Source organism: Microbacterium sp. NPDC055903 (assembly GCF_053615555.1).
Window position 1 is genome coordinate 331,804 of sequence record NZ_JBSHCA010000003.1, and the last position, 57,299, is coordinate 389,102.

Genomic DNA, 57,299 nt, shown 5'->3' on the forward strand with positions numbered 1-57,299 from the left:
TTTTCCACCCACGACTGCGGCCCTACGTACACCACGCCCCACCCGCCGCCGACCGACATGCCGACGAGCACCCCCCCCCCCCCCCCCCCCCGGATCAGCGACAGAAGAACTTCGATTCATGGCCGGATCGTAGCCCGACGGGGGTCGCGGTGCAGGGCAATAGGCGGCTGGAGATCACCTCGCGCCCGGTTGTTCTTCGGAGCGTGCCGGTCCGCTCCGGCCTCCCGTGCGCCGCACGCAAAGGGGATCCTCAACCGGGCGCTGCACGGTGAAAGCGTGGTGGGGAGTGTGTCATCGATCGCCATCGCACACTGACCGCGGTCACATAGGTCACGACGATCTGGAGCGATGCGGCCGGCCTCGTTTCGATCTGCGAGACCGTGTCCTGGCACACGCCCGATACGCGCGAGAACGCCGTTCGAGTCGAACCGATGACAGACCTTACTCATCTACCAACACTCGGCACCAGGTGTGACGCGCTGCTCGGCCGGTCGCCCTTAAACCGTCGAGATCATTCGCCGGACAGGTGCAGGCAGAAGAGGCGCGACGCCCGTCGCGAGGACGAGTTCGTTGAAGGTGCGCCACACGCGAAGCCGCATCTCCGTAGGGGACACCTCGTAGACACGCGCCAGCTCGTTCTCGACGTCGAGCACCGCCCCAGGTTGGCGCAGTGCTGGCGCAGAGCGGTCACCGGATGGATGGTCAGTCTCAGTCAGGATTCGATCACGCGGGATGGGTGCGATGTCTGCCGTGTGCTTCATTCCGGCAGCGTTGACGGAGAACAAACACCCGAGCTCAACGGCCCGTGCAGTCTGCGCCGGTGTCCCCCGCCACCAGTGCAGCACCGCACCTTGGATGGGCGTCTCCTCGAGGAGGTCGAGGACGCGGTCACACGCGTTACTGCTGTGGATGGAGGTGATCCTCGGCGAGACCGTGAGCACGGTGAGGATCGCACGGAATGTGGCCTCTTGGGCCTCGATCGGCACTTTCGATCGGCGGTCGAGGCCAACCTCGCTCACGAATGCGGTCGTGCGCAGAAGGGAAGCGAATCGATCCTGATGGAACTCATTCTGGGCCGCCAGTACACCCGGGTGGCAGCCGACGCCCCAGATGGTCACGGCGTCCCGTCGACGCTGCGTGGACTCGAATTCTTTGAGTGATCGCGTGGCTGCGAACACGACGGCGCCAAGCCGTTCCAGATCCCGTGCCGGGATCGTCGGGCTGATGTGTGCGTGGAGGTCGAGCGGGGGGAGGGCAGGTGGCATCAGACAACGCCCCGCAGCTCGTCGACGCCCTCTGCGCACAGAGCGAAAGCGTCCTGCGCGCCGTAGCCCGCGGGCAGCGACATCGCCATCACATCGCGGGGGCGTACGCCGCGATGAACGAAGTCGCGCACTGGCTCGACGATGCTCTTGCCGCGCACGAACCCATCGAACCTGCCCGTGGTGTCGTCCGCGAGATAAGTCGTGGCATCCGGGATACCTGAGGCGTTGAACGCGGAGCGTCGCACGAGGCAGCCGAAACAGACCCCGCATGAGGCGCCAGCGGGCGCGCCGCTGTATCGCCCGTCAGTGTGCGAGCACGAGTTGGTTGCGCTCAGGTAGCGTGAGGCCGCGTCCATACCGATCGCCGAGGCGACGCGGCGGAACATCTCGCCCTTGGTGATCGTCTCGAACGGGTTCTCCAGGGCACCGTGTCCTCCGACTGCCGTTGCCAGAGTACTGAGGTCGCGGAGGAATCGCGGGTGGGTGGTGTGGGTGGACAGACTCCCGCGGCGGTCCGGACCGAGCGGCGGATTGAGAGACGCGAAGCCGTTCTCAGGGATCCAGAGAGTCGACTCTGCCCGCTCGGCGACGGCGAGCCCGAGCGCGAGGAAGAGGAAGGATCGTGACCGGGTCGATGTCTCGCCGCGGAAATCGGTGCCATCGAGGCGGCGGCCGCCGCGGTTCAGGTGGAACTGGTGATGGGCCAGAGTCCGATCGGGCGCGAGCTCGCCGATCGCGGTCACGAGGTCGCGTTGGACGGGTGAGAGTGCGGTGAAGCTGAAGTGCGACACCAGCGCCTGTGAGCCACCCTTGCCGAGATCAAGAGCGGAGAGCAGCGCGCCAACCGCGGAGTCGGCGCCGCCGCTGAGCAGGACAGTTCGTCCGTGATGCTGTCCCTCAACCGCGAGCGGTGGGAAGGCTGCCGCGGGTGCCTGCGTGAAGGTGAAGGTCCAGTGATCGCCGGTGAGGAAGCCGATCAGTCGGGACAGGTCGTCGGCGTGAGATGTCCAGCTGTCGGTATCAGCTACGTCGACGGTGAGATCGAAGTCTCGCGCGTTCCAGTCCGCACCGCCCCTGCGTCGCAGGATCGATCGGTCCGAAGCGAGTACGGCGAGGGCGATGCGCACGAGGTCCACGTTGGCAGGGTTGACCGCCCCGAGCTCGTGGAGGAAGGGGCCGGTCGATCCGGTGAAGGTGGTGCGGCCCGCGCCGGTCCAAAGGAAGACCTCGTCGTACGTGCCGCTGTCGAGGGCATCGGTAGCGGCGCTCTCGGAGAGAGTGAGAATGAGGCGGCTCATGAGGTCACCCCAAAGATGGTGCCAATGTCACGGATGCCGGTCTCGATCGCGGTTGCCATCTCCTGCTCGGTGGCGCCCGTCGCAGTCAGGTTCGCCTGCGCCGCGTACTCTGCCGCGACGTCACGGATCTGTTGTTCAACCCCCTGCCGCTCGGCGAACGACGCACCCTTGTCATAAAGGGAGGCGGCGATCTCAGTGAGCGCGGTCTCGGCGATGGTGGTCTCGATGGTCTTGCGGACGACGTCCTCCGGGGTCGGTGCACGATCCGCGGGGTGTTCGAGAATCCAGGAGACAACCTCGGCGACGATGTCGCGCTCCTCAGCGTCGGCGAGGGTGCTGTCGGATTTGGCGTCGAACGCGGCCTCCACGATTCGGATGCCGATCGCGACTGGGTCGAGCGAGCGCAGCTCATCGTAGTTGAGACCGGCCTGCGCGAGCGCGGCCCGGTTGCCGACCGAATACGCGAGGGCGAGGCTTCCGGCGCGGCCCGCAGCTCTTGAGATGCGGCTCACTGAACGGGTCACGCCGCCAGATGAGCGGCCGCCACCGCCACCAGCTCCTCCCCCACCTCCACCGCCACCGGGGCCGTCGCTGCGCCCGCCACGGGATCGGAAGAGGAGTCGAACGGCGGGTCCAAGGTCGATCTTGGGTCCGCCTCCGGCCGGGCCTCCCGCGGGATTGGATGGTGCGCCGGTATCGACACCGTCGCCGCTCCCACCGCTACCGTCCGCGCCGCCGAACCCGTCGCCGTCGCCGTCGAGCCAGCCGGCGATGTTGTCGCGCAGATCCTTGGCATCGCTCCCGCCGCTGCCGCCGAAAGAGCCGCTAGTTCCCATTGCGTGTCCCCCATTCCTTCTCAACGACGGTGATCGCGTTGAGAGTCTGCTCGTTCGTCACCCCGGGCCTCCATGCCTCGAGCACGGGCGCGAAAGCGTCCGCATCGAGCGGGCGGAGCTTGACTACCGTGGCCGTGTCAACATCAACGCCACGGATGCCACGAAGAGCCGCGACCACGTCCGAGGTCAGCGACGGCTGGGTGGCTGCGAGACGTAAGAGGCTCTCCACAGAGAACTTCTGGATGGAAGGCTGGTCGCGAGTGCGGCGTCCAAGGAAACCGACGAGCGTGCGCGCATCGGCCTCGGGAAGCGTGCGGAGTGCCTCATCAGTGACGCCGGAACGGTCGAGCTTGAGCGACGAGGTCAGCGCGGACGCGAGGTCACGGAGTCGTTCCGGGAGACCGGTGTCAATGACCTCGATCTTCGCGAACGATGCGGCGAGGTAGAGGTAGCCGGAGATCACGGTCGCGTCGAGGACGGGTGGGAGCTTCGCCCAGCGGCGCAGGGTATCGCTGAACCCGTCGTCGGGAGCCGAGGACGGCTTGACCTCCTCGACGGCGACGACAGCCCGCCGCGCCTTTGTCGGGGCCTTCCCGTCTTTGGTGTTCGGAACGGACTCGTCACCGTCGCCAGCCGGTTCGGTCTCGGGAGTCGTGGCCGGGCCGTTCGCGGCGAGATCGAGTGCCTCCAGCTTGTCGCGGAGCTGATTCGTGGCCAGCCAGTCCAGCACTAGCTCGAAGTCGTCGGTCAGGATCCGCTCGAGCACCATGAGCTTCGCGACAGCGTCAGGCTGGAGATCGAAGCCGCGGCGGCGCGCAATGCTCTGACGGACGTTGAGGTCGTTGAGGAACCGCTTGATGCGACGCGGGTTGCCGTGGAACTTCTCATACAGGATCGGGGTCAACCGTGACGCCGTGACCAGGTGCTCCACCAGGGGACTACCCTCGGGGACGACAACGGCGTCGAGGTTCGGCGCGGTCAGGCGCAGCGTGTCGCACTGGACGATAAGCCCCTCGTAGTCCGCATCTTCCAGTCCCGCCTTGGCGAGAAGCAGGAAGAGATAGGCCTCCGTGTCGAACCGGCTCAGGGCGGGCACCGGAATGGTCGTCTGGACGATCTTGTGCAAGTAGAGCGTGGCCGGTGACTCCTCATCCCGTGCACCGTCGGTGGTGCGAAACTTCTGCTGAATCGCCTCCGCCACCCGCTCCTCGTCCGCGGCGATCACGAACGACATGCCTCGCGCCGACAGGAACAGCCTGATCGCCTCGAGGGTCTCAACAACGGTGTCGGGAAGACAGCGGTCCAGGTCGTCGACGAGTACCACGACGCGAGAGATGTGTTGCAGGGCGGGGTCCGCAAGGAGCTCCTGGAACTGCTCGCGGAACTCCGCCATGCCCTTCTCGCCGCCGAGGCTCTCGGGGTCATCACTGACCAAGCCGAAGACGTCGTCGATGTCGGGAATCTGCAGCGTGATCGCGGTGCGGGCAGCCATCTTGATCGCCTTGGTCCAGTTGACCTTGCGGGCAAGCTTCTTCAGCGTGTCGATGGCTGTCTTCGCGGCCGGATCGGTCGCCTTGAACTCAGCGCTCAGTGCGGCCAGCACCTCCGCGATGAGGCTCTCCTTGGGACCCACTGACGGGTCGTATCGCCAGGGCTGAGTGGAGACGACAAGCACCTTGCCGTCTCCACCGGTAGATCGCGCGTTGATCTCGGAGACGACGAGTTCGAGAACGCTGGTCTTGCCGCTCCCCCACGCACCTGACAGACCGATCGCGATCGGATCCAGGTCGTCGTCGAAGATCGCATCAGCTACCGTCTCAGCAACCGCGCGAAACGCGAGGAGGTCCCTCTCGGCCGGTTCGTCGGACCACAGCGGGAATGTGTGCGTGTCTGGTGATGTAGTTGTCGTCCCCATTTGGGCCTGATTATGACAGCACCATGCGACACGTCAAGCGCGACAAGCCGGCTGGGAAGCTCAGCGCGAGCAGCAATTGCAATGTTGGGCGCTGCAGGGGCGACCTGGACGGGTGGAGCCGATCGGAGGACACCGATCGTCCTCAACCCGTGCGCTGGGTCTTAGCCGCGAGATGCGAAGTAGACGTTCAGGCGACGTTCGCGCCGAATCCCGTGCGCCATCTATTGCGTCTTGTTGCGCGTGGAGAACAATACTGGGCGAGCAATCCGCAGGCAGGCCGGCGCCGGGCCACTCGCTGGACACCATAGCCTTGACCCCATGGAGTTGGGGGACGAAGAGTTCAAGCGATCCGCCGAGTTCATGGACAAGGAACGCGAAAAGCTGCGGCGCGTTGAGGGGCGACGGCTACTACGTGAAGCGCGCGCGGACGTCACCGCGATCGAGAGCCTGGTCGAAACGCGAACGCCAGCGATCGACGAATCGCCTGGCGCTCGGTGGATGATAGCGCCATATGAGAACGAATCGACTCCGTTCGAGATCGTATCCACGAACGTCTCGAACCCCTGGAAAGTACTGCCAGAGCTGCCTCTCGTCGTACGCATCTCGTAGTCGGTGACGACGAATCCCTGCGGACAGGGCAGTGTTTCGCGCGCAACACGCAAAGTCGTCACACCGGCGGCGAAGGGGAACCGCTCGTCGAGCTGGATGATGTCGTTCGCGCCATGCGATCATTGAATCAGTCAGGACGGCGAAGCGGCTGAACCTGGTGCCGCGACTGTTTCACTCGATCCGCATGCGGGCGCACGACGCAAGCGGATCCCCGATCTGGCGGTGAACGGAAGCGGCACGCCCGTCGCGCCTTCGTGCCCTGATCGGTGCGCAGTGAGTATGGGCATCGCCGTCACCGGAGCCGACTGCATTCAGGCAAGTACGCACGGTGAGTCACCGCCACGGGGCACGAGCCCGATCCCACTGGCGCACCGAGGCGCGACGGTGGGCGTGCGTGCGATCGATAGGCTTCGGCCTATGTCGCGAATCATGGGTCACTGGGACAGGGCTGAGTCGCAGGAGCAGATTGATGAGGCCACGGCTGTGCTGTTGCAGCTGCGAGCGCATCTGAAGGAGCTTGACGCCCCCGCGCCGCCTATGCCCGGTTCGATGCTTGCAACGGAGGACGCGTTGACGTCCCGAGAGCCACTGAGCACTCTCGTGCGCGGCATGCGCAACCGCGCGTTGGACGGACTCGACATGTTCATGGACGCCACGGTGCACGAGGAACGTGAACTGATGTGGGCGCGGCCCATCGCGCCCTATGCGTTGTTGCGCATGTCAGTCGAGGCGCTGGGAGTCGGCAGGTGGCTTGTGCTCCACTCCCATAAGAACGAGCGCGTTATGCGAGCGCTGCGGCTGAGTCTCGACCATGCGCAAGATGCTCATGAGTTCGCAAGTCTGATGGCAGAACCCAGCGACAGAGAAGCGCTTCTGAAGCGACATCGTGACGTCGTCGCGCGACTTCACCAACTCAAGGATTCGGTCGGCGCGTTGCGTCAGCGTTCCCTTACTGGCCTCCCGAGTTACACCGACATTCAGCGAGCCGTGTCCCCACCCGTTCCGCCCGGGGCATCGCACGAAGTGAACAGTCCCTTTTTCGTTTGGAAGTTGTGCTCGGGCATACTTCACGGCAACAGCAGCGTGATGCGGGCAGTATCCGACATTGAACAGCTTAGCGAGTGGGAGGGTGGCATGGCCGAATTCCGAATGACACCGAAATGGGGTCTACTAAGCGGCGCGCTCTTCACTTGTATGCGCGAGCTACGCACACTCGATGAGCGCACGACCTTCCTGGGGACCCATGACTACGCGGAGCGACCGATCACCGCAACGTCTACGTGAACATCCCTATCCGTGCGTGGCCACGTGTGTGGGTCCTCACCATGCGGGTTCGACGCGAGTGCGTGGCGCACACGGATCCCTGTGCGTGCAATGCCCGCTGAGCGGACCGGTTCGTCCAAGCCGGGTCGGATGCCACCTGCTCAGTCAGCAGCCCGTCAATCCTCTTGCGCGTCTTGTGAGGATAAGCGCCCCTCCACGAGGCTCTGAACTACGGTTCGAACGTAGTCTCGCCGCGAGCTGCGTGTCGCTGGAGTCCGAGGCTCAACGAGTTCATCTGATCCGAGAGGGGCCAGCTTTCCGCAATCTGCGATTAGAGCCTCGACGCCAATCAGGTCCTCCACAACGGAAAGGTCCAGTTCGGAGATCGACCACTCCTCGGTGCCGATGGGTGCTGTGCAGGTAACGAGCCGTGCAGCGGCATCAAGCCGGCTCCACCTACCCGACTCGAACTGTGAAGTAAGCCAACGCTGTGCTCCTGGCAGATCGATTGATCGCCAGTCCCACAGGCCGGACCAGATGTCGGATGCAATGTCGAAAACGTTCGCGTCTTGATGCGCGTCGAACGCGGCGACGATCATCTCCCCGTATCTTGCCAAACCAGCGGGATAAGCCTCCTGGCGAGCCTCAATGTCTTCGGCTGAGCCGTAGAACTGGTGCGAGCGAGCTTGCCCCGTGAGGAGCGCGACGAGCCGAAGCCCCGACGGTAGCGTGGCGATCTTCTCAACTGCCTCGACGATCACTTCAGACTTCGGCTCCAGTCGAAGATACAAGCGGACGCAGATCCCCTCCATCTGCCGCCGAGGACCAAACAGATCTTGGCCAACGGGAACCTGGTCGACTCGTGCTGCCAGGAAGCGCAGGAGCGCGAAGGCGTCCCCACCCTTTGGGTCTTCGTCGAAGCGCGCCTCAAGCTTGGCAACGGCTAGCCTCGTGTTCGTGCGAAGAGCGGTGCGCAACGGCTCTGCGATCTCGGCCTCAGGGTGCTCGATGATGCTGCGATATGCCTCACCGAGGATCGCATCCGAAATATCCTCGGACGGGACCCCGAGGGCGAAGTAACGGTCGAAATAGTCCGGGCTAGCAATCCTCTTGACTCCGGGACTTCCACCCGGGAAATGCTGCTCGCGGTTATATATCGCGCTGAAGCGAGGAAAAAGCTTGCCGGTGACGCCCGCCACCGCTGAGGAAGCGCCCGGGGCGAGCTCTGCGCGTTCAAGAATGTCCCTCCACCGATCTGAGAAGTCTTGCGGCTTCGAGCGGCTTGCGAGGAAGACGGAGCTGAGTGAGCCCGACGTCCCTGTCAGCGTGGACTTCTCGCTTGGTAGGGCGGCCAAGAGCTTCGGGGCCACCACCTTGAGCCAGGAGAATAATAGAAAGTCGACGGCGTCGACCTCATCCGCGACGGCGGGGTACAGCGCTTCGACTTGAGTGATGTATCGCTTGATGGCGCGCGGAGTTCGCATCTGGCCTTGCATGTAGCTCTGCCAGGTGATGGCAAACTCGTTCGTCTGCCGCTGGTCCATCTGCAAGCCGACGGATCGGATCATCTGGTCGAGGGCGACATCGGTCAACCCATCAATCTGAGCACCCCGAAGCGGTGGGACATCGAGTCTAAGCTGAACCATTTTCTCAAGGTAGGAACCCGCGCGGTGCGGCTCGTCGATCCCGACGAGACCGGTTCGGCTCAGCACATCCAGCAGCGTCTCTTCGTCATACGCAATCAGGTAGTGGACGAACGGAAGTCTGCCAATGAGTCGGATGAGCTTGAATACGAGGAGAAGTTCGTCGGGTGATAGACGGTCGAGATCGTCAAGGACGATCAGGACGGGCTCTGACCGCTCCGATAGCAGGTTCGACAGTGCCGAGTGCTGCCGTTCTACCGATCTGTTTGGACCGACTAGCTCAGAAGCCGCGCGCAGGACGGTGGACATGTCGACACCGACGAGGCTGCCCGCGACTCCAAGCGGGGCAATGGTATTCCCGAACGATTGCAAGGCCCTGCGGACGGTCTTGGACCTCTTCTTCGCCGGCGGGGCAATGGCATCGAAAAGCGCACTGAGGAAACCCCACTGGAGCGACGGTAGATCCTGGAAGAACCATGGGTTGAACTCGACTACTTCCCACGACGCGTTCGCACCTGGGAGTGATGCTTGAGCCGCGTCCGGCTCGCGGTCGGGCAACGCATGCGAAAGACCTGAGGTGGCCATCCGAATGAGGCTCGTCTTTCCTGAACCCCAGGGGCCTACCAGTGCGATTACGGTTGAGGCGGGCAACCTCGCTGTGGACCTGATCGCATCCGCCACCAGCTCTGCGAACGCCGTCCGACCCAGCAGATCCGGTTCACTTGCTGATCCGTCAATCGGGTCGTCAGAGATACCGCTCGAACTAGTGATCATCCCAACAGTGTTGTCGCTGAACTCGACGGCGACCGCAGATACGGCACCCGGCGTGTCTCCTTGACTGATCACTGCGCCACGCGCGACACGCCCTGCGGCGTTTCCGAATGCTCGAGCGATAGGGTTCACGGCATGGACAATCAGGCGGACGAATTCTATTCGAACTTCGGCGAAGCCGCTGCGCCGGGCGAAACTCGCCCGAATCCGTCGACGACCTTGACTGCGTCTGTTGAAACGATTGACAACGATCGCGCCGCGTCGTCCATCATCGGCGGCGGGATGCCGACCGATTGACTCGGGCAGTCATCATCGGTGAGCCCGCGGACCCACACGTGGCCGCGGTCACAGATCGTATGAGGGCGCAACCGCTTGTCGTAGATGCGCAGTCGCTTCGCGACCGCCCGTTCGTGATGGACGGCGAAGCGATCACAGTCCATGGTAGAGACCAGACCTACAACTTGGGCCGGGGTACTCCGGCCCGGGGTTGGGTTCGGCGCATCGTCCCTGATTCTTGACTTCGTTCAGTGCCGACTGATTCGCTCGCGGCCGCGGAGGCATCAGCTTGGATGACCCTGTTGGCGGCGACGCTCCAGCTCCCCGACACGGCCTGGTTGTCATCGATTGGGTAACGCGCGCCGAGAACAAGCTCGTGCAGTCGGATGTCGCCGCTCGGGTTGGCATCCGAACCCCGCGGACAGTCGTCACCAACGACGCCGCATTGGTCCCAAGAACCTTTGGGGATGAAGTGGTCGTGAAGCCGCTCGGGGTGGGCCATTTCGTGGAGCGAGGTAGGCCGCACACGGTACATGCGACCGGCGCAAGCGCACGTCAGCTGAAGACCCGAGACCTAGCGGTTGCGCCATTCCTGATTCACCGGACAAGCTCCTCGATCGCACCGGGCACCCGATCCTGATGCGGTGCGACGAAGTCGGCGACGCGAGGACCCGCTTCGCCCCTCCCGATCCAGACCTGCTCCGTGCGGAATCGCCCCACATCCTCAGGCGGGAAGCCCGGCTGATGGAGCATCAACGCTTTGTCCATCGCCAGGATCGAGTCCTCGCTGATGTCATCGGCGAGGAGCAGCGCGGCCTCCATGGCGCGAACATTCCCGACGACCGTGAGCGCGTTCGCCTTGTCGCCCTCGTCGATCTCCGCGAGGGCAAGCTGCGTGGCCGACGTCGTGTGAGCTGCTCGATCTGCGAGCTCGACGCCGACTCCGTGCGCAGCAGGATCGCGGTCATCGGGCCCAACGCGGGGTTGCCGGTACCGAGCGTCCGCTGCGCGTGGTGATCGAACTCGACCAGCTGACGCGTCGCGTCCTCGACGTCCGCCGAATCCTCACTCGAGATGGCAGGAGTCCACGCGGCTATGGCCGGCGTCACCGCGGCATACGCACCGGTCTGACGTTCCACTTCGGCGCGCGAGTGGATCTGGGGTGCGCGCGGCGCCTCGTCGAAGGTCTCGTAAGCCACCGCATCGATGGCGATGGGGCTGCTGGCAGGTGTAGCCATGGAGAATATGTTCCCAACACTTGTAGCGATAGATGTTGGTAACCGTCCTCCCTGCCAACACGTAGCCGGTACCATCGACCGGTTCCGCGTCCTCCCGTTCCTCGGTTTCCGCAGCGTCCAACGAGACCGTAGAGCCAACTTACGCGCGGTTCCACTCCGGTAGCGGGTATTCGCTGAGTGGAGGCGGCGTCGCCAGCACCGCGACCAGCGCCCCCAGCACGAGGGCAGCTGACAATCCGACCACGATCCACGCTGTGACGCGCCGCGCGTGCGTCGGCCGTTCGCCGCGCAGCCCGACTAATGCCGCGGCAACCAGAAGCGCCAGCCACACCACGAGCGCGACGACGCCCATCCCGATGCCGATCGACCGCTCACCGTCGTCCGAATCGGAGTACTCGATGACGGTGAGCCCGGGGCCCGCCAAGGTGAGGCCGGAGACGCCGAACATGACAATGCCGAACAGCCCGACAAGCATCGCTGCAACGGCAAGGAAGACACTGCCGACGATCCGCACGCCCCCATCCTTACAGATGGCAGCGCTTGGGCCACAGAGAAGCGCGGCCTCACGACATCGCGCGAAGCAAGACGGCACCTGTCCAGCACCTGAAACACACGGTGCCCCTGGAGGGACTCGAACCCCCAACCGTTTCCTTAGGACGGAACTGCTCTTCCATTGAGCTACAGAGGCTGGCTCTGACAGTCTACCCAGCCGCGAGCGCCTCCTCGGTCGTCACCACGCGGGCGAAGCCGCCCTCCTGCAGCACGAGCGCCGTAGACGCCATGAGGTCCGCTGCAGAACGGGTCACTCGACCGACGCCGGCGATGTCGGCATCCAGATCGAACGTCCGCGTCGCATCGAGCACGACGGTGGTCTCGAAACCGAGATTGCCCGCCATCCGCGCCGTCGTCTCGACGCACATGTTCGTCTGGATGCCGCAGATCGCGACCTCCTCGATCGACTGGGCGCGAAGCCACTCCCCCACGTCCGGCGTCCCGTAGAACGCCGAGTTCACCTGCTTCGTGACGAACAACGCAGGCTCGACCGCGGCGACGGCATCCACCAGCGCATTGCCAGGGTTCGCGGGATGCAGCGGCGAACCCTTGCTTCGGGAGTCATGCCGCACCACGACGATCGGCTCCCCGGCATCCTGCCAGGCAGCGACGAGCCGCGCGACGTTCTCCTCGCACGCGGGGTTGGCCGTCGGGCCCCAGAAGTCGAGGTCGTCGAAACCTCGCTGCATGTCGATCACGATAAGAGCACGGGTCATGAGGCCATTCTCCTCTGGGTGCGACGCGGCAAACGAAACCTGCGGGCGGGGCGCGCTTCGACAGGCTCAGCGGGCGGGAAGCGAGCAGGGACGAGGCACACCTCAGCGAGCGGGAAGACCGATCACGCGGCCAGAGCCAGGTACGGCTCCCAGCGCGGATCCGTGCGCTCGGTGCCGCGCACGGTCCACGCCGTGCCGTGCGGCGGACGCGGGCTGAACCGCAGTTCCCAGCCCATCTCCTGCGGCGTCTTGTCGCTCTTGATGTTGTTGCACCGCAGGCAGCAGGCGACGAGGTTCTCCCAGGAGTCTGCACCGCCGCGCGAACGGGGCAGCACATGGTCGATCGTGGACGCGGACTTCCCGCAGTAGCCGCAACGGTGGTCGTCGCGACGCAGCACGCCTCGCCGCGTCACCGGAACCCTCCGCGACGACGGCACCCTGACGTAGCGGCTGAGGATGATCACCGCCGGCCGGTCGAACGAGCCGCGGGCCGCCCAGACCGGGTCGCCCTCCACGTGCTCGATCACGCTCGCCTTCTCGTTCATCACGAGCACGAGCGCTCTCTTGAAGGACACCACCGCGAGCGGCTCGTATCCGGCGTTCAGGACCAGTGTGCGCATCTTCATCCTCTCGATACGCCGGGACGGCTTCCCGGCACTCTCGACTCACCCGTCGCCGGGTGGGAGGATCACTGCTCGCAGGGACGAAAAAAGGCGCTGTCTAAAGACAGCGCCTTTCGCGCACGGTCGCACCGTGGCATCCCTGCGGGCAATGCCGAAGCACCAGAAGGCCGAGCGCATCCATGGTTCGGATGCCCGGTATTCGGTCCATCAGCGACTCCCGCCTGTGCGACAACGGGATCAGGCTAACCCATCAGCCTGGATGTGCGCGAAACAGCGGGTGAACGACGAGGGGTGTGTCGGTTCCGGATCAGCCGGCGTTGGCCTTCAGCCAGGCGATCGGCTCGACGAGGCTGTCGTTGATCCGGACCTCGAAGTGCAGGTGCGCGCCGTAGGAGCGACCGGTGTTGCCGACGAGCCCGATCATCTGGCCTGCCTCGACCGTCTGGCCGGCCGAGACGAGCCGCGAGCCATAGATCATGTGGCCGTAGAGCGTGGACACGCGCTGGCCGCCGACGACGTGGTCGATGACGACGCCGACGCCGTAGCCGTAGTAGCTCTCGCTCGAGATGCGGACGACACCGGATGCCGCGGCATAGATCGGCGTCCCCGAGGGAGCGACCATGTCGGCGCCGTTGTGCGAACCGCTCAGCGTGCGCGAGACGTAGTAGGAGCCCTGCGGCACCGGGTAGCGGACCGCACCGGAACCGGGTGAGACGAGCGCGTACTTGCTGGTGTCGAAGTTGGCGGCGGTGGAGGAACCTGCGGATGCCGCAGCGGCTGCGGCACGCGCCTTCGCGGCCTCCTCGGCCTTCTTCTTCTCGATCTCCTCGGGCGTGGTCGCGCTGTACGTCCCGCGGTCCATCGGAGCGGACGTCGCCTCGGAGGCGACCACGAGGGACTGCGCGTCCTCCACGGCGAGCTGCTGCAGGGTGGTCGCATCGGACGTAGGAGTCGTCGCGGCGTACGCCGGAAGCGCGACAGCCGCGACGAGAGCGCCGACGGCGCCGAAGATCGCGATGGAGCGCACGGGCTTCGCCACCGAGCCCTTGGGACCGCGACGGGAGCCTCGTGCGAACGGGCTGCGCTTTTCGGTTGCGGTCGTGGGCTTCTCGATGTCTGCGGCCAAAAGGTGGTCCTCCTGCGCCCGCGCGCTCGGGTAGCGCTGACTCATCCCCAGTCCGCGCTTCGGAGCACCTGCATTGCTCGGGTCGGTGTCCGCCTGCGCAGAAGACGAGTCGTTTGGGCGATATTCGTCGGTGCCGGCAGCGGGGCTTATGCGCTGACGACCTGTCCGAGGCTACCGGAAGATAACGATTCTGTCACCCTGCGAACCTGGCAATCGCCCGAAGGCGCCGTTGCGCCTCGCGATCGGATGCTCGGCTCAGCGCTGCTCGGCGACGAGGAAGATGTGCGACGCCAGCTCGACGGGAAGCTCGAGACTCTGCTCGTTGCCGTCCATCTCGATGAGGACGTAGCCCTCGTTGTAGCGGTACGAGCCTCGCGCGCCGGGGACGACACCGGCATCACGGAGCTGCTCGAGGAGCTCCGGATCGACCTGCGCGGGCTCGGCAAGCCTGCGGACAGTGCCCTCCGCAGGGCCGCCTGCCGCATCCAGGTGCTGGACGAGACCGATCACGCCCTCGTCGAACGTGCGCGCCGGCACATCACCGAGCTGGTCCAGACCCGGGATCGGGTTTCCGTACGGCGACTCGGTCGGATGCCCGAGCAGCTCGACGAGGCGGCGCTCGACCTGCTCGCTCATCACGTGCTCCCAGCGGCAGGCCTCTTCATGGACGAAGGCCCAGTCCAACCCGATGACGTCGGAGAGGAGGCGCTCGGCGAGACGGTGCTTGCGCATCACATCGACGGCCTTGCGGCGACCGGCATCCGTCAGCTCGAGCCGGCGGTCTTCGGAGACCACCACGAGGCCGTCGCGCTCCATCCGCCCCACCGTCTGCGACACGGTCGGCCCGGAGTGCCCGAGGCGCTCGGAGATGCGCGCGCGCAGCGGCACGATGTTCTCCTCCTCGAGCTCGAGGATGGTGCGGAGATACATCTCCGTGGTGTCGATCAGATCGGTCATGAGCCCTCCGAAGGTTCTTAGGCAAGCCTACATTCTCGCGCGGACATGAGCGTCGTTACGCGGCGAAACAGCGACCGCGTCCGGTCCTAGAATCGATGCATGGCGATCGAGATTCCGCGTGACCTCCTGCCCGTAGACGGCCGTTTCGGCTGCGGCCCCTCGAAGGTGCGCCCCGCGCAGCTCGAAGCGCTGATCGCGTCGGGAGCGTCTCTGCTCGGCACGTCTCATCGCCAGGCTCCGGTGAAGAACCTCGTCGGCAGCGTCCGCGAGCAGCTCGCCGCCCTCCTGCGCATCCCCGAGGGCTACGAGATCATCACCGGCAATGGCGGCTCGACGGCGTTCTGGGATGCCGCAGCCTTCGGCCTGATCGAGAACCGCAGCCAGAACCTCGTCTTCGGCGAGTTCGGCGGGAAGTTCGCCTCGGCCGCCGCCGCCCCGTGGCTGCAGGCCCCCGACGTCCGCAAGGCCGAGCCGGGCAGCCGCATCGCCGCCGAGATCGTCGACGGCATCGACGTCTACGCCTGGCCGCACAATGAGACCTCGACCGGCGTCACCGCCCCGGTCGAGCGGGTGAGTGCCGATGGCGCCCTGACCGTGATCGACGCCACGAGCGCCGCCGGCGGCATCGACTTCGACGTCACTCAGGCCGACGTCTACTACTTCGCACCGCAGAAGAACCTCGGGTCCGACGGCGGGCTCTGGTTCGCCGCTGTCTCGCCCGCCGCCATCGAGCGGATCGAGCGGATCGCGGCATCCGGTCGCTACATCCCCGAGTTCCTCAGCCTTAAGAACGCCGTCGACAACTCGCGCCTGAACCAGACGCTGAACACTCCGGCCCTCACCACGCTGCACCTGCTGAACAGCCAGCTGGAATGGATCAACACCAACGGCGGCCTCGCCTGGGCCGGAGCCCGCACGGCCGAATCCTCGCAGGCGCTGTACGACTGGGCCGAGGCCTCCTCGGTCGCGACGCCGTTCGTCTCCGATCCTTCGCACCGCTCCCCCGTCGTCGTCACCATCGACTTCGACGAGACCGTCGACGCCGCCGCGATCGCGAAGACGCTCCGCGCCAACGGGATCGTCGACACCGAACCGTACCGCAAGCTCGGCCGCAACCAGCTGCGCATCGCGACCTTCGTCTCCATCGAGCCGGACGACGTCCGCCGTCTCATCGGCTCGATCGACTACGTGCTCGAGCACTCCGAGGCCTGACCCAGGAATACGCAGAGGCTCGGCTCTCCTCAGGGGAGCCGGGCCTCTTCGTATTCGCCTTCGGCGCGTCTACTCTTCCTCGTCCTCGGATGCGGGGACGACGTCGTCGTCCTGCTCCGACTCGGATGCGTCGTCCTCGTCCTCGTCATCGTCGATGACGGAGTCCTCCTCGACCGAGTCGTCGAGCTCGTCGATGTCGACGCCGTCGAGGTCACCCGCGTGCAGGCGCGGAGAGACGTCGTCATCGTCATCGTCGTCGTCGTCGAACTCGTCGTCCAGATCGCCGGCCTCGAGGTCGTCCTCGTCGTCAGCATCCTCGTCGTCGGCGGAGTCCTCAGCCTCGTCATCCGCGGCGGCCGCCTGCGCAGCCGCCTGCTCCGCGAGCTCAGCCTGGTGCGCGCGGTACTCGGCAAGACGCTCGGCCCACGGCACCCAGTCGGGGGCGAGCAGGGCGCCATCGCCCGGCAGGAGCTCGACCTCGAGCACGGTCGGCTCCTCGTCGTCCACGCGGGCGACCGTGACCGTCCAGTACCAGCCCGGGTATCCGGGAAGGCGGTTCTCGAACCGCAGCGACAGCGAGCCGTCCTCCTCCGCGAGATACCCCGCGGCGGGACCGACCGTCGACGCGGGCGTGATCTCGTGGAGCGCTGCGAGCGCGAGATCACGCGCGCCGAGCAGGCGCTCGTCGGGTTCAGGCGTCGAGGTCATCGGCCACCTTGCGCAGGACGGCCGCGATCTTGCGACCGTGGCTCGAGGAGGGATAGCGGCCACGGCGGAGGTCGCCGCCGATACCGTCGAGAAGCTTCACGAGGTCCTCGATGATGATCGCCATGTCGTCGGCGGGCTTCCGCTTCGACTTGGCGAGGCTGACCGGCGCCTCGAGCACCCGGACCGACAGCGCCTGAAGGCCGCGCTTGCCATCGGCGACGCCGAACTCGACGCGGCTGCCGGCCTTCACCGCCGCCCCCTGAGGCAGGGCGGAGGCGTGCAGGAAGACGTCCTGGCCGTCATCGCTGGCGATGAAGCCGAACCCCTTCTCGTCGTCGTAGAACCTGACCTTGCCGGTGGGCATGGAGAACCTCACTGAATGATGCTGTCGATGTGCGGGCACACCGAAGGCATGCCTTCCCACAAGCCTACCCGTCCCCGAGGCACTAGGCTGAGACGGATGAGCACGCAGAACTCCGAACCGGACGTCCCCGTCCGACCGGTGGATCGGATCCTCGCCTACACGGCGCTGACGCTCGCGGCGCTGTCCGTGATCTGCTTCTTCGCGATCATCATCGCCACGGCGGTCGGCGTGCAGCACGCCGACTTCGCCTCGCCGCCGTGGCCGCTCGTCGCGGCCGTGCCGCAATGGGGCCTGCCGATAGCTTTCGTCCTCATCATCACTCTGCTCATCATGAGCTTCGTGCGGAAGGGACGCGCAGCGAAGCGCTCCTGAGATGAGTACGCACGCCCGCCCGCTCGCCGTGTGGCTGGCCGCTGCCGAGAACGAGCAGCTGGAGCGGCTCTTCGCGGGACGCCGCGTGCGACCGGATGCACCATGGCACGACTTCTTCGATGCCGCCGAGGCGCTGCTCGATCCGGCATCCATCGACCGCGCCCTGCAGAGCGTCGACGATGCGGAGGCCCGAGCGCTGATCTCCGGATCCGCCGCGGGGCAGGCCCGGCTGATCGCACTCGGGCTCGTCGGCGCCGACGGGACTCCGCCGCCGCCGGTCGCCGCCCTCCTCGCCGAACGGACGGCTCCCGTGGAGGCGGATGACGCACCGGCGCCACCCGCGACGCACGCCGCGTCTGCGTACGCCGCGGAGCGCGCCTTCACGAACGTCGCCGCCATCGCGGACCTCCTGCTCGCCACGCGCGAATCGCCGCTGCCCCTCATCGCCGGCGGCACGCTCGGCGCGTCGGAGCGCCGCCGCATCGCGGAGACCGGCATCCCCGCCGAGGACATCTCGCCGCTGCTCGCCCTGGCGAGCGCCGCACGCCTGGTCCGCCCCTACGAGCGAGCGCTTCGACTGACGCGCTCCGGGGATGCCTGGCTGCGCCTGAGCGCCGCCGAGCGGTGGGCAGCGCTGGCCACCGCGTTCCGCGACGCGCTCCCCGGCAGCCTCCGGACGCCGGAGGGCGGATGGCTGCCGATGCCGACCTGGCAGGCGAAGCATCCCTGGGATCCCTCATGGCCGGAGCGCAGCGTCGAGCTGCTGCACCAGGCAGCTCTGCTCGGCCTCGTCATCGACGACGGCTCCGAGCCGGAATGGGCGGCGGCGCTGCGCCGCGGGGGTGCCGCAGACCCGGCCTCGCTCGCGACGATGCTCCCCGCGGAGGTCGATCAGGTTTTCCTGCAGAACGACCTCTCGGCCATCTCCCCCGGCCCGCTCCGACCCAGCCTCGATGTGCGGCTGCGCACCATGGCGGTGCGCGAGTCCGCCGCCCAGGCCTCTTCCTACCGCTTCACCGCCGAGTCGCTGACGCGGGCGCTGGGCGAGGGCGAGACGGGCGAGTCGCTCACGGAGTTCCTCGGGCGGCTCTCCATCACCGGCATCCCGCAGCCCCTGCAGTACCTGATCACGCAGACGGCGTCGAGGCACGGCCTGGTCCGCATCTCCACCACCGGGGACGGGCTCACCACGATCGGCAGCACGGATCGCACGATGATCGACGCGATCGCCGTCGATCAGGCTCTCAGACCCCTCGGCCTGCACGCCGAGGGCGAGGGCCTCGTCACCAGGGTCGGCGCGGAGACCGTGTACTGGGCGCTCACCGACGCCCGCTACCCCGCGACCATGGTCGATGCGGGGGGGCACCCGATCACCGCCGAGCGCGAGCTCATCGACGATGAGCGGGTCGCCCCCTCCACCGGCTATGCGACCCTCATCGCCCGACTCCGCAAACGACAGGGCCCGGATGCCGATGCCGCCTGGCTCGACCGCGAGCTCGACGCCGCCGTCCGACAGCGCGCCGTCGTGCTCATCGAGGTGGCGATGCCGGACGGCAGCACGCGCGAGCTCACGCTCGAGGCCAGCGGACTCGGCGGTGGACGCCTCAGAGGCCGCGATCGAGCGGCGGACGTCGAGCGGACGCTGCCGGTCTCCAGCATCCGATCCGCCCGCATCCTCCCGCAGTAGACTGGTCTGCTATGTCTGATGGCCCCCTCATCGTCCAGAGCGATCGCACCGTGCTCCTCGAGGTCGCACACGCGGATGCCGAGAGCGCCCGCCACGAGCTCGCGATCTTCGCCGAGCTCGAACGCGCTCCCGAGCACATCCACACCTACCGGATCACACGCCTCGGGCTGTGGAACGCCCGCGCCGCGGGGCACACCGCCGAGGACATGCTGCAGACGCTCGACCGCTGGTCGCGGTTCCCCGTGCCGCCGTCGGTCTCGGTGGATCTCACCGAGACCGTGAACCGCTACGGGCGCCTCGTCATCGAACGCGACGAGGAGGGAACGCTGCTGCTGCGCTCCACGGACCCTGCCGTGCTCGCTCAGGTGGCGAACAACAAGCGCATCCAGCCGCTGCTCATCGGACATCCAGCCCCCGACACGTTCGTCGTCGACGCCTGGGCACGCGGACAGATCAAGCAGGAGCTGCTGAAGATCGGCTGGCCCGCCGAGGACCTCGCCGGGTACACGCCGGGCACCCCTCATGAGATCGACCTCGCCGAGGACGGCTGGCAGATCCGCCCCTACCAGCAGGACGCCGTGAACGCGTTCTCGAAGGACGGCTCAGGCGTCGTCGTGCTGCCCTGCGGCGCGGGCAAGACGATCGTCGGCGCAGGAGCCATGGCTGCGACCAAGACGACCACGCTCATCCTCGTCACCAACACCGTCTCGGCCAGGCAGTGGCGCGACGAGCTGCTCAAGCGCACCTCGCTGACCCCGGAGGAGATCGGCGAGTACTCCGGGCAGGCCAAGGAGGTCAAGCCGGTCACGATCGCGACCTACCAGATCCTGACGGCGAAGCGGAAGGGCGAGTACGCCCACCTCGCTCTCCTCGACGCGCTCGACTGGGGGCTCATCGTCTACGACGAGGTCCATCTGCTGCCCGCGCCGGTGTTCAAGCTGACCGCCGATCTCCAGGCCAGGCGCCGCATCGGACTGACGGCCACCCTGGTGCGCGAGGACGGTCGCGAGGGCGACGTGTTCAGCCTGATCGGCCCGAAGCGCTTCGACGCACCGTGGAAGCAGATCGAGGCGCAGGGGTTCATCTCCCCCGCAGTCTGCTACGAGGTGCGCGTGGACCTGCCGCCCTCCGACCGGCTGGAGTACGCGGCGGCGGCCGATGACGAACGGTACCGGCTGGCCGCATCCGCTCCGGCGAAGATCACCGCGGTCAAGGAGCTCATCGCCAAGCACAAGGACGAGCGCATCCTCGTGATCGGCCAGTACCTCGACCAGCTCGACGTGCTCTCCGAATCGCTCGGCGCGCCCCAGATCACCGGTGCGACGCCCGTCGATGAGCGCGAGGAGCTCTATCAGGCCTTCCGCGACGGCGAGATCCCCGTGCTGGTGGTGTCGAAGGTGGCGAACTTCTCGATCGATCTTCCGGAGGCATCCGTCGCGATCCAGGTCTCCGGCTCGTTCGGCTCGCGCCAGGAGGAGGCCCAGCGCCTCGGACGCCTGCTGCGTCCGAAGCAGTCCGGTCATACCGCGAGCTTCTACACGCTCGTGGCGCGCGACACCATCGACCAGGACTTCGCGCAGAACCGGCAGCGCTTCCTCGCCGAGCAGGGCTACAGCTACACGATCATGGATGCGGATGCTCTGACGGCGGCCTGATCGGCTCCGGTGCCGCGACGGGCGCAGGCGGCCCAGCGGGCTGCGGCGGAGCGATCGGCTCCAGCGCCCTGGCGATGCCGCGGCGGCGCGCCCAGCGATCGACGACGAGGGCGAACGCCACCAGGGTGACCGCGGTGAGCAGCACGTCCAGCGGCGTCCCCTCCGAGGCGTTCGCGTCCACGAGCGAGAAGGCGCCGAGGCCGAAGATCAGGGCGTTGTTGACGATGTGCAGCGCGATCGAGGCCTCGAGCCCTCCCGTGCGCCATGCCAGCCAGGCGGCCACGACGGCGAAGACGCCGACGCTCAGCATGCCCCAGACGTCATAGAGGTGCCCGAAGACGAACAGCGGCACGGGCAGGAGGATCGCGAAGGCCGGATGCTTCAGCCACCGGCCGATCAGCTGCATGAGGTAGCCGCGGAACACGTACTCCTCCGCCGCCGCCTGGAACGGGATGAGCAGCACGACGAGGGCGAGCAGGAGCGGGATGCCGGGGTGATCGGCCCGGAACTCGAACCGCTGCCCGGTCAGCGCGGCGACGGCCAACGTGACCGCGAAGTACACGGCGAAGACGGCGAGCGCGAGCAGCGTGGTCCGGCCCAGCCAGCCCCAGCGGATGCGGCCGACGACCGAGGAGAGCAGGCCGACTCCGCGTCCCTCGATCATCCGCGAGGCCAGCAGGAGCGCAGGGATCATCAGGATGAGCGGGAGGACGAGCGCCACGAACAGCCACGGCCGGTCGAGGTCGAAGTACGCCGTCGTGAACAGCAGGTCGTCCAGCGCGGAGAGCACGGCCGGGTTCAGCGCGGCCACCACGCCGAGCGGGACGACGAGCAGGAGGATCATCGCGAAGTACAGCGCGATCCCGACCACGCCGGTGACCAGGCCCCGCCACCAGGCCGGGCGCGGTCGGGCGAAGGAGAGCCGGTGGAACGCGAGGGACTCTGCGGCGGCGGGCGGCTCGGTGAGATCGTGAGTCGTCATCCCTCGATCCTGCCCGACGCGGCTGAGCACGGCATCCGCCTGGGGGATGAGCTTGCCGACGGAGCCCTGTGAAAACGGGCGCTCCGGCAAATGATCAGCCAGGACATCACCGGAGTCACCATAATGGGGGCATGACTGATGCGCGCATCCTGGTCGTCGACGACGAGCCGAACATCCGCGACCTGCTGTCCACGGGGCTGAGCTTCGCCGGCTTCCAGGTCAAGACCGTCGGCAACGGCGCGGCGACGATTTCCGCCGTCCTGGAGGAGGAGCCGGACCTCATCATCCTCGACGTGATGCTGCCCGACATGAACGGCTTCAGCGTCACCAAGCGCCTCCGCGGCGCCGGGTTCACCGCGCCCATCCTCTTCCTCACGGCCAAGGACGACACGCAGGACAAGATCGAGGGGCTCAACGCCGGCGGCGACGACTACGTCACCAAGCCCTTCGCCCTCGACGAGATCGTCGCTCGCGCGCAGGCCATCCTGCGCCGCACGATGCAGGCCGACGAGGAGTCGCTGATCCGCGCCGGCGAGCTGTCCATGGATCAGGACACCCACGACGTCTTCGTCGGCAAGGTGCCGATCGAGCTCAGCCCGACCGAGTTCAAGCTGCTGCGCTACCTCATGCTGAACCCGAACCGCGTGCTGTCCAAGGCGCAGATCCTCGACCACGTCTGGGAGTACGACTTCAACGGGGACGCCGGCATCGTGGAGAGCTACATCTCCTACCTCCGCCGCAAGATCGACCCGCACACCGAGGAGTCGCTGATCCAGACCAAGCGCGGCTTCGGCTACATGCTGAAGGTCGGCGGCAAGGCGGCCTGACCGCCGGCCATCGCCGTACGCCGCCGACGGAAGGGACCGCATGGCGAACAAGCCCGACGCGGTCACCCGATGGTGGCGGCGCATCAGCCTGAGGGCGAAGGTGACGGGTGTCACCGTCGCCGTCCTCGCCCTCGGTCTCCTCGTCGCAGGCATCGGCACGGTGCCCATCCTGCGCACGGCGCTGGCGGGGAACATCAACGCGCAGCTCCCCGCGCTGATGGACAGCAACCTCGCCGATCGCTACTTCTCGGTGACCGTCGACGCCGACGGCGATCTGCTCTTCATCCCTCGAGAGGATGCCGGGCGCAGCGACGCCTTCGTGGCCTTCTACGACACCTCCGGCGCGTTCATCGCGGAGGCGGGAGGCGCGAGCTTGGCAGAGCGGCCGTCGTGGCCGGAGACGTACCCGCTCGCCGAGGCCAAGACCGACGAGGATCGCGACCCGCTTCCCCTGCGCGGAGTGGACGGCGGCGAGTTCTCCGGCGCCGTGAGCATCAAGGAGGGCGCCGAGGGCGTCTACATCCAGCTCGTCGCGCTGTCCCTCGAAGAGGCCGACGGGATCATCGGCACCTACTTCGCGATCTACATCACGGTCGCCCTGTTCACGATCCTCATCGCGGCGCTGCTGATCCGCGGCCTCGTCACCCTCACGTTCCGCCGGCTCAGCCATGTCGAGTCGACCGCGATGCGGATCGCGTCCGGGGACTTCAGTCAGCGCCTCACCGATCTCGAGCCGACCACCGAGGTGGGGCGGCTGAACTTCGCGATCAACACCATGCTCGACAGGGTGGACCGCTCGCTCGCCCAGCGCGACCGCACCGTTCAGCAGATGCGCCGCTTCATCGGGGACGCCAGTCATGAGCTGCGCACTCCCCTGGTGAGCGTCCGAGGCTACGCGGAGCTCTACCGGATGGGCGCGATCCGCGGCGAGGAGGACACCGCGAGGGCGATGGAGCGCATCGAGAAGGAGGCGATCCGGATGGGCGTGCTCGTCGAGGATCTCCTCGCGCTCGCCCGGCTCGACGAGGAGCGAGAGCTGGAGATCACGCCCCTCGATCTGCGCCCCATCGCCAGGGATGCAGCGCTCGACGTGCGCGCTGCCGCGCCGGGCCGGACCGTCACGGTGATCGACACGACGACCGACGCCGCGCCGTCCGCCCCGATCATCCTGGCCCCGGCGGATCCGCCGCGCGCCGCGCAGACCCCGCGCGGGAGGGCAGGCGCCACCTTCGCCCGGTTGCGACGCCGCCCCCGGAGCATCGAGCCGGCGCCCGTGCCGGAGATCGACTTCTCCGAAACGATCGACGCGCCGGTCCGCACACCTCCCCTCGTGCTCGGCGAGGAGAACAAGGTCAGGCAGGTCGTCACGAACCTCCTCGGCAATGCACGACGGTTCTCGGCCGAGGACAGCCCGATCGAGATCATCGTGGGCGCGGATCGCGCAGCCGGCGTCGGCACGATCGCGATCGCCGATCACGGCGAAGGCGTGCCGGAGCAGATTCGCGAGCAGATCTTCCAGCGCTTCTGGCGTGCCGACAACTCACGCGCGCGGGAGACCGGCGGCTCGGGCCTGGGCCTCGCGATCGTGGCATCGATCGTGAAGGCCCTGCACGGCTCGGTCGCCGTGACCGAGACGCCCGGTGGCGGGGCGACCTTCACGGTGTCCTTCCCGCTCGCCCCGGCGAGAGCGGTGCCGGAGCATCTGCTCGAGGACACCCAGCCGATCGAGCCGCTCGACCTCTGAGCCTCCCGGACTGCACGCAGAGGCACGACGAGGAGTTCTCCCCAGGCTCGCACGCCTGCGAGGGAGCGGCCCGCCGACCGCGGATCATGCGCCCTAATCTCTGATCACCGTCGCCGGATGGCGTCGGTGGAGAGAGGAGATCATCATGACCGTCTTCAGCGTCGACACGGATGCCGTGCACGCCACGACCGCCGCAGCGCGAGGAACCGTCGACCGCCTGCAGGCGGAATCCGCCGCCCTCGCGGCGCAACTGGCGCAGCTGCAGAGTTCGTGGACCGGGAGCGCGTCCGCCGCCTTCCAGGCCTGCGGGGAGCAATGGCGCATCGCGCAGCAGCAGGTGGAGCAGGCACTCGCGTCCATCAGCACAGCGCTCGGCACGGCCGCGACCCAGTACGCGGATGCCGATCAGTACTCGGCGAGTCTGTTCCGCTGACGCCGGCGGGGAACGAGGAAGGACCCCGAGCCATGCGGCTCGGGGTCCTTCCTTCAGGCTGTCTGATCGTGGATCAGAAGTCCATGCCACCCGTCGGGTCGCCGGCCGGAGCCGCGACCTTCTCGGGCTTGTCGGCGACGACGGCCTCGGTGGTGAGGAACAGGCCGGCGATCGACGCGGCGTTCTGCAGCGCGGAGCGCGTGACCTTCGCCGGGTCGATGATGCCCGCGGCGAAGAGGTCGACGTACTCGCCCGTCGCGGCGTTCAGGCCGTGACCGCCGGGGAGCTCGGAGACCTTGTTCGCGACGACGCCCGGCTCGAGACCGGCGTTCAGCGAGATCTGCTTCAGCGGAGCCTCGATCGCGACGCGGACGATGGCCGCACCGGTCGCCTCGTCACCCGACAGCTCGAGGGCGTCGAGCGCCTTCTTGCCGGACTGGATGAGCGCGACGCCACCACCGGGGACGATGCCCTCCTCGACGGCTGCCTTCGCGTTGCGGACGGCGTCCTCGATGCGGTGCTTGCGCTCCTTGAGCTCGACCTCGGTTGCCGCACCCGCCTTGATGACGGCCACGCCGCCGGCGAGCTTGGCAAGGCGCTCCTGGAGCTTCTCGCGGTCGTAGTCGCTGTCGGTGTTCTCGATCTCGCGACGGATCTGCGTCACGCGGCCTTCGATCTGCGACGCCTCGCCGGCGCCCTCGACGATCGTGGTCTCGTCCTTGGTGACGATGACCTTACGGGCACGTCCCAGCAGGTCGAGGGTGGCGTTCTCGAGCTTGAGACCGACCTCCTCGGTGATGACCTGACCGCCGGTGAGGATCGCGATGTCCTGGAGCTGAGCCTTGCGGCGGTCGCCGAAGCCGGGAGCCTTGACGGCGACCGACTTGAAGATGCCGCGGATCTTGTTCAGCACGAGAGTCGCGAGAGCCTCGCCCTCGACGTCCTCGGCGATGATGACGAGCTCCTTGCCGTCCTGGATCACCTTGTCGACGACGGGCAGAAGGTCCTTGATGTTGGAGATCTTCTGGTTGGCGATGAGGATGTAGGGCTCCTCGAACACGGCCTCCTGGCGGTCGGGGTCCGTGACGAAGTAGGGGTTGATGTAGCCCTTGTCGAAGCGCATGCCCTCGGTGAGCTCGAGCTCGGTGCCGAAGGTCTGCGACTCCTCGACGGTGACGACGCCCTCCTTGCCGACCTTGTCGATCGCCTCGGCGATCAGCTCGCCGATCTCGGGGTCTGCGGCGGAGATGGACGCGGTGGCGGCGATCTCCTCCTTCGACTCGATCTCCTTGGCGCTGGAGAGAAGCTCGGCCGTGATGGCCGCGACGGCCTTCTCGATGCCGCGCTTGAGGGAGATGGGGTCGGCGCCGGCGGCGACGTTGCGCAGGCCCTCGCGGACCAGCGCCTGCGCCAGGACGGTCGCGGTGGTGGTTCCGTCACCCGCGACGTCGTCGGTCTTCTTGGCGACCTCCTTGACGAGCTCCGCGCCGATCTTCTCGTACGGGTCGTCCAGCTCGATCTCCTTGGCGATGGAGACACCGTCGTTCGTGATGGTGGGGGCGCCCCACTTCTTCTCCAGCACGACGTTGCGACCACGCGGGCCGAGGGTCACCTTGACGGCGTCGGCGAGGATGTTGAGACCGCGCTCGAGGCCGCGGCGGGCCTCCTCATCGAAAGCGATGATCTTTGCCATGAGTTTTGTCGTCCCTCCTGGACGTAGGCGTTCGGTTTAGCACTCAGAGCAATCGAGTGCTAACGCCCATTCTGGCACTCGACCCCATCGAGTGCAAGCCGCGTCCGCCCAGGGAGAAACAGGGCGACGCTACTCCTCGGAAGACTCCTGCGCGTCGGGCGCGGGCGTCGTGCGATCGACGCCGAGCACCACTGTGAGCTGCGCGACGTCCGTGGTGTTCTGCCCCGCGTACACATCGCTCTGCTCGACGAGTGCACCGCCGATGAGATCGGCGAGCCCCAGAGCGGCCTGCTCGTCGGCGGCGTCGACGTAGTACACCGTCGTCTCGGGGAAGTCGTCCGTCGAGCCGTCGACGGCGAACACGATGCTCCCGTCCCAGCCCTCGTCGATGAGCGTCTGACGCAGGTCGTCGTCGATGCCGTCATCCGGCGTGGCGTTGAGGATCATCACCGAGTAGGTCATGTCGACGACGCCGGTCTCCTCCGGCGCGGGCGTGGCCGTCTGCTGCGTCTCGGGGAACAACGAGATGCGCCCCATCACCACGAGCGTGCCGAAGATGCCGGCGACGAGGAGGACGAGGGCCGCGACGACGGCCCAGAGCAGGACCATCCATCCGTTGCCGCCTGGGTTCTCCGCGCGGTGCGCGCCGACGCGCCCAGAGGTGCGCGGGACATCATCGAAACGATCGCGAACGGGCTTTGACACCCCTCGATGCTAGGGCATCCCCCGTCCGATGCCCGGTGCGCGCGCTCAGGAAGCCGCGCGCGGGGTTCGTGTGTCAGCCGACGAATCCCGGCATGCGCGCGGTCCGCTGCGCGGTGCGGGCATCCCGGATGCGGCGCAGCCGGCGGACCAGGAGCGGATCGTGCTCGAGCGCCTGCTCGGTCTCGACGAGACGCCAGAGCAGCTGGTAGTACCGTGCGGCGCTCATGCCCAACCGCGCTCTGATCTCCTCTTCCTTGGCGCCGGTATGCCGAGGCCAGGCGACCTCGAGCGCGAGGATCGCCCGGTCGCGGTCCGTCAGATCACCGAGCATGCCCGAAGCCTACGCCGCCTCCTGCCGCGCTCCGCGACGCCACTCCACGGACGATATGGTCCCGGGTGCGCCCGACCCTCTCGGATCGCGAGAGAATGGGAGGGATCCAGGAGGTCTCATGTCCTACAGCGTGAACAAGTCCGAAGCAGAGTGGCGAGCAGAGCTCGGCGATGAGCAGTACGCGGTGCTCCGCCAGTCGGCCACCGAGCGGGCGTGGACGGGCGAGCTGCTCGACGAGAAGCGGGCCGGTCTGTACACCTGCGGCGCCTGTGGCGCCGAGCTGTTCAAGAGCGGCACGAAGTTCGACTCCGGCTGCGGCTGGCCGAGCTTCTACGAGTCGATCCGGCCGGACGCCGTGGAACTGCTCGAGGACAACACCCTCGGGATGGAGCGCACCGAAGTCCGCTGCGCCAACTGCGGCTCGCACCTCGGCCACGTGTTCCCCGACGGGTTCGGCACGCCGACCGGCGACCGTTACTGCATGAACTCGCTCGCTTTGAACTTCACGCCAGAGGCTCCCCAGGCGTGAGCGCGCTCGACGCGGTCCTGGCGAGGCAGTCCTGGTCGAAGGTCACTGAGGACGCCCCGACCAGGGCCGAACTGCTCCCGCTCATCGCCGCGGCGGGCAGGGTCGCCGACCACTCCTCCCTCCAGCCCTGGCGGCTCATCGAGCTGCGCGGCGAGGACCGTGAGGTGCTGGGCGCGGCCATCGCGAAGGCGAACGGCGACAAGCATCCCTCCACCAAGCCCCTGCGGGCCTCTCTGCTCATCGCCGTGGTGGCCAGCTACCGCAAGAGCGACAAGGTGCCGGCCTGGGAGCAGGAGGCCGTGGCCTCCGGCGTAGCCCACACGCTCAGCCTGCTGCTCGACGAGGCGGGCTGGGGCGTCATCTGGCGGACCGGGCACTACACGCGGTCGAAGGCGGTGGCGAAAGCGCACGGTCTGAAGAAGAACGAAGAGCTGCTCGGCTGGCTCTACGTAGGCGGCAAGCCGGACAAGAAGCCAGGACGCCGCAAGCCCGTAGACGCGGACGGACTGCTGACGCGGATGCCGCGCAAGAAGAAGTAGCGTTCAGCGCCGACGGCGGATCACCGCAACGAACACCGAGGCCACCGAGACGGCCACCATCGCGATCACCTGCCACGCCGCGGGGCCGGCATCCGTCGGCCAGATCATGTCGATCACGACCGCTGTGACGAGCTGCCCGAGCACCGATCCGAGGCCGAGCAGCAGCACCCCCGTGTGCGCGACGAGGAACGCGCCGAGGAAGATGTAGACGACGCCCAGCGCACCGCCGAGATAGAGCCATGCCTCCCCCGGAAGGGGCTGCGGTGCCCCGCGCAGCAGGATGCTCACCCCCGCGGCGACGGCGAGCACGACGGTTCCGACGATGAAGCTCGTCATCGTCGCGATCATCGGAGACCCGACGCGCTGCGCGAGGCGTCCGTTCACCGCCTGCTGTAGGGCGATGCCGACCCCGGCGGCGAGCGGCAGGACGAGCATCCACAGCGGCGCCTCGGCCAGCACGTCGCCGCTCAAGGAGATGCCGACGGCGACGAGGGCGAGCGCTCCCCCTGCGACCCTGCCCATCGTGACCGCGACGACGCCGGCCGGCCCGAAGCCGATCCTGTCCAGGATGAGCCCGTTCAGCGTCTGTCCGGCCACCACGCCCACCGTGAACAGCGCGACACCGAGCACAGCGGCGGTGAAGCCCTGCGTCGACACGGTGAGCGCACCGCAGGCTCCGCCGAGGAGCATCCACGGCGGCACCTCGCCGTCCCGGATGCTGCGCCAGAGCGCCCGCATCCCCGATCTTCCCCGAGGCACGACGGCGACGATGAGCGCGAGCAGGGCGGTGCCGACGGCGAAGGAGACCAGCCCCGCAGCGACGCCGTCCTCGATGCGGACCCCGAGGACGCCGTTGATGCGCGCCTGGATCGCCGTCATCACGCCGATCGAGACGGCCCCGGCGAGGGCGAGCGGGGCGGGAAGAGAACGTGTGGCCGGCACCAGTGCACCCTACCCGAGCGCGCCGGCGTCGGAGCACCCCCGGATGTCGGTGCCGGGAGCTACCCTTGGCGCATGTGCGCGAGCTACGGGCTTGATCCCCGATTCACCGACGCAGAGCTTCTCGCCGAGGCCGATGCAGGCATCCTCGACGGCCTGCGGGACTGGGCGGCGCAGAACGCCGGAGAGACCCTGCGCCCGACGGGCAAGAACCTGAGGAACCTCAATCCGCTGGTCATCGGGCGCGACGGCGAAGCCGCGCTCGAATCCGCATGGTGGGGGTTTCTCGTCGACGGCGCCCCGGCACGGTTCCCGTCGATCAACACCCGCTCCGAGCGCCTGCAGGAGCGCCCCGGCGGCGCGCGTGCTCGGGCGATCGTGCCGACGACGGGCTGGTTCGAGATGCACAAGCCCGACCGCGTCTGGCACGAGTTCGGGCTCGACACCGGCACGCTGTTCGGAATGGCCGCCGTCACGCAGCGCGGGAAGACGCCGGACGGAGAGTGGGTCACGTGCTATTCGATCGTCATGCGCCCCGCTCCCCCGCATCTCGCCGAGCTGCACGATCGGATGCCCGTGCTCATCCCCACCGCCTTCGCCCAGGACTGGCTGATGGCTGAGGCAGGGCGCGAGGTGATCGACGAGGCACTGCTCGCCGCCGCCTCCCTCGATGAGCGGGTGCGGGCCGTCGCGCGTGCAGACGACAAGGGACAGGACAGGCTGTTCTGATGGACGGCGTCGACCTGCTCGCGGCGGCGAGGTCACGGGTGGAGGAACTGCCTGGCGCTGTGCTTGAGAACCCCTTCGGACCGGAGACGGACGTCTACAAGGTGCGAGGCAAGGTGTTCCTGCTCCTCTCGGGCGAGGACGCGGATGCGATGCTCGTGCTGAAGTCGCATCCGGAGGACTCCGAGGCCCTGCGTCGAGGGTTCGCGGAGATCACGCCCGGCTATCACATGAACAAGCGGCACTGGATCTCCGTGCGGCCCGGTCCCGCGCTGGAATCCGGGCTGGTCGCAGAACTCGTCACCGAGTCGTACCTGCTCGTCGTGGAGAAACTGCCGCGCGCCCGGCGCCCTGTCGACCCCGCCCTGTTCGGCGCACGCTGAGACCGCTGCCCCGACGAACGGCTACCAGGCGTATGCCTCCGGCGCCTGACCACCTGGCCCGGGGAAGATCTCGTCGAGTGCGGTGAGGTCCTCGTCGGAGAGTCGGATGTCCAGGGCCGTGACAGCGGATTCCAGCTGCTCGATCGTCCTCGGGCCGATGATCGGGCCGGTCACACCCGGCTGGTGGAGCAGCCATGCGAGCCCGAGCGCCGCCGGCGTCCAGCCGCGTTCACGCGCGAAGCGCTCATAGGCATCCACCCGATCGCCGTACTTGGCCCGGGTCTCGGCCGCACGTCCTGTGTTCGAACGCGCATCCGCATCGTTCGACCCGCCGCTCAGCAGACCGCCGCTGAGCGGCGACCACGGCAGGATGCCCAGGCCGTAGTTCCGCGCCGCGGGGATCACCTCCAGCTCGATGGAACGGTGCGCGAGGTTGTACAGCGACTGCTCGCTGACGAGCCCGAGGAAATGACGGTTCCTGGCGATCTCATTGGCCTGAGCGATGTTCCATGCCGCAAAGTTCGAGCTGCCCGTGTAGACGACCTCGCCGCGGGTGACGAGCACCTCCATCGACTGCCAGAGCTCCTCCCACGGGATGTGCCGGTCGATGTGGTGGAACTGGTAGAGGTCGATACGGTCGGTCTGCAGTCGACGCAGCGACCCGATGGCCTCGCGGCGGACCTGCCAGGCCGATGCACCGCGGGCGTTGACGACGTCGCCGTCGACCATCGGCGAGTGCACCTTGGTCGCCAGCACGATGTCATCGCGCACGCCGGGCCTGGCGGCGAACCACCGCCCGATGATCTCTTCGGTCGCACCGCGTCCGCCGCGACCGCCGTAGGCGTTCGCCGTGTCGAAGAAGTTGATGCCGAGCTCCAGCGCCCTGTCCATGATGGCGAACGAGTCCGCTTCGGTGGTCCGGTCGCCGAAGTTCATCGTGCCGAGCACGATCCGCGAGACCGACGTGCCCGTGCGTCCGAGGTGGGTGTAGTCCATGTGGTTCATCCTGGCATGGGCTCAGTCCGCGCGGCGAGCGCGCCGTGCGACCACGAGCGCGGCCGCGCCCCCTCCGAGCAACAGCAGCACGGCGAGCCAGAGCAACGCGCCGCCGGCGAGGCCGGTCTGCGGGAGCTCCTTCGCGAACCTGTTCGTGATCGTCACCTCCGCGCCGTCGGCGTCAGGCGCGACGGCCGCCGTCGCCCCGTCGACCGTCTGCTCGTCGCCCTGCTGCGCGACCGAGACGGTCGTGCTCACAGCGGTGCCCGCGTCCGTCTCGGTGATGTCGCATCGTGCGTCGACGGGCAGGTCCGCGTAAGCGGCGGTGTAGCCGTTCGCCGCGTCCAGCACGCGCTCTGCACCGCCGGGGATATCGATCGCACGCTCAGCGTCGTCCGTGGGGAGGACGCAGACGAGCTCGACGGTGAAGGCGCCGTCAGCACCCGCGGCGTCGAGGTCACCGATGCGCTCCTTGACCACGGAGATCTCCGTGAGGTCGAAGGTGTTCGTCGCGAGGACGGTCCACTGCTCACCGACCCCGGCTCCGAGGACCACGATTCCGCTCTCCGGCGAGATCACCGTGTTCGTCGCACCGTCGGCGTCGATCTCCTCCACGGCACAGGACGTGCTCGCCGGGTACGGTCCGAACGTCCTCATGCTGCCGCCCTCGAGCGCGAAACTCTCGTCCAGCAACGTCTGGCCGCGGTAGGTGCACACAGCGGAGAAGGTGAACGATCCGGCGCCGTAGAGGGCGGCGCCCTCGCCATCCACCTGCTTGGCGACAGTGAGGATGCCGGCGTCGTAGCTGTTCGTGAACGACACCTCTGCGTCGGTGGTTCCCACCTCGACCTCTGCACGGCCCTCTCCGAGGTCGGTGACGCCCGTTCCGACGACGACGGTGCCGTCGGCGCCGGAGGCGTCGACCTCCGTCACCAGACACGTCGCCCGTGCGGGGATCGTGTCGGCCGGTGCGGTGAAGGTCTCACCGTCCATCAGCGTGAAGGGCAGAGCCTCCTCACCGTCGAAGAGCACGGGGATGCCGGTGGCCGAGATGCACGAGAGGGTGAAGTCGAACGGCCCGAAGGATCCGGTCGCGTCCGTCTCGACGCGCTTCGTCACGGTGAGACCCGCGAAGTCGTAGGCGTTGACGATCTCCGCCGCCTGCGCGGCGGGGACGCTCTCATCCGCGGCCGTCGCCTGGGCGATGGTCACCGTCGTCGGGGAACCGGTACGGCTGGCCTCGCCGTAGGATCCGAGGTCGCCGCGCTCGGTGAGCGTGCAGTCCGCACCTACGGGGATGCCGTCGATGCGCGCGGCATACGCGTTCTCGGTGTCCAGGACGAGCGCAGCCGCGTCTCCGAGGTCGAGCGGCACGCCGTCGATCTCGCAGACCGCGTCCACCGTGAACGACGTCGCCGCGAAGGCTGCAGCCGGACCGTCGACCGTCTTCCGCACGCTCAGCGATCCGGTGACCAGGTGCACGCCGACCTTCGACGGCGCGATCTTCGCGTAGGCCGTGGAGTCGGCGTCGCGGTACTTCACGCCGAACTGGTTCCAGGCGAAGGAGTCCGATGCCGGCACGGCGACGGGCGCACCACCCGGTTCGTCCGCGGATGCGGCGACGTTGACGCTGCTGTAGGTCACGTCGACGAACTGGCCGGGGGTCAGCGCCCTGGCCGTCGTCGTCCGGAAGTCCAGGCTCACCCGGATGCCGGAGACCTGCGACCAGTCTGTGTCCGCGGTCGCCGCGCTCCAGACCTCGCCGTTCTGTGCACAGGGGACCTGGTTCGCCAGGTTCGACCAGGTGCCGCGGCAGACGTCGGCGGAGCTCGTCACCTCGAGCACGATGGTCGTGCCTGCCGGTGCAGTGATGTCGAGGTCGTCGAGCAGCTGGGGACGGTAGACCGAGCTGCGGCTCGCACCGGAGATCAGCGAGCTGTCGCCGGCGACGGGGAGCTGATCGAACAGCACCATCTCAGCGATGTTGCTCGTGCCCCCGTTCTGCGCCCTGAGCACCCACGCGTCGACGCCGCCGATCACGCTGTTGGCCGCGCAGGGCGAGCGGAAGTACGCACCGCCCGTGACCACGAGGTTCTGCTGGCAGATCGCGTCCGGCGTGCCGGGGAGGATCGCGCCGGGGAGTGATCCTCGGACGCCCTTGACGACGAAGAGGCTGGTCGCGTCCGCGGGAGTGACGTAGTCGGTCGTACCGCAGGTGGTGGCATCCGACGCCCACGCGCCGGTCGTCCCCGCACCCGGCGTGGTGTTGGTGCACGCCGTGAGCGTCTCCGCCGTGTGCACGGTCATCTCATTGACCGCCCGCTCGCCGAGGACGAGCCCCGGCTGCAACTCGAGGATGATGCGGATGCCGAACGTCTCCCCCGGGTTCATCCTGGCGCCGTCGGCCCAGGTGAACACGAGCTCGTCGCCGTCGATCTCGAACGACGCGGGCTCCGTCAACTGGCCGTCTGGGTCCGGGGAATAGACCGGCTGAACGTCTCCGAGGAACACCAGTTCCTCGGGGAGCGCGTCGCGCAGCTCCGTGATCGTGAGATAGCCGGTGCCCGTGTTCGTGAACGTCAGATCGAAGGGGATCTGCTCTCCGGCTGCGGCGAAGTGATCGCCGTCGTTCGCGAGCTTGTTCACCCCGAGGCGGAAGGTGCCGGGACCGAGGTCGATCTCGGCGGCGGCAGCCTTCTCCTCGGAGGTCTCGCCGTTGAGCCGATCGCTGATCGCCATGACGGTGTTCTCGATCGTGCCGACCAGTTCGACGGGCTCGCCACCTGCTCGGTGGGTGTCGCGCAGCTGCACGGTGAAAGCCGCCGCCGCGTTCCAGGAGGGCGCGGGGAACGCGGACGAGAAGAGCCCGCCGTCCGCGCGAGAGAAAGCGAAGCGGATGCCGACGACGTCGCCGTACTGCTCGGCCTCGACAGGCAGCACGGCACCGGCCACCGGCGTCGCCGCCGAGGAGACCCAGGCGAGCTCGCCATCGATCCCAAAGGGCCCGTACACCGAGACGGCGACCCGGTCTGCACCCGCCGGAGCGGTGATCGCTCCGAGACCGGTGAGGTCGAAGGCATCCCAGAACTCGGGCGAAGTGGTGCTGTCGTCGGTGAGACGCACCTCGCGGGTGGCGAGCGTGCTCACTGGGTTCGTGCCCTGGTTGGCACCGAGCCTCACCGTGACCGGAGTGTCGCGGGTGGGCTCGGTGAGTGCGTCGGGCGTCACCGACTTCGTGGGCGCGACGTTGAGGTCACCACCGGTCAAGGTGACCGCGACGGCATCGCGAGCACCGGTGGTGACGTCTGCGGCCAGGATCGGGTCGTACGACTGCGCGAAGACGCGGTTGGCCACGCCGACGCGTTCGTTGGCTGCGACCGTCTGCGCCTCGCCGGTCGAGCGCAGCGTGGTACGCACCTGCGTCTGCAGCACGATCTTCAGCACGTTCGCGGGAGTGATGGTTCCACCGGTCACCTCGGGATCGGTGCCCTGGAAGGTGACGCTGATACCGACGACGTCGGCGAGCTGCGCGGCGGTCATCGCGTTGACGGCCGCGGCGGATGTCGCCTCGGACACGTATTCGCCGTCTACGTAACGGAGCAGCCACACGACGCTCTCGGCGAGGTCGACCTGGTCGGCGATCGCCGCCGAGATCGTGACGGCGCGCAGGTCGAACCGCTCGAACGGGTTGCCCTGTCCGTCCGCGGTGAGCCAGTCGATGTCGGCGGTGAACGGGTCGCCCTTCGCGCCGGCAGCCGTCGGCGCGCTCTGGCACGCGGCCATGGGATCGGCATCGGCGCACACCGGCGGATCGGTCACGCGGATGTAGGAGGCCTTGGCGACCGAGTCGTTGCGCGCCTCGAGCGTGAACGTCGCGGACGGGTACGCGCTCGCGGCGGTCCCGGCGACGGGAACGTACAGCGGCGCGGTCGGCGTGACCCGCTTGTCGACGGTCACACCAGGGCCGGGGTCGGTGATGAGGATGGTGTCGGCGTCGACGTCGCTCACCACAGTGCCGGTGTCGATGCGCTTGCCGTCGATGCGGACCGCGTTCTCCACGACGCCGGCGTCGTCGGTGTTGTAGAGCGCCTCGTCGGTGACCCACGCGCCATCAGAGCGCTTCGCGTCCCGGATCTGCCAGATGAGGTCGAAGGTACGAACGGCACTGCTCGCGCCCACGCCCTCGCCGAGCGCGGTGACCCACGGGTCGCCCGCGGCCTCGGCCGCCTCACGCGCCTCGTCGTCGGCAGACAGCACGATGCGGAAGCCGGTGGCCCCCGCGCGCTCTGCGTCGGTGAGGACGTAGCCCACGAACCGTCCGTCGTCGATCCAGCCTGACGCGGGTGCGGGCACAGCGGTCCAGACCCCGTCGATGTACAGCTCCACGACATCGACGTCGTCGTACTGCATGTACCAGCCATTGCTGAACGGCTCGGCACTGGCGGCGATCGGCTCGATGCGCACGAGGTCGAAGGCGTCGTAGACGGTGCCGGCGACCTGACCTGGCTCGGCTCCCTCGAAGGCGTTCGCGGATGTCGCCGGGTCTGTGATCGCGATCTGCTCGTATCCGGGCTCGACACGCCAGCTCAAGGTCGTTCCCCGCACCTGCTGGGACTGCGCAGACACCGTCGCCTCGCTCCAGCGTTTGTCGATGCCGATCGAGCCTTCTGCGGCGTAGGTCTCGATCGTTCCCTCGGCCGTGTCGGTATCGGTGTCGGTGAGCTGCGTGCCCGCACCCGTCTCACCCGTGCCGGTCGTGGAAGCGAGGTTCGGATAGCTCACGGGCTGGTCGTCGCCGGGGACGACCGACCCGCCGGTGCGCAGCGTCGAACGCGCCTCCGAGACGACGTACGGGGTCACGGTCGTGTCCGAGGCGAAACCGTCCGCCTTGTCGAACGTGAATCGGATGCCACGGACGTCCGCGATGGAGAGACCGGCCGGCAGCGCCGCCTGGATCTGCGCGGTGGTCATGGAGACCTGGTGCGCCGTCGACTGGGCAGGGAAGACCTGCAGCGTCCGCCACGCGCCGGACTCGTCCTGCACCTCGATGGTGAGCGCGGTACCGCCGGGCACCTGCGTCGGGGCGATCGAGCTGAGCTCGAAGGCATCCCAGAAGCCGCCGTCTCCGGTCCAGCCGTCCTCCACGACGATGCGCGTCGGGGTGACGTAATCGGAGGTCGTCGTCAGGTTCGCGGCGAGCTCGGTGACGACGGGCTCGCCCGGCGAGACCGACGACGAGGGGAGGATCGACTTCTCCAGAACGACATCGATCTCGGGCGTGAGCAGCACGAGCGATGCGGAGTCGGAATCCTCGGCGTCGATGCCGTTCGGGGCGACGACGCTCGTCGTCGCCGTGTTGGACGTCGCGCGCTGGTCGCCGTCGACGATCGCGTCCTCGGTGGTCCGGATGGTGAAGTCCGCGACCGTGGAGGCGCCGGCCACGATGCCGCCGCCGTCGGCGGTGAAGACGATCTCGAACCCGGAGATGAGGACCCCGGGGAGAGCGGGGACGACGCCGTCCTCGAGCACGACGGTGATCGGGTCGGAGCCGTCCAGCGGGTGGTAGACGAGGGTGCCGCTGTCCGCGCCTTCGGGCCACTGCGGTGCGGAGGAGAAGCCGTCGAAGAGGACGTCCTCGTCGAAGTAGTCGAGGTCTGAGACATGCAGCTCGGCGACACCGGTGTCGGAGGTGTTGGTGCCGACGATGCGCGCCTCTGCGCTGTCCCCGGCGGCGATGCGGGAAGGGGAGATGTCCTTGCTCGTCGAGGCCGCGATGGCGACGGGCGTCACCGTGTAGTCGGCCTCTGCGGTGTCGGCGACGGGGTCGCGTCCGTCGACGGATGCCGTGGCGATGACGACGTTGTCGACGGTGTGCCGGGCAGTCGAGAGGTCGGCGTCCGTGCCGCGCTCCGTCGCGCGCTGCTCGACATCGAGGCCGAACGAGCCGACGGCGTCCTGTTCGATCGCGGTACCCGTGAAGGTCAGTCGCACGCCGCCGATCTCTGCAGGGTCTACGTCGGCGGGGAGCTCTGCGACGGCGGAGGGCGGGCCGGGAACCCACGCCCAGGTCCCGTCTGCCTGCTGAAGGTAGAGGTCGACCTGGACGCTGTCCGCGCCGGCAGGGAGGGTCACGTCCCCGAGGCCGGTGAGATCGGTGATCGTGAAGGGGTTGGAGGCATCCAGGGCGGTCTCTCCATCCACCGCGGTCGCCGGCTCCTGCAGGGTCACTGATTCGACCGGGCCGTTGGAGGCGTTGGTGGCGGTGAGGGTGATCCGCGACGACGCACCGGGGTTGAAGCTCTGCGTGGACGGGTCCCAGGTCTTACCCGCCTCGACGTCGATGATCTCGGGCGTGATGACGGTGATGGTCGCGCTGTCAGCGCCGGGCGCGGAGTTCGTCGCCGTCGTGGTGGCGGTGTTCTCGATCACCTGGGTTCCGGGGAGCAGATCGTCCGGGACCTGCAAGGAGAGCGTCACGGTGAATGTCTGACCGTTCTGGAGGCCGGTTCCCACCGGTGCGCTGACGGCGCCGGTGAAGTCGACGGCCAGTGCGGTGTCCGCCGTGATCGTGGTCGGCGCGGTGCTCCCTGTGACACCGTCGACCGTCCAGGTCGCGTCGCGCGGCACGCTCGCCGCGCCCGGCTGCATGGTGACGTTGAGGAGGCGGTAGCCGGCGAGCTCCGCGGGCAACGCGTCGTGGAGCTCAGCGTCGAGGCAGGAGCTCTCGGAGCAGTTCACCGCGATCGTGTAAGTGAACGAGTCTCCCGGCGACACCTCCTGCTTGCTCACGCTCTTCGAGACGGTGAGGTATTCGGGGTCCCCCTCCGCAGCGTTCGCCGGAACGGCAGCGCCGAGCGCGATGAGGAGCACGGCGAGCCCCGCCGCGATGCTGCTCCGCCACGTCCGTGCCGCTGCTTCACCGATCTTCATGCCCGCACTCCTCCAGATCAGGGCGCGCTCACGCGCGACCACGCCACGGTCCAGGACCACGTGGCTGCGAGCACCTCACCCAGAACGGTACTCAGAATGGTGGCCCGCCCCTGCGGCGAGTCGAACACCGCTCCCCACCCTAGCGAGAACCGTGGACGAACGGGAGACGGCGGAGGACGCCACCCGCTAGCTGCTGGTGCATGCGCGCGATGACGCGGGACCGGCTTCTGGGGCGCCGGTCCCGCGCCATCACTGAGAGGTGTTCTCTCAGTCTCCTGCCGCGCGGCGCCGGGCACGCGCCGTCAGCAGCAGGGCGCCTCCACCGATGAGCAGAGTGGCCAGCACGAGAGCCCCGATGCCGAGGGCCCCACCCGTCACCGCAAGACCGGCCGCGGGAACGCGCACGTGGAACGGATTCTCGTCGGTGACGACGGCGCCACCCGGCGCGACCGCCGTGACCGTCACCGTGTCGGCATGCGCCTGTCCAGCTGCAAGCGTGACTCCTCCGGCGCAGTCGATCGTCTCGCCCGGCTGCCACTCGGTCGGCGCTTCGCCGAACGTGGCAGCCCAGCGGACCTCGCCGTCGGCGGCCTCGCCCGTCGTCCCGTCGGGGAAGATGCAGGTCAGGTCGGTCATCGCGGGACCGGCGTCCGTCACGTCACGGATGACGACCTGCGTGAGCGCGGTCGCGCCGTCGTTGACGACCGGGATCTCGACGACCGTCGTCCGATCCGCCTGTGCGACGTAGGCGTCCTCGGCCGTGTCGGCTTCCTCGCCCGAGACCGCCTCGCGCTTGGTGATGCTCACGCTCGGCACGGGCGCGTCCGGAGTGACGGCCCAGTAGCCGTCCTCGTCACCGATCTGCTCACCGAAATCCTCGCCGGCGGAGTTCACCGGCTGCCCCACCACCGAGGCGATGTCGTGGTGGATCTCGGCGGCACCCAACTCCAGCAACGCGGTGCACGAGAACGCGTCACCCGGTTCGAAGGGACCCGCCCAATCGGTGCCGGACGAGGGGCCTCCCCATGGCGAGAAGTCGCAGGTGAGGTCCGTGATCTCCGGAGCGTCGAGGGTGAGATCGGAAACCGTCACGTCGGTGAGGACGGCGTCACCTGTGTTGGTGACGATCATCCCGACCGGCTGCGCACCCGTCGTCGCACCGGCCAGCGCGTACTCCACCGCCTCGTCGACGGTGTCGGCATCCACATCGGCCTCCCAGTCGCCAGCGGTCTCGCCGCCGTACTCGCCGTTCACCGCATCGGGACCGTCCACCGGGTTCTGTGGAGCGTCCTCGCGACCATCGAACTTCACGATGTCGATCGCGGGAGACAGCACCTCCGCCGGAGTCACGGCCCAGTAGCCGTCCTCGTCACCGATCTGCTCTCCGTAGTCCTCACCTGACGAGTTCACCGGCTGCCCGACCACCGAGGCGATGTCGTAATGCGTCTCCTCGTACCCCATCTCCAATACCGCGGAGCACGAGAACGAGTCACCCGGCTCGAACGGCCCCTCCCACGTCACACCGGACGAGGGGCCACCCAGCGGCGAGAAATCGCACGTCAACCCCGAGATCGCGGGCCCTTCGACCGTCAGATCCGAGACAGTGACGTCCGTGAGCACCGCGTCACCGGTGTTCGTCACGATCATGCCCACCGGCTGGTCACCCGTCGAGCCGTCGACGACCTCGTACTCCACGGCGTCGCCCTCGGTGTCGGCGTCCACGCCGGCCGCCCAGTCGCCCGGCGTCGGCTCACCGTACTCACCATCCACGGCATCCGGGCCATCCACGGGGTTCGCCGGAGCATCCTCACGGCCATCGAACTTCACGATATCGATCGCGGGAGACAGCACCTCCGCCGGCGTCACGGCCCAGTAGCCGTCCTCATCGCCGATCGGCTCACCGGCCGGTTCGCCTTCCTCATCGACGGGCTGGCCGACGACAGACGCGATGTCGTAGTGGGTCTCTTCGTATCCCATCTCCAGCACCGCGGAGCACGAGAACGAGTCACCGGGCTCGAACGGCCCCTCCCAGGTCACACCAGACGACGGCCCGCCCAACGGCGAGAAATCACACGTCAACCCGGAGACCGCAGGGCCCTCGACCGTCAGATCCGACACGGTGACATCCGTGAGCGCGAGGTTGCCGGTGTTGGTGACGATCATGCCCACCGGCTGGTCACCCGTCGACCCGTCCACGACCTCGTAAGCGACCGCGTCGCCCTCGGTGTCCGCGTCCACACCAGCAGCCCAGTCGCCAGGTGTGGGCTCACCGTCCTCACCGTCCACCGCATCCGGACCATCCACCGGGTTCGCCGGAGCATCCTCACGGCCATCGAACTTCACGATGTCGATGCCCGGGCGCCCTGCCCAGATGCCGGCATCGATGGAGTGATCCACCCCGCCGGGCTGCGGCGCGGTCACGGGCGCGCGTCCGATCAGCGGGTTCGTGGTCGGAACGGCGTTCGAGTCGTGCACCGTTCCTGCCGCATCGTCCTCCACCAGGGTGAAGGAGAGCTCGTCGAGCGCCGGACCCCCCGGCAGCGTGCCCGCGTCGATGTCGGTCAGATCGAACTCGACGATGTAATCCACGCCCGGCTCGAGCGGGTAGCCGCCTTCACCGCCGAAGTAGTATTCGCCGTTCTCATCCGTCGTCGTCGTCGCGAGGACGGTCGTGCCGTCGGCGCTGAGCAGACGCACCGTCGCACCGGGGATCGCCACCTCGGTGGCATCCTGCTCTCCGTCGTGGTCGGCGTCGAACCACACGACGTTGCCGATCTGAATCGGCGGCACCTCGGCGAGCAGGCTGATGCTGCCCAGGCCGTTGCCCTTGCCGAAGTTGTAGACCTGGTTGCCGGCGACCAGCAGCCCCCTGGTCTCCCAGTCGTTGCCGGGACCCTCACCGGTGGTGCGGTCGTAGAAGCCGATGCCGTTCGTGTTGAACAGCATCGTCGGATCCATGGTCGTGTTGGCGACATCCGGTTCACGCGGGCTCAGCAGCACGGCGCCGAGCGAGTTCTCGAGGTGCCGGACGGTGGAGGTGGGATTCTCGCGGATGCTGCCGAGGAAGAACTCACCCGGGAAGTACTCGACACGGTCGGCCGGCTCGCCGCCGGAGTTCGCCGTGGTGTGGTTGTTCGCGCAGGAACCCGTCCCCTCCCACTCGTAGACGCCTGCCGTGAGACACACCTTGTTGATGTCGCCACCGGTGTAGTGACCCGTCGTCGCCGTGGTCCCATCCGGCCCGTAGCCGTTCGCGACGACGGCGTCCGGCTTGCGGTCACGGAACCCGAGGATGAGCGATCCGTCGTTCTCGAACGCGATGGTGGACAGGATCGGCATCGGATACAGGGGCCCTCTGCTGAAGTACTCGGCCACATCGGCGTCGTAACTGAGCCGCCACGGGTTCCAGTGCGTCGAGACGCCTGCACCCGTCTGGTTGCCGACGGGGTCAGGGTAGTTCTGGGCACCCCTGACGAAGTCCAAAGTCTTCGAGTAGACCTCCGTGAACGCGCCGCCGTCCAGCTTCAGCACATGCGCGGTGAGATCCGACCGTGACAGGCTCTCGGATGCGTCGCAGACGCCACCGACGTACACGAAGCCGTCTCGGACGGTCACCGCGAAGGGACGCCACTCACCTCCCACACAGCCGGGGTCCGCGATCGGCACCACATCGGCGACGGGCGCGGGCGCGGATGCGGCCGCATCGAACGAGTACAGCGACTGGTCGTTGAGGTTGACGACGTACAGCGTCTCGCCATCTTCGGAGATCGCAAGGCCTCCGAGTCCCTCGGCGCCCGTTGCGGCGTAGAAGGCGTCATCACGACCGGTGATCGTCTGGTGCACCGACGACCCCGCGTTCGGGACGGTCGCCCAGAGCTGGGTGTTGCCGCTCGTGGCGGAGGTGTCGGTGTTCGTGCGGTAGATGCCGCCAGAGCCGCCCGGGCCGTACACCGTGTACGCCTTGGCGTAGGCGGCGGAGAAGAGGGCGTCGCGGCGGTAGTCCCACGCGGTCCCGAAGACGGCGCCCGTCTCGGCCTGTGTCGCCCGAGTCGCGAAACCGGTGACGTTGTCGGCGACACGATCATTGTCGAAGCGTCCGCGGTTGTCCCAGGAGGTCACCGTCAGCGAGCGGACCGCGCCGTTGTTCCCCCGGCTCACCTGCTGGGCGACCGCGACGTCCGGGTTCTCCGGCACGTAGGTGGCGGGGTTCCAGACGCCGATGTGCACGGTCTGGGTGCCCGCCTCGACGAAGGTCGTCGTGCTGCGGAATGCATTCGCCGTCGCCGTCGTCGCGGCGGGCGCCGGCTGCAGGTAGGACAGGTCGGGGTCGGTGATCGCGACATCGATGCGGAATCGCGAGCCGGCGAACCCGGCGAGGTCGAAGTCGGCCTGCCCGTCGGCATCCGTCGTCACCGTCTCCGACGTCGTGCCGTCTGTCACCGTCACCGAGATGCCGGCCTGACCTGGATCGAAGGCTGCCTCGTAGACGCCGTCGCCGGAGAAATCGCGGTTGACCTCGACCGTCAGAACACCATCCCCCGCGGCGGCGAATGCCGGCGGTGCGGCGAGTCCGCCGACGACAGCCACGGATGCCGCCGCGACCACAGCAGCGGATTTCCGAACACGCTTCATTGCCCCGTATCGCATAGCTCTCCCCGTCACAGACAATCCAGGTGATCGGATCCTATGGTTGCGCTGAGAGTCGTGGAAGATATTGCCTCAGCTTGACCCCCGTTCGGGTGTCAAGCTGACCGGAAGAAGAAACCGATGCGGCACTTCAGCCGGCCACACTCGCCACCGTCGGCACGCTGTCGGGAACGCTGTCCGCGCTGAAGTCGACGAGGCTGAGGGCGTTGCCGGCGAGCACGATGCCGAAGCGGACGAGATCTCCCTCGCCGTCCAACCAGTACTGCGTGCCGAGATCCGGCTCGTCGCCCGCTGCGGCGTCCGCAGCGACACCGGAGTAGTGCGACGTCGGAACGTCGCCCACCTGCTCCTCACCCAGATAGCGTGCGCCGTTCTGTGCGATGAGCTGCGGGTTCTCCGGGCGGTCCTCAGAGAGCAGCAGCAGCGCGGCCAAGAGCCGGGTCAACCCGCTCGCCCCCGGATCGAAGGTCGAGACCTGCCAGTCGCCTTCCGGCGGCGATGGCTGCGGAGCACCGGCCTCACCCCCGTCCAGGAACGCGACCTGTGCGGCGTCCCACACGACGAGGAAGGCCGTGGAGTCGGCCGCGACGACGCTCGCGTAGCCTGTGTCGGCGGCGAAGTCGACCCAGCCGATCACGCGCAGGTCACCCTCCTCGCTGAGCAGCCGCGCATCGAATCCTCTGATGCCGGCGGCATGGGCGCGGAACCTCATCGCGGCCAGCTCCTCCGCCTGACCAGAGGTGAGCCGCTGGGGATGCTCGATGCCGGCGCTCGGCGTCGCCTGCGTCATCGGCCCGGGCGATGCGCAGCCCGCGAGGCTCAGCAGGACGCAGATCGCGAAGAGCGCGGCACCCGCGCGGGATGGCGACGGCATTGCGCCCTTTCGAGAGGGGGACGGGTCAGTCCTCGAAGATATCCCAGCGCGGCTCGTCCTCGACGATCCAGGGATCCATCAACCCGTGTCCGATCGAGACCACTCTGGTCTCGGTCGGGCCGTAGTAGCCGTCCTCGCACACCGACCAGCGAAGGACGTACATGCCGTAGGAGAAGAAGCGGAGACGGCGCTGCGCGCTGCCGTCCACGGAATCGAGCGGAACCATCGCGGACTGACCGGTGTCCGACTCGAGGCAGACCGTCTCGCCAGGAGCAGCGGTGATCCTGAAGGGCAGTCCCGTGTCGATCGCGTCGCCGAGGGGGATGCTCTGGATCTCGAGGATGCCCTCGAGCAACGGTGCGTCGATGGTGAACGCCATCTCGGACGCCGCAGAAGCGACACCATCCGTCACGGTCCAGACTCTTGCGATGTAGTCACCGGCAGGAAGCGCCAGGCCTCGGACGTCGAAAGTCCAGTCTCCCGTGTCGGAAGGGGTGACGGCGTACGTGTCCTCCCCCACCCCCACCGCGACGTCCGACGCATCCACAGCGGTTCCGGACAAGACGGGCGCCATCGAAGTCGCCGCCGGTGAGGCCGTCGTCACCATCGGAGCCGGCGGTGCTTCCTCGCCGCCGGGTGGAGTGACAGTCCCCGGTTCCGTCGGCGGCGTGACCGGCGGGCGAGGGGCGAATCCCTCGCCGTCGGGGCTCCAGATGATGTCGATCGCCGGTGCAGACTCCGGATCGGGATCGGCGATCACGGGCGGCGGCGGGATGGGAAGCACGGGAGCAACCGGCGTCGGCGTCGTGGCGGGGATCGCGACCGGCTCCTCGTGCTGCTCCGAATCCGGCGTACGGACCTCCGTCATCACTGAGGCGACGGCGTCCTGCGGCGGCGCGATGCTCGTGAACGTGTCGACGCCGAGACCGAGGCCGACGGCGCCGAGCAGCACGGCTGCGGCGCTCACGAAGCTCATCCCGAGACCGGCGGCGACCGTGATGGTTACCGGCGCCGCCCAGAATGCCGAAGCGGCGGGCAGGACCACACCGAGCGCCGCGAGGCCGCCGACGGACGCCGCGGACTTCTTGCCGTCGCGATAGACCGCCCTCAGCTCAGCCTCGGCCTCGCGGCAGCGCTCACAGGCATCCAGGTGCCCGGCGAGCTGTCGGCGCTCGAAGGCGTTCCCGCCGACGATCACAGCGGGCAGTTCGCCGCCGACGTGCCCGTCGACCCTGAGCTCAGCCGGCACCTGCCTCAGGAGCCACTGGAGCCGCAGCCCGGAGCGCGCACGGCGATGCAGCGCGGAGACGGCGTTGGGACGGATGCCGAGCTCGGCCGCGATCTGCGCGCGACCGGTGTCCTCGATCTCGGTGAGCCAGAGCACGCGCTGCCACCGGTCGGGAAGGGCACGGAAGGCGTCGAGCAGCACGGCGCCGTCGTACTCGCGCTCGAGGCCGGCGAGGTTCTCATCCTCGAAGACGTCGTCGACGTCGGGATCGTTCACGACCTTCGAACCCTCGCGATACCAGCGTGCGCCGGTGTTGCGAATGACGGCGAAGAGGTACGCGCGGAACGCGCTGGTCGGGCCTTTGCCCTGGGTGTGGATCTGTTCGAACACCGTGAGAAAGGCTTCAGAGACGAGATCATCCGCCTGCAGCGGAGCGATGCGCGCAGCGACCCTGCGTGCCGCTGCCACATGCCGCACCCAGAGCGCCTCGTAGGCCTCGAGGTCGCCCGCGCGGAGTTCGTCGACGAGCTGCTCATCGCTCAGATCGACGCGGTCGTCGGAGGCATCCCCGTCGGGGGCTCCGGGCGCAGGAATCGTCGGACTCGTCACAGCGGGCTTTCTCTGCGAGAAGGGAACAAGACCCCGTTGGCCGGACGGACTTCGGGGCCCGAGCTAGAGGTCGTCGCCCAGCCTAGTGCGTGCGTCTCCGCACCGAGCAAGACGTGACGCGACTGTTTTGTTTTGACCTCCTTACGGGGGTCAAAACGTGCTCCCGCGTCACCTTTTCTACGGTCAGCGCACTACTCATATGAACGAGATGTTTGATACCGGTCCCCCGAGGGATCATCCCGTTGCCGGGTCACCATCCGTCCGAGCCTTGGGAGGTGCTCGATGCGTGAGGTGCGCAGGACAGGACAGCGGACGCGACGTGCGGCGATCGTCGACGAATCCGTGCTGCAGCGGTCAAGGATCGGCCAGCTCCTCGCGGACGACGTCGGCGTCGAGCTCGTGCACGTCTCCGCATCGCTGCGTGACTTCATGGCGTGGCTGAGCAGCGCGGATCGCGGCCGCTGGCCGCATCTCCTCGCCCTGCACGTGCCGTCCGACGCAGACGCCACGGCGCAGGCGCGCGCCGTCTCCGCGCTGCGCACGGCGGGTATCCGCGTGCTGCTCGTCGCCCCGCCGTCCTCGCGCGTCGTGGTCCGCAAGCTGCGCGACGGCGGCATCGACGGAATCGTGTCCACGACGGACGGCGAATCGGAGTTCATCTCCGCAGCGAACTCCGTCCTCGCCGGCGCACCGCTCGTCACGGCAAACGCACGCACGCTGATCGACGGTTCACGCAACACCGCCCGTCTCAGCGCGCAGGAGCAGCGCGTGCTCGCTCTCTATGCCTCGGGGCTGACCATCGCCGATGTCGCCATCGCCATCGGCGTAAGGCACGACACCGCGCGGAAGTATCTCGATCGCGTCCGCGACAAGTACACGGCGGCGGGTCGTCCTGCGCGCAGCAAGCTCGAGCTCGCCCGCATCGCTTGGTCGGAGGGCCTGCTGGACTCCGATCTGCCGACAGGATCATCCGAAACGGGCTGACCTGCGCTGGAATCCTCCGGTCTCGAAGACCGCACGGCCTCCCGCCTTGTCCCTCCCCGGGCGCGGGGGGCCGTGCCTTTCCCCGAACGACTCCGCTCAGCCGGCGAGGTCCGACAGCAGGTCTGCGAAGTGCTCCAGATCGTCGGCTGTCCACGCCTTCAGCCGCTCACCGATGCGCGCCTCGTAGCGCGCACGCGCGGCGGCGACGCGCTCGCGGGCGAGCTCGGTGGCGACGAGCACCCTGGCGCGGCGATCCTCAGGATCGCGGACGCTCTCGACGAGCCCGAGCTGCTCGAGCTGGCGCACCTGACGGCTCACCGCGGACTTGTCGGTCTGCAGACGCTCGATGATGGCACCGGCGGATGTGGCCTTGCCCGTCGCAATCGAGACGAGCACCTGGTATCCGAGCGGCTGCAGATCGGGGTGAACCGTGGTCGCGGCCTCGCGCCACCCGATGCGGATGCGGGCGAAGAGCCGCGCGAGCTCGTGCTCGACCCTGTTGACCGCATGCTCGAGCTCTGGCGGTCGCGGCGCTCCCGACGCGTCCGCGTCGTGATCGGTGGGAGCGCCGGAGGATGTGACCATGATCGCCAGTGTACGGCGAGCGATGCCGCGCCCCGGGTGGAGGGCGCGCTCAGGCCGGCACGTATCCGTCCCGGCGAGACGGAGGGAGCAGGTCGGACGGAATGGGACTCGTGAATCCCGCAGGCCCGACGCGCCTGGCGTGCTCTGTCGCCGCCGCGGCGAGCAGCTCGGGTTCGGTCAGGATGCGCAGGGCAGTCGCCGCCATGGCCTTCGCCGCGTGGACGAGACCGTGGTGCGCGAGGGAGGACTTCCCCTGCGCGACCAGCTGCCAGGAATGGAACGGCGTTCCGAGGGCTGCCGTACCGCCCTGCAGCTGCACTGTGGGCACGACCCAGCTCACGTCGCCGACGTCAGACGAGCCGGTCATCTGCACCCACGCATCCTCGTCGACGAGCTCCGGCACGCCCTCGAAAAGCGGCCCCTCGGCCTGCCCGTACTTCCGCCGTGCCGCCTGCACCGCCTCGGCGGGAAGCGAGTCCTGGAAGGCTGCAGCGAGCCGTCTGTCTTCGTCGGTGTACGGCACGCCACCGAGCTCGCCGACCACGCGGTGCAACACCTCCTCGAGCACGCGGTTGGGAACGATCTCGGCGCTTGCTCCATCGATGGATACCTCGACCTCGGTCTCGGTCATCATCGCCGCTCCCTCCGCGATCTTCACCACGCGGTCGAACAGCGCCTTCGCTCCCGGCCAGGTCGGCGACCGCACGAGGTAGTAGAGCTCTGCGGTCGGCTGCACGACGTTGGGCGAGGTGCCGCCGGCGTCAGTGAAGGCGTAGTGGATGCGCTCCGCGTCTTCGATGTGCTCGCGGAGGAAGTTCACCCCGACGTTCATCAGTTCCGCGGCGTCCAGCGCGCTGCGACCGTGCTGCGGGAAAGCACCGGCGTGCGATGCGCGGCCGGTGAACCGGAAGTATGCCTGGGTGTATGCGAGCGTGAGCACCTGCGATGTCGACAGGGCGTCGTTGGGATGCCAGGTCACGGCCGCATCCACGCCGTCGAAGGCACCGCCTGCGACCATGAACGACTTGCCGGCCGCGGCCTCCTCCGCCGGGCAGCCGTAGTACTGCACGGTGCCGGGGAGGCCGTGCTCCGAGAGCGCGCGCGCCAGCGCGGTCGCCGCGAGCAGCGATCCGGCGCCGAGGAGATTGTGGCCGCAGGCATGGCCTGCGGCGGTCCCGCTGTACGGATCGGGCGTGCGCTCCACGACGCCGGCGGCCTGGCTCACTCCGTCGAGGGCGTCGTACTCGCCGAGGAACGCGATGACCGGGGCGCCTCCACCCCACTCCGCCCTGAAAGCCGTGGGAACTCCGCCGACCTCGCGGGTGATGCGCGCACCGTGCTGCTCGGCCCGTTCGATGTGGGCCGCCATCGCGCCGTGCTCCTCCCAGCGCAGCTCGGGGTGGTCCCAGACGGTGTCGCTGAGCGCCGTGAACTCCTGGCTCAGCTCATCGACGATGGGGGCGATCTCGGGCAGGGCCGGCATGTGGTCTCCTTCGATGGTTCGACGCTCACGACGGTGGCCGAACAGGACGCCTGATCGCACTATTCTGAAGAGAATCTGCGGGAAAGGAACTCCTGATGCAGACCAAGCAGCTGGATCCCGTCGACCGGAGGCTTCTGCATGCGCTGCAGATCGAGCCGAGGGCGACCTGGAGCGAGCTCGCACCGGTCGTCGGGGTGGACGCCGCTACTCTCGGACGCCGGTGGGAACGGCTCAGCCGGGATGGCACCGCTTGGGCGACCGCGTATCGCAAGCACGGACAGGGTGCGCTCGTCGAGATCGAGTGCGCCCCCGCCCAGCTCCAGTCGACCGCCGCCGCGCTGTCCCGCGATGATCGGCTGCTCGTGCTGGACGACACCTCGGGTGGACGGGACCTCCTCGCGACCCTCTTCGTGCCCGACCTCGCGTCGGTCTCGCACTACGTGGTGGACGGGCTGAGCGCGATACCGGGCGTGCAACGCGTACGCACCCACGTCATCAACGACGTCCTGACCGACGGCGGCAACTGGCGGCTTCGTGAGCTCGACGCGGCGGATGCCGCACGTGTCCCGCGCCCGCGACCGCCACGGCCGAGGGCGGCGCGAACGGTGCCGGCCGAGATCCGCGCCGCGATCGAGGGCGAGCTGTGGCGCGACGCCCGGATGCCGATCAAGGAGATCGCACGGAAGCACGACATCGCCCCGCAGCGCGTCTCCGACGGCATCGCGACGCTCCGCGCGGACGGCGAGCTGTTGTTCCGTACGGACGTGGCCCGCGCCTATTCGGGCTGGCCGGTGTACGCGTGGTACTTCGTCGAAGCACCGGCGCGGACGATCGAAGCCGCGCGGACGGCGATCGCGAACGTTCCAGAAGTGCGGTTGGCCGTCTCGTCATCGAGCCGCTACAACCTGATCCTGGCCGTCTGGCTGCGCAATCTCCCCGATGTCAACCGCTTCGAGATCGCGCTCGAGAACGCGCTCCCCGGGGCTCGGATCGCAGACCGCTCCGTCGTGCTCCGCATCCGCAAGCACATGAACCAGCTGATCGGATCCGACACCCGCTCGCTCGGCCCAGCCAACTGAGAGCGGCCGGCCACCAGGTCGGACAACAGGTTCTCCTGCACATCATCATCTGGCTCCGCAGATGGTCGGCGAATTTACATACCGGAAGCATCCACGGACGCACACTCGACACATCCGCAGATAGGAGCAGATGTGTCAATCTCAATCGTCCCCCGCACCGCCCAGAAGGGGTTCGTCGCCGAAGCCGTCGCCGGGCTCCGCGAGGAGCTGGTCGGTCTCAGCCACGCGATCCACGAGAACCCGGAGCTTTCCTGGCAGGAGCACGAGGCGTCAGCACTCGTGGCGAAGACTCTGACCGATGCCGGTTTCGCGGTCGAGCTCGGCGCCTACGGCGTCCCCACCGCCATCGAAGCGGTGTACGGGAACGGGGACCTCACCGTGGCGATCTGCGCCGAATACGACGCGCTCCCCGAGATCGGACACGGGTGCGGGCACAACGTCATCGCCGCCATCGGCGTCGGGGCTGCGATGGCGCTCGCCCGCGTCGCGGACGAGGCGGGGTTGCGTATCAAGCTTCTCGGCACGCCGGCGGAGGAGCACGGCGGCGGCAAGATCCCGATGCTCGTCGCCGGAGCCTGGGAGGATGTCGACTTCTCTCTGATGGTGCACGGGATGACCGGCCAGGACATCTCCGCATCTGGCTTCCGCTCCACGGCGGTCGACCGCTTCGAGGTCGAGTTCCTGGGGCGCACGGCGCACGCGGCGGGGATGCCGGAGCAGGGCATCAACGCAGCATCTGCCGCGACGCTCGCGCAGACCGCCATCGCCCTGCTGCGACAGCACCTTCCCAAGGACGCGAACCTCAACACGTTCATCTCGGTCGGCGGCGAAGCCACCAACATCATCCCCGGGCGCACGGTGGTCCAGGTCGAGGTCCGCGCCTACGAGTTGGATGAGTGGCGGGACATGAAGAAGAAGGTGCTCGCCTGCTTCGAAGGCGCCGCGATCGCCACGGGCTGCGAATGGTCGTGGCGGGCGACCGAGCATCCCTACGCACCGCTGGCACCCGACCAGGAGATCGCGGACATCTGGGATCGCAACCTGATCGCGACCGGTCGGGAGATCACGCCCGCGACCCTGGGCGGCGGATCGACCGACATGGGCAACGTCTCGCAGGTCGTCCCAGCGATCCACCCCACGATCGCCTTCCTGGGTGAGACGGGCCCCGGCCATAACCCCGCCTTCACCGCGGCGGCTGCGACCCCTGCCGCGGACGACGCCATCATCGACGGCGCGACGATCCTCGCCTGGACGGTCCTCGACGTGGCCGGCTCACCCGAGCTGCGCGCCGATCTGCTCCGCCGCACGGCCGAGCGCCCCGCCGGGGCGACTCGGATCACCCTCGAAGCATGACCTCGCCCACAGGAGAACCCGATATGACCTCCACCCCCGAAGCCGCCGCTGCGGCATCACCCTCCGTCGCCGCGAAGGTCGTGGCCGCGTACTCCCTGGGGTTGCGTGACCGCCGCCTCTGGGTGCTCATCCTCCTGATCGCGGCGATCGCGTCCGGCGCCCAGGCGATCGGACCAGCGGTGATCCCGCTCGGAGTCGCCTCGATCACGCTGCTCCCGATGATCTGGGGCCTCCTCGCAGGGACGGTGATCTCAGGACAACCGCTCCGTCGGCTCCCGATCGACCTGCAGCAGGCCGCCACTGTGATCATGGGCGTCGCCGTGCTGTTCCTCGGTGCCCGGATGTCCTTCACCATCGGCCCGAACATCCCCGTCCTCCTTCAGGCCGGGCCCGCGCTGCTGCTGCAGGAGGTCGGGCACCTGTTCGGCACCATCGCCCTCGCCCTTCCCCTCGCGGTTCTCCTGCGTATGGGCCCCGCCACGATCGGGGCCACGTTCTCCATCGACCGTGAGACTTCCTTCGCCATGGTGAGCGAACGATACGGCTCCGATTCCCCGCACTACCGCGGCGTGCTGTCCATGTACGTCTACGGGACCGTCTTCGGTGCGATCATCGTGAGCCTCATCGCATCCCTCGCCGTCTCGCTGGGCTGGTTCGACCCGCTCGCGCTCGCGATGGGCGCCGGTGTCGGCTCGGGATCCATGATGGCCGCTGCCGTGTCCGTCGTCGCTGCAGCGCATCCGGAGATGCAGGATCAGGTGCTCGCTGTGGCAGCGGCGTCGAACCTCATCACGGGCCTTCTCGGCCTGTACGTCGGAGTGTGGGTCTCGCTGCCCCTGGCAGAGAGGTTCTATCGTGTCCTCACCCGCAACAAGGATGCCCAGCTGCCCGGTCGGCGCCCCAAGAACGCTCTCGACACCGAGGCGGTTCAGACCGCGGCGGAGTCCCTCCTCGCCAAGCCGACCGTGAACATCAAGCTCTGGGTGTCGCTGACCATCATCAGCATCGCCGGGATCCTGGTGGCGATGATCGCCGCGAAGTCCTTCTCCATCGACATGCTCATCACCTACGCCGTCCTGTGCGCACTCGTCGCAGTGTCGCTCTGGGTCGCGAAGCTCACCCGGGGCAAGGTGCCAGCCATCATCGTCGTCATGACCGTCGGGACGCTCCTTTCGTCGCCGATCTCGCCGCTCGCGGACTGGTTCATCTCCGTCACCGCGAGTGTCGATTTCCTCTCGATCATCACGATGATGCTCACGATCGCCGGCCTCAGCCTCGGCAAGGACCTCCCGATGCTGAAGAGCATCGGATGGAAGATCATCCCGGTCGGGACCGTCGCGATCGCAGCATCCTTCCTGCTCTCCGCGGTGGTGGCCGAGTTCGCTCTGGGTCTGTGGGGGATCTGAGATCTCACCGCTCACTCGGGTGCGGGGCCGTCCGGTCCCGCACCCGAGGCGTGCGGCGGGAGACGGATGACCTCGCCCGTCGCGCGGCCGTGCTCGTCGAGGAGGTGACCGAGGTGCTTGGTGGTCCGCAGCACCACGGACCGGTCGGCGATGGTGATGCCGGGCAGCCGCTCTTCGAGCACCGCCTCCAGCCGGCCGACGTCCTGCAGCGTGCGCAGCCAGACGGCCATGATCACGTTGTACTCGCCGACCGTGTTCACCACCAGGCGCACCTCCTCCATCCGCCCGAGCTGCGAACCGATGTGCGCGACCATGGCGGCGGGGACCCTGAGGAAGTACCAGGCGTAGATCGGCCACGGCGTCTGATCACGGGCGATGTCCACACGAATGGCCAGGCGTCCGGAGGCCCGCTGCTCCGCGATCGCATCGCGGATCCGGCGCGGGGCGGCTCCCACACGCCTGGCCAGCTCCGTCGTGCCCAGACGTCCGTCCACGCTGAGCTCGGCAGCGAGGCGGCGCCGCTGCGGCGGCGAGAGGCGCACCGGCACGGCCGGCGCGGCGGGCTCGAGCGCTTCCAGCCGGGCGACCTCTTCCGGAGAGAGCGCGCGCAGCCTCCAATCGCGTGCGTCGCGGACGCTCTCCGACACGAGGTGCGTGCGCATGGCTCGGATGCCTGCGACGCCCCGGATGCGCTCCAATGTCCAACGCGCGAGCGACGCGGCATCGTCGACCCCGAGGGTCAGGAGGATGTCGCGCCCGCCCGCTGTCAGGTCGATGGTCGCCGCCTCGGGATCCTGCGCAAGCTCCTCCGCCACGGCGAGCGTCTCCCCCGGGCTGCAGTCGATCTCGATGAGCACGAGCATCCCGAAGTTGTGCGCGCCGTACGCCGTGATGTACACGGCGCCGGTTTCCCGCAGTCGCGCCCAGCGTCGCGCGAGCGTGACCGCGTCGGCGCCGACCACGGGCGCGAGAGCAGTCCAGCTCGATCGCGGGCTCACTTGCACAGCGTGTATCAGTCGCTGATCAAGGTCATCCAGAACGATTTCCTGCATTCTCATGCCTCCACAGTCATTTTCCTGCATCCGGTGCCGAGCTTTTGTCACCCCGCCTATCGTCTCAGCATTCCCCGATCCTCACCCTTCCTAGGAGACACCATGGCCGTGACCGCACCGCCTGGCACCACCCCTCGCACCGCCTTCCGCGGCGTGGTCGGATTCCTCGTCGTCATGGAGCTCGGCTCCGGCATGCTGCAGGGCTGGTACCCGGTCCTGCTCGCCGCCATCGGCACCGACTTCGGCGTCGGCGCCGCTCAGTTGAACTGGGTCAGCGCGGCCTACATGCTCGCGACCGTGGTGTGCGTGCCGATCCTCGCGAAGCTCGGTGACCGATACGGACACAAGCGTCTGCTCCTCATCTCGGCGGCCCTCGTCGCCCTCGGCTCGATCGTGGTCGCCATCGCACCGAACTTCGGCGTCTTCCTCCTCGGGCGAGCGCTGCAGGCGCCGCTGGCGGCCTTCCTGCCGCTCGAGTTCGCCATCGTGCGCGACAGGGATGCCGCATCCGCCGGTCGTTCGATCGGCAAGCTCGTCGGCGCGCTCACGTTCGGTGCGGCGATCGGCTCGCTCGGTTCCGGGCTTCTGTACGGAGCCATCGCCGACCTGCGGATCGTGCTCTGGATGCCAGCGATCTTCATGGTGATCTGCGTCCCCGTCGTCGCCTTCCTCGTCCCGGAATCGAAGGTGCGCGCAGAGGGTCGCACGGACTGGCTGGGGGCGTCCCTGCTCGGCATCGGGCTTCTGTCAGCGCTCGGCGGCATCTCGAACGCATCCTCGTGGGGCTGGGCCAATCCACTCACCTGGTTCGCGATCCTCGGCGGCATCGCCCTGCTCGTCGTCTGGGTTCTCGCCGAGAAGCGCGTCGAGCACCCGCTGATCGACATCGCCGTGCTCACCCGGGGCGGCATCGGTCTTCCGATCATCATCGCCTTCCTCTTCGGCGCCCAGATGTTCGGAAGCCAGACGGCCTCCAGCGTGTACATCCTGAGCGATCCTTCGGTGACCGGATTCGGACTCGGGTTCACGGCCGCCACGGTCGGGCTCGTCTCGCTCGCGGTCGCCCTCTCCGCCTTCGTCACGTCATTGCTCGGAGACCGCCTCACCGGCCGTATCGGTGCCAGAGGGGCTCTGGTGCTCGGCGGCCTGCTCATCGCAGCCAGCTACCTGCCCTTCCTGCTCGCCCCCTCGCTGGCGTCCGCCGTCGTGATCGGGATGGTCATCGGCGGCCTGGGGAACGGCCTGGTCATCTCGGTTCTCCCGACGATCGTCGTCGGCCGTGCGCCCGCGGATTCCGTGGGCATCGCGTCCGCCCTGTACAACACCTCGCGCACTGCCGCGGGTGCCGTGGCCGGCGCCGTGTTCGCGCTCGTCATGGCCAGCTTCCTCACGACGATCGGCACGGGTGAGACGGCGGTCACGACCACGGCATTCGCCGGCTATGTCGCCGTCTGGATCATCTGCCTCATGATCGGCGTGGCCGTCGCCACCCTCTCTCTGTTCCTGAAGAGCTCACGCCCCTCGGCGAACGCCGAGCAGAACACCACCGAATCCGTCCTCGAAGGAGAACACGCATGACCATCGCCGAACCGGCATCCTCCGCCCTCCTGACCCTCGAGGAGGCCAAGCAGCGCAGCGCCGATGCGGTCCGCGCCTGGGAGACCCGACTCACGGAGATCAGTCACGAGATCCACGCCGCACCGGAGACTGCGTTCCAGGAGCACCGGGCAGCGGCCCTGCTGGCCGGCGCGCTCGAGGACGCCGGATTCACCGCGACCGTGGGCGCATTCGGGCTGGACACCGCCATCGAAGCCTTCTACGGATCGGGAGATTTCGTCGTCACGGTCTGCGCCGAGTACGACGCGCTTCCCGAGATCGGGCATGCGTGCGGGCACAACATCATCGCCGCTGCCGGACTCGGCGCAGCCATCGCCTTGGCAGCCATCGCCGATGACGCGGGCCTGACGGTGAAGCTGCTCGGCACACCCGCCGAGGAGCACGGCGGAGGAAAGGTGCTCATGCTGGAGGCAGGCGCCTGGGAAGACGCCACCGTCTCACTGATGGTGCACGGAGCGCCCGGGGTCGATATCCGCTGCGACAGCTTCTCGAGCCAGGCGGTCGATCGCTTCCGCGTCACGTACACAGGGCGTCCTGCGCACGCGGCAGCCGCCCCGGACAAGGGCGTCAATGCGTTGGACGCGGCCACGATCGCACTCACGTCCATCGGTCTGCTGCGCCAGCAGCTGCCGGGAACGGTGCGCACCGCCGCGGTCGTGACGCAGGGCGGCGATGTGACGAACATCATCCCCGCGCGCACGGTCGTCGATGCCGAGGTACGCTCGTTCGACCTCGACGAGCTGCGTGACGCCAAGCGCCGCGTGCTCGCCTGCTTCGAGGCCGGTGCGATCGCCTCCGGGTGCACATGGGAGCAGGCGCGCACAGAACCGCGCTACGACCCGCTGGTCCAGGAACCGCTGCTTGCGGATGCCTGGAACGACGCGCTGACCGAGCTTGGCCGCGACCTCATCCCGTACTCCGGCGGCACCGGCGGCTCGACCGACATGGGCAACGTCTCTCAGGTCGTCCCCTCGATCCACCCGGGCATCGCCGTGCACGGCTCGACGTCCGCCCCGCACACCGAAGGATTCACCGCCGACGCCGCAACACCTGCCGCCGACCGCGCCGTGGTCGACGCTGCCATCGGGCTCGCATGGGCTGCGGCCACCGTCGCGCTGAGGCCGGCAACCAGGAGCGATCTGCTTGCCAGGCAGGCGGCGCGCCCCTCAGGCGCGACGACACGTCCGCAGGCGGACGGATGACGACGGTCCGGAGCCGTGCCAGGCACGGGGCGGGTGTGTATGTGTCGGCGTTGGAGTTGTTCTCGATCGGGATCGGTCCTTCGTCGTCGCATACGGTGGGTCCGATGCGGGCGGGCGCGGACTTCGCGCGACGCGTGCTCGCCGCGCATCCTCACGGCGTCTCGAGGGTGGAGGGTGTGCTGTACGGCTCGCTCGCCGCGACCGGGCTCGGTCATGGCACGCCGGATGCTCTCGTAGCGGGACTCGCGGGGATGGAGCCGGAGACCTGCGATCCCGATGCGGTGCGGGGTGCCTGGTCCGGGCATCCGAGCGGGTCCGCGTTGATGTTCGGCGGCAT

At 68.1% G+C, this 57,299-nt stretch carries 47 protein-coding genes and 1 tRNA gene (1 of these 48 running past the window's edge); 21 read left to right on the forward strand and 27 right to left on the reverse strand.

Features of this window, described 5'->3' with window-relative positions:
* Positions 1 to 497: 497 nt before the first annotated feature.
* From ACWGJP_RS15425 to ACWGJP_RS15440, 4 genes are read right to left on the reverse strand one after another with little or no spacing between them, the layout of a single operon-like run.
* Positions 498 to 1,265, reverse strand: a complete 768-nt coding sequence (locus ACWGJP_RS15425) for a TatD family hydrolase (protein ID WP_452330683.1) — start codon at positions 1,263 to 1,265, stop codon at positions 498 to 500.
* Positions 1,265 to 2,563 carry a hypothetical protein gene (locus ACWGJP_RS15430; protein WP_452330684.1) on the reverse strand — a complete coding sequence of 433 codons (1,299 nt, stop codon included), beginning with the start codon at positions 2,561 to 2,563 and terminating at the stop codon, positions 1,265 to 1,267. The genes ACWGJP_RS15425 and ACWGJP_RS15430 overlap by 1 nt, the downstream gene beginning before the upstream one ends.
* On the reverse strand, positions 2,560 to 3,399 hold the full coding sequence (locus ACWGJP_RS15435; RefSeq protein ID WP_452330685.1) for a hypothetical protein: 840 nt from the start codon (positions 3,397 to 3,399) through the stop codon (positions 2,560 to 2,562). Before ACWGJP_RS15435 ends, ACWGJP_RS15430 begins: the two co-directional genes overlap by 4 nt.
* Positions 3,389 to 5,314, reverse strand: coding sequence for a KAP family P-loop NTPase fold protein (locus tag ACWGJP_RS15440; protein WP_452330686.1), 1,926 nt, complete (start codon positions 5,312 to 5,314; stop codon positions 3,389 to 3,391). The genes ACWGJP_RS15435 and ACWGJP_RS15440 overlap by 11 nt, the downstream gene beginning before the upstream one ends.
* Positions 5,315 to 5,632: 318 nt before the next feature.
* Between ACWGJP_RS15440 and ACWGJP_RS15445 the strand changes: the two genes are divergently transcribed.
* Positions 5,633 to 5,923, forward strand: a complete 291-nt coding sequence (locus ACWGJP_RS15445) for a hypothetical protein (RefSeq protein WP_452330687.1) — start codon at positions 5,633 to 5,635, stop codon at positions 5,921 to 5,923.
* Positions 5,924 to 6,340: 417 nt separating this feature from the next.
* The gene (locus ACWGJP_RS15450; protein ID WP_452330688.1) at positions 6,341 to 7,207 is read left to right on the forward strand and encodes a hypothetical protein; all 867 of its coding nucleotides are present in this window, start codon (positions 6,341 to 6,343) and stop codon (positions 7,205 to 7,207) included.
* 155 nt (positions 7,208 to 7,362) lie between these two features.
* Here ACWGJP_RS15450 and ACWGJP_RS15455 read toward each other — a convergent pair whose 3' ends face one another.
* A complete protein-coding gene (locus ACWGJP_RS15455; protein ID WP_452330689.1) occupies positions 7,363 to 9,603 on the reverse strand; it encodes a KAP family P-loop NTPase fold protein in 2,241 nt (746 codons plus the stop codon).
* Between the two features lie 132 nt (positions 9,604 to 9,735).
* On the opposite strand from ACWGJP_RS15455, the gene ACWGJP_RS15460 reads away from it, so the two are divergent.
* Entirely contained in the window at positions 9,736 to 9,897 is a 162-nt protein-coding gene (locus ACWGJP_RS15460) for a hypothetical protein (RefSeq protein WP_452330690.1), read from the forward strand.
* Positions 9,898 to 10,473: 576 nt separating this feature from the next.
* On the opposite strand, the gene ACWGJP_RS15465 is transcribed toward ACWGJP_RS15460, so the two are convergent.
* From ACWGJP_RS15465 to ACWGJP_RS15495, 7 genes are all read right to left on the reverse strand, one after another.
* Positions 10,474 to 10,698, reverse strand: a complete 225-nt coding sequence (locus ACWGJP_RS15465) for a hypothetical protein (RefSeq protein ID WP_452330691.1) — start codon at positions 10,696 to 10,698, stop codon at positions 10,474 to 10,476.
* A gap of 555 nt (positions 10,699 to 11,253) precedes the next feature.
* Positions 11,254 to 11,628, reverse strand: coding sequence for a hypothetical protein (locus ACWGJP_RS15470; RefSeq protein WP_452330692.1), 375 nt, complete (start codon positions 11,626 to 11,628; stop codon positions 11,254 to 11,256).
* Positions 11,629 to 11,730: 102 nt separating this feature from the next.
* Positions 11,731 to 11,802 (reverse strand) — tRNA-Arg (locus ACWGJP_RS15475).
* A 13-nt stretch (positions 11,803 to 11,815) separates the two neighbouring features.
* Positions 11,816 to 12,382, reverse strand: a complete 567-nt coding sequence (locus ACWGJP_RS15480; protein WP_452330693.1) for a cysteine hydrolase family protein — start codon at positions 12,380 to 12,382, stop codon at positions 11,816 to 11,818.
* Between the two features lie 122 nt (positions 12,383 to 12,504).
* Positions 12,505 to 13,002: an HNH endonuclease gene (locus tag ACWGJP_RS15485; RefSeq protein WP_452330694.1), complete on the reverse strand. Its 498-nt coding sequence runs from the start codon at positions 13,000 to 13,002 to the stop codon at positions 12,505 to 12,507.
* 310 nt (positions 13,003 to 13,312) lie between these two features.
* Complete coding sequence (locus tag ACWGJP_RS15490) at positions 13,313 to 14,176, reverse strand: M23 family metallopeptidase (protein ID WP_452330695.1); 864 nt, start codon at positions 14,174 to 14,176, stop codon at positions 13,313 to 13,315.
* Between the two features lie 210 nt (positions 14,177 to 14,386).
* A complete protein-coding gene (locus ACWGJP_RS15495; protein ID WP_452330696.1) occupies positions 14,387 to 15,088 on the reverse strand; it encodes a metal-dependent transcriptional regulator in 702 nt (233 codons plus the stop codon).
* A gap of 99 nt (positions 15,089 to 15,187) precedes the next feature.
* Between ACWGJP_RS15495 and serC the strand changes: the two genes are divergently transcribed.
* Entirely contained in the window at positions 15,188 to 16,300 is a 1,113-nt protein-coding gene (serC, locus tag ACWGJP_RS15500; protein ID WP_452330697.1) for a phosphoserine transaminase, read from the forward strand.
* A 69-nt stretch (positions 16,301 to 16,369) separates the two neighbouring features.
* Here the strand turns inward: serC and ACWGJP_RS15505 are convergent, their stop codons facing one another.
* On the reverse strand, positions 16,370 to 17,008 hold the full coding sequence (locus ACWGJP_RS15505; RefSeq protein WP_452330698.1) for a DUF3027 domain-containing protein: 639 nt from the start codon (positions 17,006 to 17,008) through the stop codon (positions 16,370 to 16,372).
* Positions 16,992 to 17,372 (reverse strand): cold-shock protein, encoded by a 381-nt coding sequence (locus ACWGJP_RS15510; protein WP_452330851.1) that lies wholly within the window; start codon positions 17,370 to 17,372, stop codon positions 16,992 to 16,994. The genes ACWGJP_RS15505 and ACWGJP_RS15510 overlap by 17 nt, the downstream gene beginning before the upstream one ends.
* A 96-nt stretch (positions 17,373 to 17,468) precedes the next feature.
* Here ACWGJP_RS15510 and ACWGJP_RS15515 point away from each other — a divergent pair, with 96 nt between their 5' ends.
* The 3 genes from ACWGJP_RS15515 to ACWGJP_RS15525 are packed head-to-tail and all read left to right on the forward strand — an operon-like array spanning position 17,469 to position 21,086.
* Positions 17,469 to 17,744 carry a multidrug ABC transporter ATPase gene (locus ACWGJP_RS15515; protein ID WP_452330699.1) on the forward strand — a complete coding sequence of 92 codons (276 nt, stop codon included), beginning with the start codon at positions 17,469 to 17,471 and terminating at the stop codon, positions 17,742 to 17,744.
* Position 17,745: 1 nt separating this feature from the next.
* Positions 17,746 to 19,431: a helicase-associated domain-containing protein gene (locus ACWGJP_RS15520; protein WP_452330700.1), complete on the forward strand. Its 1,686-nt coding sequence runs from the start codon at positions 17,746 to 17,748 to the stop codon at positions 19,429 to 19,431.
* An 11-nt stretch (positions 19,432 to 19,442) separates the two neighbouring features.
* Positions 19,443 to 21,086: a DNA repair helicase XPB gene (locus ACWGJP_RS15525; protein ID WP_452330701.1), complete on the forward strand. Its 1,644-nt coding sequence runs from the start codon at positions 19,443 to 19,445 to the stop codon at positions 21,084 to 21,086.
* Here the strand turns inward: ACWGJP_RS15525 and ACWGJP_RS15530 are convergent.
* Complete coding sequence (locus ACWGJP_RS15530) at positions 21,055 to 22,068, reverse strand: CPBP family intramembrane glutamic endopeptidase (RefSeq protein ID WP_452330702.1); 1,014 nt, start codon at positions 22,066 to 22,068, stop codon at positions 21,055 to 21,057. The two genes, ACWGJP_RS15525 and ACWGJP_RS15530, sit on opposite strands and share 32 nt — an antisense overlap.
* A gap of 131 nt (positions 22,069 to 22,199) precedes the next feature.
* On the opposite strand from ACWGJP_RS15530, the gene ACWGJP_RS15535 reads away from it, so the two are divergent.
* The 3 genes from ACWGJP_RS15535 (at position 22,200) to ACWGJP_RS15545 (ending at position 25,072) form a co-directional block, all read left to right on the forward strand.
* Entirely contained in the window at positions 22,200 to 22,895 is a 696-nt protein-coding gene (locus tag ACWGJP_RS15535; protein ID WP_452330703.1) for a response regulator transcription factor, read from the forward strand.
* Between the two features lie 40 nt (positions 22,896 to 22,935).
* Positions 22,936 to 24,639: a sensor histidine kinase gene (locus tag ACWGJP_RS15540; protein ID WP_452330704.1), complete on the forward strand. Its 1,704-nt coding sequence runs from the start codon at positions 22,936 to 22,938 to the stop codon at positions 24,637 to 24,639.
* A gap of 145 nt (positions 24,640 to 24,784) precedes the next feature.
* Positions 24,785 to 25,072 (forward strand): WXG100 family type VII secretion target, encoded by a 288-nt coding sequence (locus tag ACWGJP_RS15545; RefSeq protein ID WP_452330705.1) that lies wholly within the window; start codon positions 24,785 to 24,787, stop codon positions 25,070 to 25,072.
* Positions 25,073 to 25,145: 73 nt separating this feature from the next.
* Here ACWGJP_RS15545 and groL read toward each other — a convergent pair whose 3' ends face one another.
* From groL to ACWGJP_RS15560, 3 genes are all read right to left on the reverse strand, one after another.
* Positions 25,146 to 26,765, reverse strand: coding sequence for a chaperonin GroEL (groL, locus tag ACWGJP_RS15550; RefSeq protein ID WP_452330706.1), 1,620 nt, complete (start codon positions 26,763 to 26,765; stop codon positions 25,146 to 25,148).
* 129 nt (positions 26,766 to 26,894) lie between these two features.
* Entirely contained in the window at positions 26,895 to 27,470 is a 576-nt protein-coding gene (locus tag ACWGJP_RS15555) for a LytR C-terminal domain-containing protein (protein ID WP_452330707.1), read from the reverse strand.
* Between the two features lie 73 nt (positions 27,471 to 27,543).
* Positions 27,544 to 27,801: a DUF3263 domain-containing protein gene (locus ACWGJP_RS15560; protein ID WP_452330708.1), complete on the reverse strand. Its 258-nt coding sequence runs from the start codon at positions 27,799 to 27,801 to the stop codon at positions 27,544 to 27,546.
* Positions 27,802 to 27,919: 118 nt separating this feature from the next.
* On the opposite strand from ACWGJP_RS15560, the gene msrB reads away from it, so the two are divergent.
* Positions 27,920 to 28,330: a peptide-methionine (R)-S-oxide reductase MsrB gene (gene msrB, locus ACWGJP_RS15565; protein WP_452330709.1), complete on the forward strand. Its 411-nt coding sequence runs from the start codon at positions 27,920 to 27,922 to the stop codon at positions 28,328 to 28,330.
* Entirely contained in the window at positions 28,327 to 28,869 is a 543-nt protein-coding gene (locus ACWGJP_RS15570; protein WP_452330710.1) for a nitroreductase family protein, read from the forward strand. The genes msrB and ACWGJP_RS15570 overlap by 4 nt, the downstream gene beginning before the upstream one ends.
* Before the next feature lie 3 nt (positions 28,870 to 28,872).
* On the opposite strand, the gene ACWGJP_RS15575 is transcribed toward ACWGJP_RS15570, so the two are convergent.
* Entirely contained in the window at positions 28,873 to 29,748 is an 876-nt protein-coding gene (locus ACWGJP_RS15575; protein ID WP_452330852.1) for a DMT family transporter, read from the reverse strand.
* A gap of 135 nt (positions 29,749 to 29,883) precedes the next feature.
* Between ACWGJP_RS15575 and ACWGJP_RS15580 the strand changes: the two genes are divergently transcribed.
* Positions 29,884 to 30,537, forward strand: coding sequence for an SOS response-associated peptidase family protein (locus tag ACWGJP_RS15580; protein WP_452330711.1), 654 nt, complete (start codon positions 29,884 to 29,886; stop codon positions 30,535 to 30,537).
* Positions 30,537 to 30,917: an MmcQ/YjbR family DNA-binding protein gene (locus ACWGJP_RS15585; protein WP_452330712.1), complete on the forward strand. Its 381-nt coding sequence runs from the start codon at positions 30,537 to 30,539 to the stop codon at positions 30,915 to 30,917. The genes ACWGJP_RS15580 and ACWGJP_RS15585 overlap by 1 nt, the downstream gene beginning before the upstream one ends.
* Before the next feature lie 21 nt (positions 30,918 to 30,938).
* Here the strand turns inward: ACWGJP_RS15585 and ACWGJP_RS15590 are convergent, their stop codons facing one another.
* The 5 genes from ACWGJP_RS15590 to ACWGJP_RS15610 form a co-directional block, all read right to left on the reverse strand.
* Positions 30,939 to 31,913 carry an aldo/keto reductase gene (locus ACWGJP_RS15590; protein WP_452330713.1) on the reverse strand — a complete coding sequence of 325 codons (975 nt, stop codon included), beginning with the start codon at positions 31,911 to 31,913 and terminating at the stop codon, positions 30,939 to 30,941.
* A gap of 21 nt (positions 31,914 to 31,934) precedes the next feature.
* A complete protein-coding gene (locus tag ACWGJP_RS15595; RefSeq protein WP_452330714.1) occupies positions 31,935 to 38,843 on the reverse strand; it encodes a DUF5979 domain-containing protein in 6,909 nt (2,302 codons plus the stop codon).
* 267 nt (positions 38,844 to 39,110) lie between these two features.
* Positions 39,111 to 43,475 (reverse strand): SdrD B-like domain-containing protein, encoded by a 4,365-nt coding sequence (locus ACWGJP_RS15600; protein ID WP_452330715.1) that lies wholly within the window; start codon positions 43,473 to 43,475, stop codon positions 39,111 to 39,113.
* A gap of 145 nt (positions 43,476 to 43,620) precedes the next feature.
* The gene (locus ACWGJP_RS15605; protein ID WP_452330716.1) at positions 43,621 to 44,364 is read right to left on the reverse strand and encodes a hypothetical protein; all 744 of its coding nucleotides are present in this window, start codon (positions 44,362 to 44,364) and stop codon (positions 43,621 to 43,623) included.
* A 25-nt stretch (positions 44,365 to 44,389) separates the two neighbouring features.
* Complete coding sequence (locus ACWGJP_RS15610; RefSeq protein WP_452330717.1) at positions 44,390 to 46,201, reverse strand: sigma-70 family RNA polymerase sigma factor; 1,812 nt, start codon at positions 46,199 to 46,201, stop codon at positions 44,390 to 44,392.
* A gap of 282 nt (positions 46,202 to 46,483) precedes the next feature.
* Here ACWGJP_RS15610 and ACWGJP_RS15615 point away from each other — a divergent pair, with 282 nt between their 5' ends.
* Positions 46,484 to 47,185, forward strand: coding sequence for a helix-turn-helix transcriptional regulator (locus tag ACWGJP_RS15615; RefSeq protein WP_452330718.1), 702 nt, complete (start codon positions 46,484 to 46,486; stop codon positions 47,183 to 47,185).
* 96 nt (positions 47,186 to 47,281) lie between these two features.
* Here ACWGJP_RS15615 and ACWGJP_RS15620 read toward each other — a convergent pair whose 3' ends face one another.
* Both ACWGJP_RS15620 and ACWGJP_RS15625 read right to left on the reverse strand, forming a co-directional pair.
* Entirely contained in the window at positions 47,282 to 47,770 is a 489-nt protein-coding gene (locus tag ACWGJP_RS15620) for a MarR family winged helix-turn-helix transcriptional regulator (RefSeq protein WP_452330719.1), read from the reverse strand.
* A 49-nt stretch (positions 47,771 to 47,819) separates the two neighbouring features.
* A complete protein-coding gene (locus ACWGJP_RS15625; RefSeq protein ID WP_452330720.1) occupies positions 47,820 to 49,253 on the reverse strand; it encodes an amidohydrolase in 1,434 nt (477 codons plus the stop codon).
* Between the two features lie 95 nt (positions 49,254 to 49,348).
* Here ACWGJP_RS15625 and ACWGJP_RS15630 point away from each other — a divergent pair, with 95 nt between their 5' ends.
* From ACWGJP_RS15630 to ACWGJP_RS15640, 3 genes are all read left to right on the forward strand, one after another.
* A complete protein-coding gene (locus ACWGJP_RS15630) occupies positions 49,349 to 50,332 on the forward strand; it encodes an Lrp/AsnC family transcriptional regulator (RefSeq protein WP_452330721.1) in 984 nt (327 codons plus the stop codon).
* A gap of 132 nt (positions 50,333 to 50,464) precedes the next feature.
* On the forward strand, positions 50,465 to 51,685 hold the full coding sequence (locus ACWGJP_RS15635) for an amidohydrolase (RefSeq protein WP_452330722.1): 1,221 nt from the start codon (positions 50,465 to 50,467) through the stop codon (positions 51,683 to 51,685).
* Positions 51,682 to 53,091: a DUF3100 domain-containing protein gene (locus ACWGJP_RS15640; protein WP_452330723.1), complete on the forward strand. Its 1,410-nt coding sequence runs from the start codon at positions 51,682 to 51,684 to the stop codon at positions 53,089 to 53,091. The genes ACWGJP_RS15635 and ACWGJP_RS15640 overlap by 4 nt, the downstream gene beginning before the upstream one ends.
* An 11-nt stretch (positions 53,092 to 53,102) precedes the next feature.
* Here ACWGJP_RS15640 and ACWGJP_RS15645 read toward each other — a convergent pair whose 3' ends face one another.
* A complete protein-coding gene (locus tag ACWGJP_RS15645; protein ID WP_452330724.1) occupies positions 53,103 to 54,173 on the reverse strand; it encodes an Lrp/AsnC family transcriptional regulator in 1,071 nt (356 codons plus the stop codon).
* Positions 54,174 to 54,245: 72 nt separating this feature from the next.
* On the opposite strand from ACWGJP_RS15645, the gene ACWGJP_RS15650 reads away from it, so the two are divergent.
* The 3 genes in view from ACWGJP_RS15650 to ACWGJP_RS15660 are tightly spaced (each overlapping or abutting the next) and all read left to right on the forward strand, a layout consistent with a single transcriptional unit that may run on beyond the window.
* Positions 54,246 to 55,721, forward strand: a complete 1,476-nt coding sequence (locus ACWGJP_RS15650) for an MFS transporter (RefSeq protein ID WP_452330725.1) — start codon at positions 54,246 to 54,248, stop codon at positions 55,719 to 55,721.
* Positions 55,718 to 56,962: a M20 family metallopeptidase gene (locus ACWGJP_RS15655; RefSeq protein ID WP_452330726.1), complete on the forward strand. Its 1,245-nt coding sequence runs from the start codon at positions 55,718 to 55,720 to the stop codon at positions 56,960 to 56,962. The genes ACWGJP_RS15650 and ACWGJP_RS15655 overlap by 4 nt, the downstream gene beginning before the upstream one ends.
* Positions 56,959 to 57,299, forward strand: the 5' portion of a protein-coding gene (locus ACWGJP_RS15660; RefSeq protein WP_452330727.1) for an L-serine ammonia-lyase. The gene runs 1,054 nt beyond the window's last position; 341 of the gene's 1,395 nt are visible here — the first part of the coding sequence; the start codon lies at positions 56,959 to 56,961; the stop codon falls past the right edge of the window. The genes ACWGJP_RS15655 and ACWGJP_RS15660 overlap by 4 nt, the downstream gene beginning before the upstream one ends.

Bases quoted from the DNA above. Each gene is read 5' to 3' on its own strand.
- ACWGJP_RS15425 (WP_452330683.1), bottom strand. From the start codon at position 1,265: ATGCCACCTGCCCTCCCCCCGCTCGACCTCCACGCACACATCAGCCCG.
- ACWGJP_RS15430 (WP_452330684.1), bottom strand. From the start codon at position 2,563: ATGAGCCGCCTCATTCTCACTCTCTCCGAGAGCGCCGCTACCGATGCC.
- ACWGJP_RS15435 (WP_452330685.1), bottom strand. From the start codon at position 3,399: ATGGGAACTAGCGGCTCTTTCGGCGGCAGCGGCGGGAGCGATGCCAAG.
- ACWGJP_RS15440 (WP_452330686.1), bottom strand. From the start codon at position 5,314: ATGGGGACGACAACTACATCACCAGACACGCACACATTCCCGCTGTGG.
- ACWGJP_RS15445 (WP_452330687.1), top strand. From the start codon at position 5,633: ATGGAGTTGGGGGACGAAGAGTTCAAGCGATCCGCCGAGTTCATGGAC.
- ACWGJP_RS15450 (WP_452330688.1), top strand. From the start codon at position 6,341: ATGTCGCGAATCATGGGTCACTGGGACAGGGCTGAGTCGCAGGAGCAG.
- ACWGJP_RS15455 (WP_452330689.1), bottom strand. From the start codon at position 9,603: ATGATCACTAGTTCGAGCGGTATCTCTGACGACCCGATTGACGGATCA.
- ACWGJP_RS15460 (WP_452330690.1), top strand. From the start codon at position 9,736: ATGGACAATCAGGCGGACGAATTCTATTCGAACTTCGGCGAAGCCGCT.
- ACWGJP_RS15465 (WP_452330691.1), bottom strand. From the start codon at position 10,698: ATGGAGGCCGCGCTGCTCCTCGCCGATGACATCAGCGAGGACTCGATC.
- ACWGJP_RS15480 (WP_452330693.1), bottom strand. From the start codon at position 12,382: ATGACCCGTGCTCTTATCGTGATCGACATGCAGCGAGGTTTCGACGAC.
- ACWGJP_RS15485 (WP_452330694.1), bottom strand. From the start codon at position 13,002: ATGCGCACACTGGTCCTGAACGCCGGATACGAGCCGCTCGCGGTGGTG.
- ACWGJP_RS15490 (WP_452330695.1), bottom strand. From the start codon at position 14,176: ATGAGTCAGCGCTACCCGAGCGCGCGGGCGCAGGAGGACCACCTTTTG.
- ACWGJP_RS15495 (WP_452330696.1), bottom strand. From the start codon at position 15,088: ATGACCGATCTGATCGACACCACGGAGATGTATCTCCGCACCATCCTC.
- serC (WP_452330697.1), top strand. From the start codon at position 15,188: ATGGCGATCGAGATTCCGCGTGACCTCCTGCCCGTAGACGGCCGTTTC.
- ACWGJP_RS15505 (WP_452330698.1), bottom strand. From the start codon at position 17,008: ATGACCTCGACGCCTGAACCCGACGAGCGCCTGCTCGGCGCGCGTGAT.
- ACWGJP_RS15510 (WP_452330851.1), bottom strand. From the start codon at position 17,372: ATGCCCACCGGCAAGGTCAGGTTCTACGACGACGAGAAGGGGTTCGGC.
- ACWGJP_RS15515 (WP_452330699.1), top strand. From the start codon at position 17,469: ATGAGCACGCAGAACTCCGAACCGGACGTCCCCGTCCGACCGGTGGAT.
- ACWGJP_RS15520 (WP_452330700.1), top strand. From the start codon at position 17,746: ATGAGTACGCACGCCCGCCCGCTCGCCGTGTGGCTGGCCGCTGCCGAG.
- ACWGJP_RS15525 (WP_452330701.1), top strand. From the start codon at position 19,443: ATGTCTGATGGCCCCCTCATCGTCCAGAGCGATCGCACCGTGCTCCTC.
- ACWGJP_RS15530 (WP_452330702.1), bottom strand. From the start codon at position 22,068: ATGACGACTCACGATCTCACCGAGCCGCCCGCCGCCGCAGAGTCCCTC.
- ACWGJP_RS15535 (WP_452330703.1), top strand. From the start codon at position 22,200: ATGACTGATGCGCGCATCCTGGTCGTCGACGACGAGCCGAACATCCGC.
- ACWGJP_RS15540 (WP_452330704.1), top strand. From the start codon at position 22,936: ATGGCGAACAAGCCCGACGCGGTCACCCGATGGTGGCGGCGCATCAGC.
- ACWGJP_RS15545 (WP_452330705.1), top strand. From the start codon at position 24,785: ATGACCGTCTTCAGCGTCGACACGGATGCCGTGCACGCCACGACCGCC.
- groL (WP_452330706.1), bottom strand. From the start codon at position 26,765: ATGGCAAAGATCATCGCTTTCGATGAGGAGGCCCGCCGCGGCCTCGAG.
- ACWGJP_RS15560 (WP_452330708.1), bottom strand. From the start codon at position 27,801: ATGCTCGGTGATCTGACGGACCGCGACCGGGCGATCCTCGCGCTCGAG.
- msrB (WP_452330709.1), top strand. From the start codon at position 27,920: ATGTCCTACAGCGTGAACAAGTCCGAAGCAGAGTGGCGAGCAGAGCTC.
- ACWGJP_RS15575 (WP_452330852.1), bottom strand. From the start codon at position 29,748: ATGACGGCGATCCAGGCGCGCATCAACGGCGTCCTCGGGGTCCGCATC.
- ACWGJP_RS15580 (WP_452330711.1), top strand. From the start codon at position 29,884: ATGTGCGCGAGCTACGGGCTTGATCCCCGATTCACCGACGCAGAGCTT.
- ACWGJP_RS15585 (WP_452330712.1), top strand. From the start codon at position 30,537: ATGGACGGCGTCGACCTGCTCGCGGCGGCGAGGTCACGGGTGGAGGAA.
- ACWGJP_RS15590 (WP_452330713.1), bottom strand. From the start codon at position 31,913: ATGGACTACACCCACCTCGGACGCACGGGCACGTCGGTCTCGCGGATC.
- ACWGJP_RS15595 (WP_452330714.1), bottom strand. From the start codon at position 38,843: ATGAAGATCGGTGAAGCAGCGGCACGGACGTGGCGGAGCAGCATCGCG.
- ACWGJP_RS15600 (WP_452330715.1), bottom strand. From the start codon at position 43,475: ATGAAGCGTGTTCGGAAATCCGCTGCTGTGGTCGCGGCGGCATCCGTG.
- ACWGJP_RS15605 (WP_452330716.1), bottom strand. From the start codon at position 44,364: ATGCCGTCGCCATCCCGCGCGGGTGCCGCGCTCTTCGCGATCTGCGTC.
- ACWGJP_RS15615 (WP_452330718.1), top strand. From the start codon at position 46,484: ATGCGTGAGGTGCGCAGGACAGGACAGCGGACGCGACGTGCGGCGATC.
- ACWGJP_RS15620 (WP_452330719.1), bottom strand. From the start codon at position 47,770: ATGGTCACATCCTCCGGCGCTCCCACCGATCACGACGCGGACGCGTCG.
- ACWGJP_RS15625 (WP_452330720.1), bottom strand. From the start codon at position 49,253: ATGCCGGCCCTGCCCGAGATCGCCCCCATCGTCGATGAGCTGAGCCAG.
- ACWGJP_RS15630 (WP_452330721.1), top strand. From the start codon at position 49,349: ATGCAGACCAAGCAGCTGGATCCCGTCGACCGGAGGCTTCTGCATGCG.
- ACWGJP_RS15640 (WP_452330723.1), top strand. From the start codon at position 51,682: ATGACCTCGCCCACAGGAGAACCCGATATGACCTCCACCCCCGAAGCC.
- ACWGJP_RS15645 (WP_452330724.1), bottom strand. From the start codon at position 54,173: ATGCAGGAAAATGACTGTGGAGGCATGAGAATGCAGGAAATCGTTCTG.
- ACWGJP_RS15650 (WP_452330725.1), top strand. From the start codon at position 54,246: ATGGCCGTGACCGCACCGCCTGGCACCACCCCTCGCACCGCCTTCCGC.
- ACWGJP_RS15655 (WP_452330726.1), top strand. From the start codon at position 55,718: ATGACCATCGCCGAACCGGCATCCTCCGCCCTCCTGACCCTCGAGGAG.